This is a genomic window from Viridibacillus soli (genome assembly GCF_016612995.1).
Classification (GTDB): domain Bacteria; phylum Bacillota; class Bacilli; order Bacillales_A; family Planococcaceae; genus Viridibacillus; species Viridibacillus soli.
In genome coordinates this window covers 1-57,671 of sequence record NZ_JAEOAH010000033.1, presented here as the reverse complement: position 1 = coordinate 57,671, position 57,671 = coordinate 1, and the positions used below count along the sequence as shown (strand labels likewise).

The 57,671-nt window shown below is 33.9% G+C and carries 38 protein-coding genes and 2 pseudogenes; 29 read left to right on the top strand and 11 right to left on the bottom strand.

All coding sequences use genetic code 11. The features are described from left to right. Window positions 1-58 precede the first annotated feature (58 nt). On the top strand, window positions 59-538 hold the full coding sequence (locus JFL43_RS17050) for an HXXEE domain-containing protein (RefSeq protein WP_200749989.1): 480 nt from the start codon (window positions 59-61) through the stop codon (window positions 536-538). Between the two features lie 602 nt (window positions 539-1,140). Here JFL43_RS17050 and JFL43_RS17045 read toward each other — a convergent pair. Beyond that, complete coding sequence (locus JFL43_RS17045) at window positions 1,141-2,910, bottom strand: methyl-accepting chemotaxis protein (RefSeq protein WP_200749988.1); 1,770 nt, start codon at window positions 2,908-2,910, stop codon at window positions 1,141-1,143. Between the two features lie 393 nt (window positions 2,911-3,303). Here JFL43_RS17045 and JFL43_RS22755 point away from each other — a divergent pair. The 3 genes and pseudogenes from JFL43_RS22755 to JFL43_RS17035 form a co-directional block, all read left to right on the top strand. Next, window positions 3,304-3,516 (top strand): annotated as a pseudogene (locus tag JFL43_RS22755) (hypothetical protein); the annotation flags it as partial. 489 nt (window positions 3,517-4,005) lie between these two features. Further along, window positions 4,006-5,037: an ATP-binding cassette domain-containing protein gene (locus JFL43_RS17040; RefSeq protein ID WP_407701994.1), complete on the top strand. Its 1,032-nt coding sequence runs from the start codon at window positions 4,006-4,008 to the stop codon at window positions 5,035-5,037. Next, window positions 5,034-5,849 carry an ABC transporter permease gene (locus JFL43_RS17035; RefSeq protein WP_200749987.1) on the top strand — a complete coding sequence of 272 codons (816 nt, stop codon included), beginning with the start codon at window positions 5,034-5,036 and terminating at the stop codon, window positions 5,847-5,849. Before JFL43_RS17040 ends, JFL43_RS17035 begins: the two co-directional genes overlap by 4 nt. A gap of 127 nt (window positions 5,850-5,976) precedes the next feature. On the opposite strand, the gene JFL43_RS17030 is transcribed toward JFL43_RS17035, so the two are convergent. Both JFL43_RS17030 and JFL43_RS17025 read right to left on the bottom strand, forming a co-directional pair. After that, window positions 5,977-6,360 (bottom strand): hypothetical protein, encoded by a 384-nt coding sequence (locus JFL43_RS17030; protein WP_200749986.1) that lies wholly within the window; start codon window positions 6,358-6,360, stop codon window positions 5,977-5,979. Window positions 6,361-6,415: 55 nt separating this feature from the next. After that, window positions 6,416-7,288, bottom strand: coding sequence for a LysR family transcriptional regulator (locus JFL43_RS17025; protein WP_200749985.1), 873 nt, complete (start codon window positions 7,286-7,288; stop codon window positions 6,416-6,418). Window positions 7,289-7,436: 148 nt separating this feature from the next. On the opposite strand from JFL43_RS17025, the gene JFL43_RS17020 reads away from it, so the two are divergent. From JFL43_RS17020 to JFL43_RS17010, 3 genes are all read left to right on the top strand, one after another. Further along, a complete protein-coding gene (locus tag JFL43_RS17020) occupies window positions 7,437-8,624 on the top strand; it encodes an MFS transporter (RefSeq protein WP_200749984.1) in 1,188 nt (395 codons plus the stop codon). 660 nt (window positions 8,625-9,284) lie between these two features. Continuing rightward, complete coding sequence (locus JFL43_RS17015; protein ID WP_200749983.1) at window positions 9,285-10,592, top strand: sensor histidine kinase; 1,308 nt, start codon at window positions 9,285-9,287, stop codon at window positions 10,590-10,592. A 299-nt stretch (window positions 10,593-10,891) separates the two neighbouring features. Continuing rightward, window positions 10,892-11,263, top strand: coding sequence for a hypothetical protein (locus tag JFL43_RS17010; protein WP_200749982.1), 372 nt, complete (start codon window positions 10,892-10,894; stop codon window positions 11,261-11,263). Window positions 11,264-12,170: 907 nt separating this feature from the next. Here JFL43_RS17010 and JFL43_RS17005 read toward each other — a convergent pair. The 3 genes from JFL43_RS17005 to JFL43_RS16995 form a co-directional block, all read right to left on the bottom strand. Further along, window positions 12,171-12,620 carry a GNAT family N-acetyltransferase gene (locus tag JFL43_RS17005; protein ID WP_234447860.1) on the bottom strand — a complete coding sequence of 150 codons (450 nt, stop codon included), beginning with the start codon at window positions 12,618-12,620 and terminating at the stop codon, window positions 12,171-12,173. Window positions 12,621-12,742: 122 nt separating this feature from the next. Then, window positions 12,743-13,600 (bottom strand): DMT family transporter, encoded by an 858-nt coding sequence (locus tag JFL43_RS17000; protein ID WP_200749981.1) that lies wholly within the window; start codon window positions 13,598-13,600, stop codon window positions 12,743-12,745. A 64-nt stretch (window positions 13,601-13,664) separates the two neighbouring features. Further along, window positions 13,665-14,477, bottom strand: coding sequence for a TrmB family transcriptional regulator (locus JFL43_RS16995; RefSeq protein ID WP_200749980.1), 813 nt, complete (start codon window positions 14,475-14,477; stop codon window positions 13,665-13,667). A 249-nt stretch (window positions 14,478-14,726) separates the two neighbouring features. Here JFL43_RS16995 and JFL43_RS16990 point away from each other — a divergent pair, with 249 nt between their 5' ends. From JFL43_RS16990 to JFL43_RS16950, 9 genes are all read left to right on the top strand, one after another. Further along, complete coding sequence (locus JFL43_RS16990; RefSeq protein WP_200749979.1) at window positions 14,727-16,307, top strand: M3 family metallopeptidase; 1,581 nt, start codon at window positions 14,727-14,729, stop codon at window positions 16,305-16,307. A gap of 22 nt (window positions 16,308-16,329) precedes the next feature. After that, window positions 16,330-16,482, top strand: a complete 153-nt coding sequence (locus JFL43_RS16985; protein WP_200749978.1) for a hypothetical protein — start codon at window positions 16,330-16,332, stop codon at window positions 16,480-16,482. Window positions 16,483-16,588: 106 nt separating this feature from the next. Beyond that, window positions 16,589-16,759 carry a hypothetical protein gene (locus JFL43_RS16980; protein WP_200749977.1) on the top strand — a complete coding sequence of 57 codons (171 nt, stop codon included), beginning with the start codon at window positions 16,589-16,591 and terminating at the stop codon, window positions 16,757-16,759. Window positions 16,760-18,045: 1,286 nt separating this feature from the next. Next, entirely contained in the window at window positions 18,046-18,603 is a 558-nt protein-coding gene (locus tag JFL43_RS16975; protein ID WP_200749976.1) for a GNAT family N-acetyltransferase, read from the top strand. Window positions 18,604-18,959: 356 nt separating this feature from the next. After that, window positions 18,960-20,132 carry a PstS family phosphate ABC transporter substrate-binding protein gene (locus JFL43_RS16970; RefSeq protein ID WP_200749975.1) on the top strand — a complete coding sequence of 391 codons (1,173 nt, stop codon included), beginning with the start codon at window positions 18,960-18,962 and terminating at the stop codon, window positions 20,130-20,132. A gap of 449 nt (window positions 20,133-20,581) precedes the next feature. Continuing rightward, window positions 20,582-21,106 (top strand): RNA polymerase sigma factor, encoded by a 525-nt coding sequence (locus JFL43_RS16965; RefSeq protein ID WP_200749974.1) that lies wholly within the window; start codon window positions 20,582-20,584, stop codon window positions 21,104-21,106. Then, window positions 21,103-21,873: a hypothetical protein gene (locus tag JFL43_RS16960; protein WP_200749973.1), complete on the top strand. Its 771-nt coding sequence runs from the start codon at window positions 21,103-21,105 to the stop codon at window positions 21,871-21,873. Before JFL43_RS16965 ends, JFL43_RS16960 begins: the two co-directional genes overlap by 4 nt. Further along, window positions 21,858-22,730, top strand: a complete 873-nt coding sequence (locus JFL43_RS16955; protein ID WP_200749972.1) for an ABC transporter ATP-binding protein — start codon at window positions 21,858-21,860, stop codon at window positions 22,728-22,730. Before JFL43_RS16960 ends, JFL43_RS16955 begins: the two co-directional genes overlap by 16 nt. Beyond that, window positions 22,727-24,019, top strand: a complete 1,293-nt coding sequence (locus JFL43_RS16950) for an ABC transporter permease (protein ID WP_200749971.1) — start codon at window positions 22,727-22,729, stop codon at window positions 24,017-24,019. Before JFL43_RS16955 ends, JFL43_RS16950 begins: the two co-directional genes overlap by 4 nt. Window positions 24,020-24,527: 508 nt before the next feature. Here the strand turns inward: JFL43_RS16950 and JFL43_RS16945 are convergent. The 3 genes from JFL43_RS16945 to JFL43_RS16935 form a co-directional block, all read right to left on the bottom strand. Next, the gene (locus JFL43_RS16945; protein ID WP_200749970.1) at window positions 24,528-25,115 is read right to left on the bottom strand and encodes a GNAT family N-acetyltransferase; all 588 of its coding nucleotides are present in this window, start codon (window positions 25,113-25,115) and stop codon (window positions 24,528-24,530) included. A gap of 515 nt (window positions 25,116-25,630) precedes the next feature. Further along, window positions 25,631-26,029 (bottom strand): hypothetical protein, encoded by a 399-nt coding sequence (locus JFL43_RS16940; protein WP_200749969.1) that lies wholly within the window; start codon window positions 26,027-26,029, stop codon window positions 25,631-25,633. Then, a complete protein-coding gene (locus JFL43_RS16935; protein WP_200749968.1) occupies window positions 26,022-26,828 on the bottom strand; it encodes a hypothetical protein in 807 nt (268 codons plus the stop codon). Before JFL43_RS16935 ends, JFL43_RS16940 begins: the two co-directional genes overlap by 8 nt. Before the next feature lie 200 nt (window positions 26,829-27,028). Here JFL43_RS16935 and JFL43_RS22750 point away from each other — a divergent pair, with 200 nt between their 5' ends. The 8 genes and pseudogenes from JFL43_RS22750 to JFL43_RS16895 all read left to right on the top strand — a co-directional run bounded on the left by JFL43_RS22750 (window position 27,029) and on the right by JFL43_RS16895 (window position 38,421). Next, entirely contained in the window at window positions 27,029-27,238 is a 210-nt protein-coding gene (locus JFL43_RS22750) for a hypothetical protein (protein WP_234447858.1), read from the top strand. Between the two features lie 853 nt (window positions 27,239-28,091). Next, complete coding sequence (locus JFL43_RS16925; protein WP_200750006.1) at window positions 28,092-29,258, top strand: hypothetical protein; 1,167 nt, start codon at window positions 28,092-28,094, stop codon at window positions 29,256-29,258. 271 nt (window positions 29,259-29,529) lie between these two features. Beyond that, window positions 29,530-29,706 (top strand): hypothetical protein, encoded by a 177-nt coding sequence (locus JFL43_RS16920; protein ID WP_200749967.1) that lies wholly within the window; start codon window positions 29,530-29,532, stop codon window positions 29,704-29,706. 20 nt (window positions 29,707-29,726) lie between these two features. Further along, a complete protein-coding gene (locus JFL43_RS16915) occupies window positions 29,727-30,419 on the top strand; it encodes an ABC transporter ATP-binding protein (protein ID WP_200749966.1) in 693 nt (230 codons plus the stop codon). After that, window positions 30,419-31,174, top strand: a complete 756-nt coding sequence (locus JFL43_RS16910; protein WP_200749965.1) for an ABC transporter permease — start codon at window positions 30,419-30,421, stop codon at window positions 31,172-31,174. Before JFL43_RS16915 ends, JFL43_RS16910 begins: the two co-directional genes overlap by 1 nt. A gap of 1,151 nt (window positions 31,175-32,325) precedes the next feature. Then, window positions 32,326-34,932, top strand: coding sequence for a cation-translocating P-type ATPase (locus JFL43_RS16905; protein WP_200749964.1), 2,607 nt, complete (start codon window positions 32,326-32,328; stop codon window positions 34,930-34,932). 186 nt (window positions 34,933-35,118) lie between these two features. Continuing rightward, complete coding sequence (locus JFL43_RS16900) at window positions 35,119-37,248, top strand: type IA DNA topoisomerase (protein WP_200749963.1); 2,130 nt, start codon at window positions 35,119-35,121, stop codon at window positions 37,246-37,248. A gap of 352 nt (window positions 37,249-37,600) precedes the next feature. Continuing rightward, window positions 37,601-38,421: pseudogene (locus JFL43_RS16895) on the top strand (IS3 family transposase). A 261-nt stretch (window positions 38,422-38,682) separates the two neighbouring features. Here the strand turns inward: JFL43_RS16895 and JFL43_RS16890 are convergent. Together JFL43_RS16890 and JFL43_RS16885 are read right to left on the bottom strand one after the other, a co-directional pair. Then, entirely contained in the window at window positions 38,683-39,879 is a 1,197-nt protein-coding gene (locus JFL43_RS16890; RefSeq protein WP_234447857.1) for an MFS transporter, read from the bottom strand. Window positions 39,880-39,902: 23 nt separating this feature from the next. Then, window positions 39,903-40,427, bottom strand: coding sequence for a PadR family transcriptional regulator (locus tag JFL43_RS16885; protein WP_200750004.1), 525 nt, complete (start codon window positions 40,425-40,427; stop codon window positions 39,903-39,905). Between the two features lie 443 nt (window positions 40,428-40,870). Here JFL43_RS16885 and epsC point away from each other — a divergent pair, with 443 nt between their 5' ends. The 5 genes from epsC to JFL43_RS16860 all read left to right on the top strand — a co-directional run. Beyond that, window positions 40,871-41,431 carry a serine O-acetyltransferase EpsC gene (epsC, locus tag JFL43_RS16880; protein WP_200749962.1) on the top strand — a complete coding sequence of 187 codons (561 nt, stop codon included), beginning with the start codon at window positions 40,871-40,873 and terminating at the stop codon, window positions 41,429-41,431. Between the two features lie 32 nt (window positions 41,432-41,463). Then, window positions 41,464-42,480 (top strand): SagB/ThcOx family dehydrogenase, encoded by a 1,017-nt coding sequence (locus JFL43_RS16875; RefSeq protein ID WP_200749961.1) that lies wholly within the window; start codon window positions 41,464-41,466, stop codon window positions 42,478-42,480. A 28-nt stretch (window positions 42,481-42,508) separates the two neighbouring features. Further along, on the top strand, window positions 42,509-45,754 hold the full coding sequence (locus JFL43_RS16870; protein ID WP_200749960.1) for a non-ribosomal peptide synthetase: 3,246 nt from the start codon (window positions 42,509-42,511) through the stop codon (window positions 45,752-45,754). Window positions 45,755-45,782: 28 nt separating this feature from the next. Further along, window positions 45,783-50,369 (top strand): non-ribosomal peptide synthetase, encoded by a 4,587-nt coding sequence (locus tag JFL43_RS16865; protein ID WP_200749959.1) that lies wholly within the window; start codon window positions 45,783-45,785, stop codon window positions 50,367-50,369. A gap of 17 nt (window positions 50,370-50,386) precedes the next feature. Then, window positions 50,387-57,671: non-ribosomal peptide synthetase (locus JFL43_RS16860; protein WP_200749958.1), on the top strand; the 7,285-nt coding region annotated here is incomplete at its 3' end.

The following is a 57,671-nucleotide window of genomic DNA, read 5'->3' as shown; positions in this document are numbered from 1 at the left end:
AGAATATTTATTTTTAACTAAAGGATATTAGAAATTCATATAGGAAAGAAGGTAGCTTATGGATTCGTTCATATTATTATTTTGCTTTGCGATTACTTTGCATAATATAGAAGAGGCTATTTGGTTGCCTAAGTGGTCACAACAGCCTTCAAAGTTTCAAAAATCAGTTACTGCTAGTGAATTTCATTTTGCTGTGATTGTCATTACTGCACTTGCATACTTATCAGCTTTCTATTATCTATATGTACCCGAGTCAAACTTAGCGAAATGGATTTTCACTGGCTTTTTAGGTTCAATGATTCTCAATGCTATTTTCCCTCATGTCATTGCAACAATAGCATTAAAAAAATATGCACCAGGTCTTGTTACAGGAATTATGCTGAATATTCCGATTAACTCCCTCATTATTCTCCGTTTATTCGAGAACCATCAGTTAGCTTGGAGAGAGTTAATATTTTCAACAATGGCGGTGGGTATTACTTTACTAGCACTTATTCCACTTTTATTTAAGGTTGGGAGAAAAGCTATAACTTTTTAGAAAAGCTAAAGAATAATCGAAGTTGAATCGATTTATGAGGAACTGAATTCACTCTCTTTATGTAGGGGAATAAGATGATCAAAGATATGCAATTTGAAGAGCCAGGATTACTGCATTTCAAATTTAGTAACTTGTCTATTTTAAACAGCAGCTAATTTTACTTCAATTCAGGTGTGTTGATCCACCAATTTTAACCATTACCATTAAAGTGGTAGGTTGATTTCCGCTACGGGATGCTCGCTTTCCGCGGGCAAGCACCCTCCGCTACAATCAACTAAAAACGTAGTAACATACGTAAGTATTGAACATAAAATAACTATTTTAATGGTAAATAACAACCTAATATTCCCCTAATTAACACACCTGCTATCAATTAAAATACATTTCAAAATAGTAGCTTCCAGGACGTCACCCTAGAAAAAAGAATCAAGCGCATATTATCATTTTGATTTTCTCACTCTTTAATTTCTTTGAAATAGAGATTAATTATCAAGAAAAAAATAGACAAAGTCCAATTTCAACTTTGTCTACAGTCGGAAAGCTGCTAGTATATTGCAGCTATATATATCCTTATAGCAACATCAAATTGTGATGGAGCCTTATTATAAGCGGTATTTCCTAATAGTTTCATTTACTTTTTCACTTAAATCGGTTAACCCTTGTGCAAGAGTAGTAACACTGTGTATGGCTTTTATTTGTTCATCAACTGATGCGGTTATCTCTTCAGAAGAAGCTGCTGTTTGTTCGGAAATAGCAGATATATTTTGAATCGAATCAATGATGACTGTACTTTGTTCTGTAACTTGTTGTATTTCCACACTTAAATGTTGTATTTCACTTATGATTTTCTGGACAGTGTTTGCAATTCTATTAAATTCAACTTCTGTATCATTGACCGAACTATTTAATTGGTTGGAAATGGTATGCGTTGTTGCCATGGCTGTAACGGTATTTTCAACTTCTTTTTCAATGCCCATAATCATTTGCTGAATTTGTTGAGTAGATACCCTAGATTCTTCCGCTAACTTACGTACTTCCTCTGCTACAACGGCAAAGCCTTTACCATGCTCCCCAGCACGTGCAGCTTCAATGCTTGCGTTTAATGCCAATAGATTTGTCTGCTGTGAAACGTTGTTAATTGCATCAGTTATTGATGAAATATCTTTTAGTTTTGTATAAAGATTTGTAATGCCAATACTAATTTGTTCAGATGCTTGTGTAGATTCATCATTTGATTTTTTTAGAACGGAGACGATCTCTTGTCCTTTACTAGTTGCCTCTTCAGAGATTGCGGTAATTTCTGTAATATGTTGATTTTGCGCGTTCATCTTTTCAATAGAGTTAGTTAATAAGCCAAGACTTCTGTTTGTTTCCTCTAAATTAGTAGCCTGTCCAATCGCACCTGCTGTAATTTCTGTCATAGCATTTCCGATTTCATCACTGCTTGCAGATGTTTCTTCCGATACGGCGGATAACTCATTTGCAGAAGTAACTAGCAAATTACTTGTTTTTTGTACATCTAATAGTAAAGTACGTAGATTAGTTGTCATTTGATTAAAGGATGTACCAAGTTGGCCAATTTCATCATTTGAATTTGGTAGTTTTTTACCTGTTAAATCACCATCTGCAATCTGCAGTGATGATTTTGAGACCTCACTTAATAAAATGAATTTTTTCTTTGTCGTAAAGTAAAAAGTCGCTAACCCCACTACAACTGCAAGCGATGTTAATAGGATAGTAATCCATTTTAACTTCGCCAGTGAGGCATAAAATTCATCTGTGTATGCGCCAATTCCAATATGCCAATCCCACGGTTCGAAGTAGGTTATATAGGAAATTTTCTCGCGTTCTTTTTCACCTTCTTTATTGATCCAGCTATATGTATAAAAATGATCCTCGTAGTTAGATGATTGAGAAATGCTGACTAAATCTTTCACTACATTTTGCCCACTATTATTTTGGAAATCTGTCCGATCTTCATTTAATGGAATTACTGGGTGCAGTGTCACGTGGTGATCTGAATCATATGCAAATAGATAACCATTATCCTTATAAACAAACGTTGATTTACTATAGTCATACAGTAAATTACCATCAGATTCAGCAGGTCCTATTAATATCTTACGTGCTTTTTCTTGCGCTTTTTCTCTTGTAATCGTTCCTTGTTCAACTTGTGTATTTAACTCTTTTAGTACCTCGGTTGCTGCCTCTGTTAAATGAGCCAAATCCAACTTGCCACTTGCAATCAATTCTTGTTTTGCAAAGTAATAGCTTGTAATACCAATAATCGAGCTAATACAAGTGATTAAAATAAAAATCAAAACTAATAATCTAAACGAAATTTTACTTGTAAAACTTTGTTTTTTCTCCATATAGTTGCCCTTTCTCACGTACGGTTTGTTCATTAGCATGGTGTATGATCTAAGTTCAGTAGTCTGATTGATAGGAAAATAACCTCTACGGTCAGTTAAGTAACTTACATGCTTATATTGATATGTATATTAAGATAAGAACTAAGAACAAGTTGAGATCATCAATGCTGTATACTATGAATTCAAACCGAACGATTAGCTTATTTTATTGTATTTCCATAATTCAATTAAATCTACCATGGGACTAATTAAATGTAAAGGTGAATAGTTAAAATGTACGTATTTTGTCATTTTTTTAAAGGACTTTAGACCTTTCGTTTGTATATAGTGATAAAAATAAAACTGAAGGACCAATTTAACACATTTTTTTGATAGAAAACAGGAAACAGAAAAACAAACGATTATTCACATAGTGATTAAGAAGAAATAATCGCTGTCTTTATGAAGGGGGAGGACTATATACAGTTGGAGTGTGAGGAATATGACTTGGAAGAAGGTGGTGTAGTTCGAATTCCGCCGAATGTAAGTCACCGTTATTTGTGTTGTTACTATGGATTTTCGCTCTCAAAATGGAACCTGTTAGATTTACTTTACCGTTGTTTTTGAAGTCTAATTTAACTTTCGCTGTTGGATCAAAAATAAAGCTAAACCAATTTAGATAACTACAATGCCAATACCTTGCTGTACTAAACCAACTTCAAGTTTTTGTTTCATTTTTAGTTATATGATGGTGAATCGTATCATAAGTAAATGAGTGTATTTTTTAATAATATTCATACACGATTGACGATGGATAAACTGGCTTACAATAAAATTTCACACTTTTACTTCCTCTGACAAACCCCTAGTATTCGAATGAACGCATACATCCAAACACAGTAATATTTATTATTTAAATTCAGTTCATATTCAGTTCATAAAATTGATGTATCATCCGTTTATGAACAGTTAGAGTAAAGTACTTGAAGGAGAACATTTAGGTGTAGGAAGGAATGGCATGTAATTTCTCCCCTTAGAAAGAAGGGATTCTCCAACGTGAGTTCATTGAAACAAGGTAATTACAAATTATGGTGAAGTAAAGAGGGAGGAATACCAATGGATATGATAAATAGAAAGGAAACAGAGGCGGCCAATGGTGAATGGGCTATTGAAGCGCGAGGACTCGTTAAAAATTTTGGAGACAATCGTGCAGTTGATGGTGTAGATCTGAACGTACGTGCTGGTACTATCTATGGTGTGCTTGGACCAAATGGGGCAGGTAAGACCACCACAATCAGAATGCTGGCGACTCTTCTGAAAGCTGACGAAGGTTCTACACGCATCTTCGGGTACGATGTAGTAAAGGATCCACATATCGTACGTCAATTGATAGGTGTAACCGGTCAGTATGCTTCAGTCGACGAGTCACTAAGCGCTACGGAGAATCTGGTCATCTTTTCTCGACTACTAGGGCTAGGGCGAGCAGAAGCGCGGAGTAAGGCAGCGGAATTGTTGGAGGAATTTGGTTTAACGGAAGCCGCGAAGCGTCCGTTGAAAAATTTCTCTGGTGGCATGCGTCGTAGATTAGATCTTGCGGCAAGTCTCATTGCACAACCACCGCTGATTTTTTTGGATGAACCGACTACCGGATTAGATCCGCGAACACGTAATCAAATGTGGGATACTATTCGCCGATTGGTAAAAACAGGTTCAACGGTACTTTTAACAACACAGTACCTTCAAGAGGCAGATGAACTGGCAGACCGCATTGCTGTTATCGACCATGGCCGAGTTGTCGCGGAGGGTACCGTCAATGAACTAAAAGCTTCAGTTGGTACGTCATCATTACATTTGAGTATTCAAAATCCACGGGACATCCAGGATGCTCGTCAGACAGTGGAACAGGTACTCAAAGTTCAGTCATCCATTTCGTCGGAAGCCGGGAAGATAACTGCCCCGATGGCGGATGCAGACCGGGTCACGGATCTACTTATCGCTCTTCGTCAAAAGGGCATCCAATTAGACGAGTTGAGTGTACAGAAACCAACGCTTGACGAGGTCTTTCTAACAATCACAGGGCAAGGTATTAAGAAAGTAGATGCTACTTTATCAGATGAATCCGATAAAGTAGAGGAGGGAAGAGTATGAGTAGTACTTCTTTTAAACAGGTTGCTGGGCGTCAATTACGTAAAAAAACAAGTTTTAAACAATCAGTAAACAATTCCTTAACGATGGCATATCGAGGCGTGCTGAAGATTCGTCGAACACCGGAGCAATTATTTGACGTAACGCTCCAACCAATTATTTTTACTCTAATGTTCACCTACATTTTTGGAGGGGCCATTTCGGGAAACGTACAAAACTACTTGCCCGTTATCATTCCAGGTATCCTCGTGCAGACCGTAATCACGACCTCAATCGTCACTGGTGTCCAATTACGTGAGGATATGGATAAGGGCGTGTTTGATCGATTTAAGTCACTGCCAATCGCACGTATTGCTCCGTTGGCGGGAGCACTGTTGGCAGACACCATCAGGTATACAATTGCGACCGTGCTCACTTTTGCCATGGGATATATCATGGGTTATCGACCAGAAGGGGGACTGGGTCACGTTGTCCTCGCAGCACTTCTAGTAATTGTATGTGCCTGGGCTATTAGCTGGATATTTGCCTTCTTCGGTGTAATTGCACGTACTGCTTCAAGCGTACAAGGAATCTCGATGATTGTGTTGTTTCCGCTCACATTTCTCTCCAACGCTTTTGTGCCAGCAGAAACTTTGCCTAACTGGCTACAGTGGTTTGTGAAAATCAATCCAATCTCACATCTCGTTACTGCCGTTCGAGATCTTGCTAACTCTGGTACAGTAGGATGGGATTTAACTGCTTCCCTCATTGGAGCGGCTGTAATTGTAGCAATTTTTGCACCAATTACGGTACGCGCATATATGCGTCGGACATAAGTGGAGAGACGATTTTAATTGTTGGATAATCGTTCTGTTTATCTACCGCAAACTTCAATTTTGAATATATTAAAAGTGTGTTTTGAGTAATCTTTTCTCAAAACACACTTTTTTATTTGTTCTTTTATTAGCCTTCTGATCCCACTAAATAACGCTTAACTTCGGTCTCAGATTTTACAATTAATATATCATTGTGATCTTTTACTGAATAGATTTCAGCGCCAATTGGTAATTTATTTGCAGCACCATTCTTGAATTCTTCCGGGTTTGAGGCTTCAAACTCAATCTTCCCAACTTGCTCTTTTTCTACTAATTCCAGTTCATCTACCCAATCAATCTCTGTTTTATAGATTGAGTCTTCCCATTGAAAAATATCAGCATTTGAATCTAACTCTAATATTTCTGCTGCATCAGGTTTTTCGGTTGTATGAACCGTTACATCTTTGTCCGAACAACTAACTAACCATAAAATTGACATAGCAATTAATAATAAAACTCGACTAAATTTCAAAGCATTCGCCCCTTTGTGAAAGAATCTCTTGCAACTAATTAGACGGAATAAACGATTATAAAGCTTTTTCAACAGGTTCAAGAATAGATTCAATGACATTTTTTAATTGTAGAATACTGTTTTGCGTACTTTCGTTCTTCTTATAAATAAAAACGGTGTTAATCACATTGTTTAGCTGTAAATTGTAACGATGAATATTTGTATAGTTATATAAGTCGATTAGCTTCGTATTTAATACTGCAACTGAATTATTAATTTGAAGGAAATCGTGAATACTGCTAACGGATTTTATTTCTTTTAAGTTATATGGAATTTGATTGTTCGTTAGCCATTCCACCACAGCTCGTGTATACATACAAGCCTTACTTAATACGAGTAGTGTAAGGGGTTTACGTTCATCAAAATTAATAATATGCATGTCGTTTGAAATCACCTCGAATGTTTCAGTAGCAATGGTGTCATAGGCTAAATCGGGATAATTTTTAATCGGTTTACTAGTGAGTGCACAGTCCATCTCGGAATTGTGTATTTTTTCATTTAAGGAATTACTAGATTCTACTGTGAAATCTACATCCAAAGGAATGTTATTCGTATTTAAGGCATTGACGATAGAGGCACCGTAAATTTTGATTGTCGTATGTGATGCGCCAAAATTCACTTTAGCTTTAACTTGATCTGCACCAACGGATTGTAAAAATTCTTCGTATTCTTGCGTAATAAGCTGGAGGTAGTTTTTATACTGGATACCTACGTTGGTGATTTTTAATCCTTGGGGTGTACGTTTGAAAATAGATTGGCCGATTTCTGACTCCATTTTTTTTACTTTAGATGTCAGAGCAGATTGCGTGTAGTTAGTGATTTCGGCGGATTTACTTAAATTTTGGCGATTTAATATTTCAATTTTTAATGCAATGTCATCGAGGTTCATATTGTTTGTCACACACCCTATTAAAATTTTTGATAGCGCCTATCATTTTCCTCCATTTTACGCGTCGTAGCATACAGCGTAAACTCTAGTTAATTCATTATACCGAACAAATACATAGGTGTAATAAAAAGATTTTGGAGGTACCTTGATGAAAACATATACTAAATGGTTAATCGTACTCGTTGCGACAGTATCACAAACGGCAGCAACTTTTGTGACGTATGGTATGGGACCAATCGCAACATTTTATCAAATTGAATGGAACTTATCAGCGCTGCAAACAGGCTTTATCGTTTCAGCTGTCAATATTGGACCGATGTTTTCGATGATTGTGTTTGGTTATATGATGGATAAGAAAGGGGAAAAACAAATCATTGGATGGGGGTCCATATTATTAGGACTCTCAGCATTAACGCTAGTTTTTGTTAACAATTATATCATTTTATTGCTTTTATTACTATTGGTCGGGATTTGGTACGGAAGTGCTCAAACTGGTGGGAGTACTGCAATCGTAAAATGGTTCCCTGATAAACATAGGGGACTAGCGCTAGGGATTAGACAGACGGGCATACCGATAGGGGGAGCTTTAGCATCTGTCCTACTTACTTATACTTATTATCATTATGAATTGTCGGCAGTACATATTGTACAAGGGGTTATTGCAATTGCTGGAGGCTTACTTTTCCTATTAGCGTATCATGAGCCAAAAGAAAGTAAGGCTACAGAATCTAAATCGGTGTCGTTTAAAGAAAAAATGAATGCAATCAAAAATAACAAAGCACTGTACCCAATCTATATTGTAGGGATTGTGATGATGTCATTACAGATGGTCATCATCGCCCATTTCATGAGTTATTTGCATAAAGAAGGTAACTATTCTCTTACTGAAGCAGGGGAATATTTGAGTCTAATTTTAATTGGGGGAATGATTGGTCGAGTTGCCATTGCGTGGGTGAGTGATCAATTCTATGAACAAAATAGAGAAAAATTATTATTTATTGTAATGGCTATTACAGTAATTTTTACAGTGATGTTGCCATTAATCATGCATGCAGAATTAGTGATGCTACTATTCTGTTTTCTGCTAGGGTTTGTAGCAATTGGCTGGTATTCATTATTCATCGCTTGTGTCACTGAGCACTCAGATCCGCGTTATATAGGCTTAACAGTGAGTTCAGCTTTGACATTAAATCAATTATTTATCGTTATCGCGCCTTCTCTATTCGGTTTAATTGTAAATTTATTGAATAGCTATCAATTAGCGTTATACATTGTAGGAATTATCGTCGCGTTAGGGGCGATTAATTTATATACAACAAAGGTGAGAGTAGCTTAGTTTGATAATGAGACATGCTCTATGCAAGTTCTAACGATGCGAAGTTATCAAAAACAGTTAGCCCAGTGATTAAAAGTTAGGCATATATTTAAGATCATTAGTGAGTATAATACAAACCGCTTAAGGTATTGTTTTAAAATCTTTAAAATGGAATCAAGATAAAAGTCATTTAATTAGGATTTACTAGATTACTTTTCGCGAGAAGGTATATAAAGGAAGAAACTATAAATTGTAGGGATAATGGCTGAACCGTATCATAAATAAAGGCGAAAAATAAAATTAGCTTAATTAAGAAGGAGAATGGCATGACGATTATTAATGCCATTCTCCTTTTTGTATCTATAGGTCATCTTCTCCCTAAGGATTGCAATGATTATGCAGCATAATAGCGGAATTTTGATTGTTTTTTATAAATTATCGTAGTCTGTATAATAAAAAATTGATTTTGTGACTTTATTACAGTAGGATATACAAGCAATGTCTTCAAGAAAGTACGATATAACAATAGTAATTTTTGATATTTAGTATAGTATAATGCTATTGTAAGAAAGATAGTTCTTGATTTCAGTTCATAAGCAAATAAATATTTTATATGAGATTCGGATAATCTATGTGATTATCTATCTTTTCAATAAAAAAGATGAGGAAGTACAAGTTTGTATGAAAAATCGTAAAATAAAGCTAATTATCGTATTATCTACTATTTTAATACTATTGTTTACAAGTTTAAATGTCTTTACCTCTTATGTGAAGATGAAAAGGGCGGTTGAAGAGTCAATTGCAAACCAAAGTCTTGAATCAGCAAAGTCCATTGCATTAGAGTTAGATATAGAAACATATCAGCAATTTTTGAATGACCCTGTGAGAAATGAATACTATTGGGAATTAAGAAGCTATTTAAATGATGCAAGAGAAAAACTCGGCGCTTTAAATGTGTATACATTGGAAGTTGATAATCCTAAGGTATCGAAATCAATGATAGCCGGATTACCCCTGGAACTAAAAGAGGGCTTTATAATTGGAGCGGCTTGCACAGTACCCGAAGAGCAGGTCAAAAGAGCTTATGAGGGAAATACATATGCAACAGGTGTAATTGAGGACACCGATTTTGGCTCGTACCTTTCTGTTGGAGTACCGATAAAGGATGAAGCAGGAAAGGTGATAGGATACCTAGGTGTCGATATTAGTGCCGAAAAACTCAATAATATTAAAGGGAAAGTACTAGAAAATAATATCCTTCTCTTCGTCTTTAATGGTGTATTTATTTTGATCGTAATAGGATCCTTTTTATTTTTGCAAAGATGGTATCAAAAAGAAGTGACGAAGGAGGTAGGGTATACAGAAGATACGTACCAAGCAGAAATTAAAACATTAATCACCTCTGTATCCTCTTTAAGACATGATTTCACCAATCATATTCAAGTTTTACACGGACTTCTTCAATTAGGGGAATCTGCTCAGGCACAACAATACGTATCATCTCTGTCTAAAGAAGTTCAGGCGATTGAATCTCTAAAATTAAATATAGATCATCCTGGTCTTTCTATTTTGTTGCAAACAAAGAAACTTACTGCACAAAATTACCATATTGATATGGATTTTACGATTTCTCATGATGAATTCAATCAAATAAAAACAACAGATTTAATCAAAATGTTATCTAATTTAATTGATAATGCCATTGATGCAGCAATAGAATTACCTGAAGGTGAACGTAAAATAACAATTTGTTGTAAAGCAGATGATACGCATTATGTATTTAAAATTACGAATACAGGACCCAAGATTATCGAGAATGAACATATTTTTAACCAAGGGTATTCAACAAAAAAAGCAGAACAAGGTAAAATAAGAGGTCAAGGTTTATTTATTGTGAAGGAAGTAGTGAATAAATATAATGGAGAAATTTCACTGGATTCAACAAATAAATTAGAGACTACAGCCATTGTGGAAATCCCACTAAAGTAAATTTGAACAGCTTGTAGAAATATATAACAAGGTGAAAAAATTTTAGAAACTAATGGAGCAGCGATATTATGTCGCTGCTTTTTTATACTCCTTAGCCTTTATTAATACCGACTACATGCATTTCAACTCCTTGGTGTTCGATTATAGCGCTTAATCGAGATGTTTTACAAATGAGATCATCAGTTGAAGCATATTCTAATGTATGTAACTATCATTACTTCGAATATCTTTTTCAAATATATCATGGCACGATTGTATTTCTTCTGTGTTAAATAATACGCAAGAAAAGGGGAGTTCAATTGAAGCAGAGGATGGTTAATATCATGGCTTTTACCTGCTTATCGATTCTGTTATTCGGATGTGAAGATGAAGAAAAGCGTATAGATGTAACATTTGAATTATCAAATGACATTACAGAAAAAGTAGTTCAAGTAGCAAAAGATTATGTTATCAAAAATAATTGTGGAACAATAGAAACTGTTCAAGTTGGTTCAGCTAATATAACTGACCATTTAGTTGATGCATCGGATGAAATTTCAAATCAAAAAGATATTGGTCAAATAGTATATAGAGTAACTTTTAAGGATAACCCCAATGTCGTTACAGGTTTACCAGAAGTTTTAATCAACAAAGATAACAATCGCGTAGTTGGGTTTATAGCAGGAGAATGAGCAATGAAAGAAAATTAAGTTTTAAAAAAACAGTTTGCAATTTGTTAGATGCAAGCTGTTTTTTTGTTTTCCAATGAGAGAATTGAGGAGAGGGCGTTACAATCGCAAACAATTACATAGGGGTATCAACTGATTAAAATAAGCCAGATGGAGTAGAAAGAGTATGTAGAACAACAGCCAGAACTAATTATTTGTATCCGGAATATGGGCTTAGATCTAAGTATTTAGTATATCTTTATCTTTTTTTACTCTTAAAATAACTGAATAATTTGTATGGAGAATATTTTTGGAATTGTCACTTTTATTTGCACTGAAGAGCTGTTATAGTGAGAAATGAGTTGTTATTTGGAATATAATTAATAATCCATATTTTGATTGTAGTATAAAATATAATGGTTTAAGAGAATCCAAAAATACATTCAAAGTTCAAAGTGCGCCAAAACTATTATTTCAATTAATGGCACTGGTTAATCCTTATATGCGAGAAATGAAAGAAGTATATTATGTGTATAACAATCCATATATTGTGGACCATAGTAAGTATGAGAAAACCTTTGGCATAGAGGTTACACCTCATGCCAAAGCAATTAAAGAAACATTAGATTGGTATCGAAAAATTGGAATGATAAATTAATAGGGAAGTTTATTAACTTATTTTTCCCACAAGGAAGCGTCTGGGTTATTTATCCTTTACTAGAATGGAAATTAGTGTTGTGGCACCTAGATATTCAGTCTTCAGAAGCGGCAAATCGACATCTCGCTTTGTATTTCTATGCTCGAATATCAGAGTACTATGCTCATTAAATTATTCGACTCTATAAATAGGTTTAACACCGCCCGCAATGGACGGTGTTAAAATAGAGTGGTTTAATTTTATTTAGTAATTTTTCAAGTTTATTTGCACTCATTATTTCGTGAGTAATGAATTCCCGATTACCTCTTTACGAAATGAGTAACAAAACTTATCGAAATTAATTTTATCTTCATAGAATCTATGAGCATCGAGCCTTTGTAAACCGGATTCTAACGCTATATACTGACAATTATTTTTTGTAGCATATTCTTGTAAAAATAGCATAATGTCTTTTCCGTATCCAGAGGATCTAGCCTTTGAAGTTGTTACTAAATCATAGATATATAAGTGCTTTTTATTATAAAAATTTGTTTTTATTGTAATACCAGCAAGTGCTTGAATTGTATCTTCGTCATAAAGTGCATACAGTTCATAGCCTTCTTGTTCCATAACATCAAATAGACATAAGAATGAATCTAGCGTTAAGTCTGTCCTTAACTCCTTCATTATTTCAAAGGATTTAATTAGTTCACTTTTTTCATTGATTTTATTGATTTTCCTCATAATAGCCTCCTGTTATAACCTTTATATAACCGATATTACCATAATACGGAAATGGTCAATCAGAAAATTCTGGCTGAACTTAAAATTTGTACATGTGTTTTTATAAATGAGACTATCTCTTTTTACTTTTTAAAAGCATAGCCCATTCCTAGAAACGTTAATACTATTCCAAGTATTTGATATGAATCTGGATGATACCCTGTTAATAGCACATCTAGTATAATCGCTATGGCTGGATCGAGAAAAACCAGAATAGCAATGGTTTGTGCTTTTAGGCTTCTTAAGCTACTAAAAAACAAATAGAAAACAAATCCTGTGTGCACAAATCCCGTTAATAAAATATATGCCCAATTTTCAGCGCTTAATTGGCTGAATTTTGTCCATTCAATTAGTGGTAATAACAATAAAACACCAAGACTTGTCTGAATGACTGTAAGTAAAATGGGATCGAGCGTACGGATGGCTTTTCCTGTTAAGGTTGTTAGCGCATAGAATAATGCTGCTCCAAACGCCCATAGAACACCTGTTGATAAGAAATCATCGAATGAAGAGTGTTGTTGAATTCCTCCGACGAGTAACGTCCCTATAAAGCAAATAACAATCGCAATGCCTGCAGGGAGAGTAATTTTTTCTTTAAATAGTAGAGAACCAAGTAAAAGTACAAGAACAGGTGCTAAATGATAAATAGAGACTGCTACTGTGATCGGCATTAATTCAAAAGACCGAAAGAAAAAGACCCAATTCACAATAAGAAAAAAACCACACAACAAGGCAAATAAATATTCTTTTCTGGGAGCAGGCTCTTGATTTTTCGCCAACCTTTTTCGACGTCCAAGCAACCATACAAGCCCTAATAACAGACTTGCACAAAGACAGCGAATAAATACTAATTCAATAGACGGCAGATTTGTCTTTACAGAAAAAAAGCCGATTGATCCGAATATAACCATTGATGCAGCGAATTTTAAATGCGCATTCATAATAAAACTCCTTTTGTTAGTAGTTATTATAATAACTACTAAGTTTTTTGTAAAAAAAACGGCCTTACTCAGGGCGTTTTTTACCTGTCATAACATGGATCAGATCTTCTCTAGATTTCCAAAGTTTCTCCAGCTTTTCTGGTCCATAGGCATTTATGACTTCTTCTACCATGATATCATGTCGAATGTATTCCGTTGCCACTAATACGAGCGCAGGATCTTGTGATTTAATTGCCCATTCTGATCCACGGTCACTAAATTTTGCAATCAAGGCCTCTTCGTTGTCTCGAATAAGTATCGTTAAATAACCACCCATTCTTTCACTGACAATCTCTGGAGGCATGTAGTTATGATGATATGTATGACCGAAAGAAACGTCTTCCGCACCAAATAGGACTGCAAAGATAGGAATATCCTTTTCCTTTTCTCGAATGGGAACTTCAATCGTTGCCACGATGTGTGACCAAGCTGATAACCATATTTCCTTTTTTGCATCGCGAATCATAGAAATCATTTCCTGTACGATGTGATCATATTGGAAAATTCTACTGATCACATCGATTTTTTGATCGCTCTCTAGTGCATTAAGTGATTCTTCTAACGATTCAAACGACGTGTTCAATTCTTCTCTTAGCCTAGTGAGAAGTTGTTTGGGATTAACTGGTACATAAACAATGGGGTCTGATGGAACTGTTTGAATAGCGCCTTTATCAAGCAGTTTCCCTAGTACTTCATAAATCATGGATCTTGGCACGCCTGATTGCTTACTAAGCTCATAACCTGTAATAGATGGGCTCTTTAACAAGCCTATGTATGCCTTACATTCATACTTAGAAAAACCAAGTTTTTGCAATTCATTTATAGATTTCTCTTCCACTAACTTCCCCTCCTTTTAAAGTCGTTATATTACTAACTACTATAAAATAACTGGGTTAATTTGTCTAGTTATATTAACATGAAAGATTGTTAGGTATTTTGAATAAAGTTTGATTAAAAATTCTGTTTTAATAATGCAGTTATTTTCTTGTTAAGCTAATTAGATAGATTAGTTGAATAAAATAAAATCCAAATATGGTATAATCTTAATGTTTAGAATTTTAACTATATTAAGGAGGTTACAAACCCAATGTCATCCGAAGAAATAAACGATTTTTTAATCGAACAAAATAAAAGTATGGAGTCACTCTATAAACCAGTTCTAATTAATCATTGGATGTCTGCAACAACAGGCAAAAAAGAGTGGAGTGAAAAATACGAAAGAGCCCTAAGCGATTACTTTGCTAATTTTTCTGAGCAAGAAACATTTAGAAAGATATCATCTTTTAAAGAAGATAAAAATCTTACGCCCATTCAAGTACGCCAATTAGACGACTTATTTAATAAAGTAATTAAAAATCAACTTGATAAAAGTGTAGTGGCTAAAACCTTAGAACTTGAAAAAGATATTTCACATATATTTAACACGTATAGACCTACGTTGGAAGGGAAAGAAGTAACAAACAATGAGTTACTAGATATTCTTAAAAGCAGTACTCAGGATGAAGAAAGAAAAGGAGCTTGGCTTGCAAGTAAACAAGTGGGGAAAAAAATTGAAAATAATCTCTTGAAATTAGTACATAAAAGGAATAAAGATGCACAAGCATTGGGATTTGATAATTTTTATCAAATGAGTTTAACAACCCAAGAATTGGATATAGATACGGTATTTAATACCTTTAATCAATTAAAAAATCTATCAGATGAACCGTTTCGTAAAATTAAGGGTGAAATAGACGAAGAACGGGCAGAACAAATGGATATTCAAATAGAAGAACTACGCCCTTGGCATTATGTAGACCCATTTTTTCAAGAAGCTCCTCCCGTTAACGGAGTAAATTTAGATAAATTTTATGAGGGTAAAGATTTAGAAATGGTTGTTACTAATACATTTAAAGCTATGGGATTAGATATTGAAGACATTCTTCAAAGAAGTGATTTGTACCCACGTGAGAATAAAAACCCATTTGGATTTTGTACAAATCTTGACCGTAAAGGGGATATAAGAGTTTTAGTAAATATGGATGAAAGTGTATTTTGGGCAACTGCACTACTACACGAGTTTGGTCATGCTGCTTATTTTAAATATATTGATCATAATTTACCTTTTATTTTACGTTTTCATTCACACTCATTAACTACTGAAGCCATTGCATTGTTTTTCGGACGGATGAATAAAACTTTGGGATGGCAAATGCGTTTTCTGGATTTAACAGAAGAGCATTTAAGAGATGAAATTCCTGCTATTGAAAAAATGCTTCAACGTCAAATGTTAGTCTCTGCAAGATGGATCATCACTTTTGTCTTTTTCGAAAGAGAACTATACGAAAATCCGGAACAGGACTTAAATAAATTATGGTGGGAGATTGTAAAGGAAATCCAGTTTGTTAATCCTCCTGAAGACACAAGTTATCCCGATTGGGCATCAAAAATGCACTTTTCATTAGCACCAGTCTCTTATCAAGACTATCTATTAGGTGAATTAACAGCATCACAACTTCAATATTATATAGAAAATAATATTTCTTCTGACCTATTCAAACCAGAAGTAGGTAATTATTTAAAAGAAAATTTCTTTAAATACGGAGCTTCTTTACATTGGAATGAAAAGATAAAAAAAGCTACGGGAGAATATTTAAATCCAGTTCACTTTATAACACAATTTTTTTAATCCAGTTTGGGGAGATCATGCAATGACGAGTGTAGGATATGAGGGATTTTATGATACAAGTTCTTCAAGTTGGAATAGACAACTAATTCTACATGATACTTGGTCTTATCCGAAAGATTATTGGGTTAAATGGTCTTCTTATTTTGACTGGATAATCCAAGTACGTCCATCCTAAATTAAGGAGAACCAAAATGAAGAATTTTATTATGCTATCGATATCTATAGTTTTACTATTAATTAGTGGATGCTCTCAAACAAGTTAAAAAGGAAGTAAAGATTTTATGGAGATCATTGGTGATATATCGGTATCTAAAATTGAAGTTGTTGATGGGAGAACTGGGAAAAGACATAGTATTACTGAAAAAGAAAAAATAAAACAATTTAATCAGCTTTTAAATGCACGGGAATATAGTGAATTTGAAGAGCATGAAAAAATAAAGGGATATATATAGTGCTACTCTTTATAGTGACAACAAAGAAGTTAATACAACATTTCTAGGTGATGAAATAGAAATTGAAGCTACTTATTATTCACTGAATAAGCCGATATTAGAAAAAGATATATCCAATCTATTAAAGTAAAAGAAAGACAGTTTAAAAGAGGATTGATTGCTATCCGTCAATCCTCTTCATTAATAGAATAAAACATGGGAAATCAATAAAACGAAATTTTATAAACAATTAGAATACTAAGGGGAAAGTATTTAATTGTGATGGCTTCTCCTTTATTCCACCAACCTATGCTCTCATTTACAAAAGTTATTATTGAAATTTCTGGCCACTCTGATTATAAATTTCCAACAGTCAGGTGCCACATACCAGGAACACATTCAGATTCAACATCTTTTTTAGATAATGGCTCTAAGTATATGGTGTGAATGTATTTCATATACCTTTACAGAGTGAATACCGACACGTTCAAGGGTATTTATTGCGGAAGTACCTAATATTTATGAACTTCAAAATCATAGTAAATATCAGTATGAACTTCTAACTCATATCCACTAAATAATTGTGCTAAAGAAACAAATTAAAACAAAATAGAATAAGGTATTTTATCAATACGAAACGAAGTGTTATCGTCATTAGACGGCAGTACTTCGTTTTTCCTTTTTTATTTGCTTTCATTGTTGGCACAAGAAGATTTTTTCTGCTCATTATATGATTTCTGTAAAAGCTTTAACCAACTCTGGTGCAATTTGAGTGGGAGCAGGGGCTGAAAAATATGCTGTTACATTCAAATTACGTTTATGTAATAATTTGGATACAATATTATCGGCATTTTTTGACGTTGTACGGCTTCGGTAGAGAACACATGGCGGAGAAGATGCGTTTTAATTGATACAGTTTTTTCATTTTGAGATTCAAAATATAAACCATGTAAGAGAAAACTTATAGAAGCATGCTCTCTAATGTGCTACCTTCGTATTGAAAGAATTATGGCTTTAGTTGTGTAAATATAAATGCTATTTGCAAGTCCTGTCTAAAAGCACTTTGAACATCGTTTCGGCCACGGCATTGTTATAAAGGTAACGCCACTTGCTTAAGAATAAGAAATGCCCTTAAATCCGAACTTTAAGGCAAATAAAAAGAATTCGTATTTAATATTGATGAAATTTCCAAAAAATCTTATAATTAAATTAATTGGAAATTTAAGGGGATGAGGTATTGCGTACGGTTAATGGTGTATTAGACAGCAGTGAGGTGTATAAAACGAACTAATGCGAAGGAGATTCACATGACAACTATCAATTCAAATCTTTTTTACGGGGATCAGGTAAAACTAACAGTAGCTAGAGAAGAAGACATTAATATTATGGTGAGATGGGAAGAAGATGCTGAATATCTACGTAATGTAGATACAGAAATAGCTCTACCGAAAACTAAGGAGAAATTGGCATCTGAAGGGAAATCGGATTCGAATGAAGCGTATTTCCGACTGAGAACAATTGCTGATGATCATTTAATCGGATTTGTGACAATTCATAGTATTGAATGGAACAATCGTGCTGGACTTATGGCAATTGGCATAGGAGACTCTTCAAATCGCAATAAAGGTTATGGATCGGATGCGTTGAAGCTGATACTTCGTTATGCTTTTCATGAATTAAATTTGGACCGGGTCGGGTTGGAAGTTATTGAATACAACAAAGGTGGAATAAGAGCGTACGAAAAAGTTGGTTTTCAACAGGAAGGTAGAAAAAGATCGGTAGTTTATCGCGACGGAAAAAGATACGACAGTATAGTTATGGGCGTTTTAAGGCATGAATGGGAAGCCATTTATAAAGAAAACTGAATTTAAAATAGGATAGAACCATAAGCATAACTCGTAATGGGAACGCGTCAGGAAAATATGATTTACAAATACTAAAAGACCAATTTCTTAGTGTACTGACTGAGAAATTGGTCTGTCTTTGTTTCTATAGTATTGAAAGAGACAACGGTTGTTACTTAAGGAGCGATTAATTTGTACAGGGCAAAGGTAAGAGGAGGTTAGTTTAGGATTTGCATAAGCCCTATACCAGATGTGAAAGTAAGTTCATTTTAGATGGACTATTTTATAAACACAAAGGCATTCATACATAGCACATATCAGCTTCTCGTGAAAGGATTTCCCCCGACAGTGGCGAACTATTAAATAGAAGGAGGGGAATGAAGTTGAAAAAAAAAATAAATGTCTTATCAATTTTTGCAGCCATTTTTACATTACTGGGTATAGCTTTCTGCACTTTTATCATTTCAATCCTAGCTGTACTTAGTGGAAAGATTTACTATGTGGATTTTATCATTACAGTGGCTGTAGTTCTATATGTATATTTTCTGATGCTTCTTTTCCATTTTTTTAAAACGAAAAAGAGAAAAAGGGTTTTTGCTAGTATAGCGGGAATAGCGATATTGGTTACTTTGGTATCTCCGATTTATCATATGTATATTGATCGGATTCCAACGGTTGCTGCAGAAGTAGATGTGTATAAATATCAGCCGTTCTCGGAGTATAAAAACATCCCCATTTTAGATGAGCCAGCGACATTGCAACTAACAGGCAATTTACCAAGAATGGACGGGGCTACGGCTCTTTATCCCTTATATGCCGCATTTGTGCAGGCAACATATCCAGAGAAAGACTATTCACCGAATGAGAGTGAAGTGATGGTCAATACGACGCCAGATGCTTATAGTAATTTATTTAGCGGCGATGTAGACATGATTTTCGTGGCTGCGCCTTCTGAATCACAAAAGAAAACGGCTAAACAACAAGGCTTAGATTTGAAGATGACACCAATTGGACGCGAAGCCTTTGTATTTTTTGTAAATCAAAAAAATAACATTGCTGGTCTAACACTAGAGCAAATAAAAGCGATTTATTCTGGTGAAGTAAGGAACTGGAAAGAGTTAGGTGGAGTGGATAATCCGATTCGTGCATTTCAGCGTCCAGAAGATAGTGGTTCTCAATCAGCGCTTCAAAAACTCATGGGAGACACGCCAATTATGCAAGCACCGAGTGAAGATATCGCTTCTGGTATGGGCGGTATTATTAATGAAGTTGCCCAGTACAAAAACTACAAAAATGCGATTGGCTATACATTCCGATATTATTCTACTGAAATGGTGAAAAACGATCAAATTAAACTATTAGAAATAGAAGGCATTGCGCCGACAAAAGAAATGATTCGCTCTAAAAAATACCCGATCACATCAGAGTTTTACATAGTGACAGCTGGAACGGACAATCCAAATGTGGAAAAATTGATTGAATGGATTTTATCGAAGCAGGGACAAGCATTAGTTGAAGATGTTGGGTATGTGCCTGTTGGTAAGTATTGAAAAAAAGAGCTTCTAACTTGGAGTTAGGAGCCTGAATTGTGTGCAGAGGGATTGAGAAAAGCTTCATGTTTAATTGCAGTAAGAGTATAAATAGATAATTTTTCTAATATTTTGGTAGGGTCAGTCATCATCCTCGTTATCATAGGTGGCATGATGCTGTCAGCTTTCGTATCACGATGATTGAGCTATGCTATATGATCTAGACAGGGCTATCCCATAAGTCGACAATTTTTGACTTATGGAATAGCCCTGTTTTTTTACTTTTTCATAGTCATCTTCCGCAAAATGGCATACGAATTGTCTTACATATTTAATTAATTGATTCCTTCTCTAAGTCCTCTGAAAAAATAAATAATGCTTTCTTAAATCCTTTTTACCTATTAGAACGTTAATCTATTTGTACTACTTAATAAAAATGAGGGGGGTTTTCTGAATGGAGGTGGCAATGATTGGGTGATAAAAAACTCATTAAACAGATACAACAGGGAAACAGCGATTTACTCGACGTATTAATTCGAAAATATTACAAGGATATTTATAGCTTTTGCTTTAGAAAAACTGTGAATTCCAATATTGCCGCTGACCTTACGCAAGAAGTGTTTTTAAAGCTTGTCCATTACATTCATAGCTATGTCCATGATGGAAAATTTAAAAATTATCTTTTTACGATAGCAAGAAATGTTTGCATTGATTACTACAGAAAAAACGGGGATGTCATCCAATTTAGCGAGGGTTTAGATGCACCAGCAAACGATGAAAATTTAACTAAAGTGGAACAATCAGAAATTGTCATGCAAGCTTTAAATGATTTGCCAGATATACAAAAAGATGTAGTTTTACTGCGGTTTTATCATGATATGAAGGTAAGAGATATTGCCGAAATTACACAAACAAGTCTCTCTACGACGAAATCAAGATTAAAACAAGGATTGGATAAGCTCAAAAAAATTATAAGTGAGGAGGATGTATTTTGAAGGATAAAAAAGTAAAAAACACTTTGGAAAAGTACCGTGTTCCACAAATACCGAATTCATTGATTGATAATACAGTTGGTCTTGCTAAAAGAGCGTTTGAAAGAACGGGTATCAAGTACGAAATGTCGTTTAGAGAGATTCTTGTAGGACAGATTAAATATATTTCTCCTTCTTTATGGGTTATCCAAGCTGCACTACTTTTTATCATTTTAGTTTTTTTGCTAGTTTCTAACAGTACTCATAATGCATATCAATCAGTAATTACCACAATTTCCGTGGCATCTCCAATTATAGCTCTTGTGGTGATCCCTGAACTCGCCAAAAGTTTTAATCATCACGTGTGGGAGATGGAATCGACCTGCAAGTTTGATCTCCAAAAATTGCTTGCCATTCGTCTTATTATCATTGGTGCTCTGGATATGTTTGTCATCACCATAATGGTGGTCATTACAAGTACTTTTTATGAATTGAGCTTTATCAATATTAGCTTATATATACTCGTTCCGTTTAATATGGCTAGCAGTATTTATTTATATATATTAAGGAGAATTCGAGGGAAAGCGGCGACAATTATTTGTTTAACAGTAGGAATATTTATGGCTTTAGGAGTTGGCTTGCTTGCAGTATACAGTGAGCTATATACATTAATATCTACTTTTATTTGGATGACAATGTTTATATTTTCAACCGTTGTTTTAGTTTATGAACTTATTCATATGTTGAAGTCATTACAAGAAGGAGAGAAATTAGAATGGAACTTACCATAGACAAACTTTCAAAGCATTATGGCGATTCTATTGCTGTAGATACGTTTTCAATTGTTTTACAACCAGGTATTTATGGCTTGCTTGGTGCAAATGGATCAGGGAAAACAACCTTGATGAGGATGATTTGTGACATCTTAAAATCGACATCGGGTGAAGTGAAGTATAACAATACAAATATTAAAAAGCTTGGTGAAGATTATCGAGACATATTAGGATATCTACCTCAACATTTTGGATACTATCCTGATTTTAAAGCATATGATTTCCTGATGTATTTTGCTTCGTTAAAGGGATTACCCCATTTCAAAGCAAAAGAAAAAAGTCTGGAACTGCTGGAAATCGTTAATCTTACGGAAGTAAAAAATAAAAAAATAAAAAGCTTTTCTGGCGGGATGAAGCAACGATTGGGAATTGCTCAAGCGATGCTTAATGACCCGAAAATCTTAATCTTAGATGAACCAACCGCTGGGCTCGATCCAAAGGAAAGAGTTCGATTCAGAAATCTTATTAGTACGTTTGGAAAAGATAGAATTATCATCTTATCTACTCATATCGTTTCGGATGTCGAATATATTGCCGATGAAATAATTGTGATGAAAAGTGGCCAATTATTAAACAAAGGCAATGTGACTCAAATTACAAAGAGTATTGAAGGTTTTGTTTGGGAATGCACCGTACCTAGCAAGGAAGTAAAGTATTTGAATGAAACATACACAGTTAGCAATTTGAAAAATGTTGGCGATCAGGTTAGCTTACGGATTATCGCCGATAAAAAGCCTTGCGAAGGTGCCGTAAATACACCTCCAAACCTTGAGGATCTATATTTGTATTATTTCGAGGAGGGTCCAGCACTATGAAAAGCTTAATCTTTTTTGAACTGAAGAAAATAATAGGTAGACGTATGACGATTCTTGCTATATTAGGAGCAATCCTCATGAGTATATTATTTTTTATTTTTGATGTAGCCGATGAAAGGCACTTCAATTCCGATATTCAAACACTTCACGGACTCGAGGCAATCCTCTTTGATCAAGAAGTAATGAGAGAGCTAAAAGGACATTTGACTGATGCGTATATTAACAAACGTGAAGCAGAACGAGCAGCCATTGAAAATAATCCTAATAATTTGGAGAAAATACCTGATAAGGAATTAGTAGAAAAAAAGAAGGAAATGAGAGAAGTGGGATTTTCCGAAACTGAGATTGCTAACGTACCTACGATGAAATTGAAAGATGATGTGTACATACGTGAACTCGACAAATATGACTTCCTTGGCAGTCATGTTGGTTTAAGCGTTATAATCCCTAAGATTATATCTGAGCTTGAAAATGACGAAATGAATAAAATCTACGATAGAAGATCCGGCCGGTTTTCCAACGCAAAAAGGCCATCATTGGCAGATAAAGAAACAAGTAAATTGCTCAGCATGTATAAGCAAGTTGACAAGCACTATTATTATGATTATTACTTCGGGTGGGATCGTCTGAGTGCTAGTTTTTCAGGATTTGTTGCCATCGTATTAAGTGCAGTAATTGTCATCTGTCTGTCGCCAGTCTTTTCTCAGGAATACAGTAATCATACAGATGCCATTATGTTACCAACAAAATATGGGAAAAATAAAGTGATTGTAGCTAAACTCGTCAGTTCATTAATTTTCACAACAGCTGCTTATCTATTATTTGCGGCGATTAATCTGGGTTTATACGCTGCTGTTTATGGGTTAACTGGATACAATAGCAATATTCAGCTTGACTTCTTTTATTACCAATCACCTTACAATCTCACCTTTTTAGGTTTGAATTTAGCTGTCTTAGGTTTAAGTTATATTGGTTTGACTTTTATGGCTGCAATTACGCTATTTATATCGTCCAAAGGAAAAAATCCGTTTATCTGCGTTATCCTTTCAGCATTGGTACTTTATATTCCAATGATCGACTTGTCAGGAATATCCCACATTGCTGATAAAATCATTGCATTGTTCCCTGTTAATATCATGAAGGCAATCGAAATTTTTGAGTTAGGCAAGTTTTATAATTTGTTCGGGACACTCTTGTTGCAACCTACTATGATGATAGTAACCGCTATTTTGATTTCCGCTATACTTGTAAGAAGCACGTACAAGTCATTTGAAAATCATCAGGTGTAGAAGTGTTTAATAAATGTGAAATTTAGATTTGCTGGAACTTTTACGAACGTTTATACTAATTGACTAAATAAAATTTGACGATCAATTTCAAAAGTGTACAAATATTTAATTCTATAATTGTTACGTTTTGATGCTGCAATTATTTGGATCTAAAAGAGAAGTTCTCAAAGAACCGTAACGTTTCAAAAGTCATACCACTTTTGAAACGTTTTTTCTAGTTCTCCAATAGCCATTCGAACAAATTTTCGGTAGGATACGAGTAAGAATATAAATAGAGGTGTTAGTATGGGAGTTACAGTGATTTTATTATGTGGATAATAAGGGGCAAGCAATATTAAAGTTTAATAAAAGTTGTTGAACCTCTTGTTATGCAAGATAAATAGACCATATACGTGTTCGACTTTTTAAATTAAATAGTCGAACATAAAAAGTGCGCTCTGATGAAAAACGCAAGTTGGAAAAAGACCCTTCGACGCCTATTAAACATAAAAGATATTAATTTTTTTAGTTATAAAAACTCACCAACCGGAAAATTGAGATTAATAGTAGTATTACGTAACATTGATGAATTAAGTTTAGAACTTTCTGAAAATAGATGCATTAAAACAACAACTCCTAAGGATTCACTAGATAAAGCACCTTCATCTTCGCTACCGATGAGTACTACATCTGAAACTATAGGCCATGCACCAGCACGATTATAAAAATAAGCTAAGGATGGTTTACATGTAAAAATACCGAAATCTATATTATTTTGTTTTTCAATCCACTTGGTAGCTTCAGCAACTGTTTGTAAGCCTAATCCTTGACCATGATGATTTGGATCAGTTGCTACACAACTCAGTCCAGCTATATTAAATGTTTGTCCTTTATGATTAATAGTTCTACGCACCACACCTACATAACTAACTAACTTTCCATCCATATAAGAATAAAATGAGCGTACATTAAATTCTTTATCATGAACTTCTGGAATTGTTTCCCCTGACAACGAAAAGAATTCCGGCCAAACTCGATGTAGCATTTCAGCAATGTCACGTCGTAATGCATTAGGTACTTGATTATATTCAATTGATTGTACGATACTAGTTGTCATAAGTTCCTTCTCTCACTTTCTGTTATATTTAGTTAAATATTCTATATAATTGTTGTAAATAACGCCAACGAACTATTAAGAAGTAAACAATTTGCACAAAGCAAAGACATCCAAGTTTTATGATTGAACCCATTATAATTGAATAATTTAAAAGCTGTCTCATCGAGTTGGTGCTACCCCCTATATACTCATCCCTAAAAAATATAAAAACAGAAAAGGTCATAGAATGGAATTTAACTCCATTTAATAACCCGTTTTTACATGTATCTCGGCTGAACCCCTAATTATCCAATACAGTATGCATTCCAACTGTAATCATTGGTACTTCTAAGGCACAGCTTATTTTTAGAGAACTAATGTATGTAAAAAGAGCTTCCGAAAATGGAATTCAAAAGAAAAATAACTGAGACAATTTAATTAGGCGCTCAGTAAAAGCATATTGAATAAATTCATTGTACTTAACCAACTGTTTCCTACAACGTAGTATTTTCCTGTTATAGCTGTTTCTTATCTATTTATAGGCTTATTGAAGTTGGTTCCTCAGGATAGTATAGATCTTTACGTAGGCAGACATCCCGATGTGTGAGTGTTACACCTTTAAAGCGAATCCAAATTTCATCATCTGCCATGACACCATGCGTTTTACGCACAATGCCCCAGCGATTATAGGCTTGCATATCTAGTGAAGCCAGTAATTCTTTTGCGTTGACCCGAGTAGAAGGGAAGGTTCGCCATTTTAGCCAACGTTCTAGTTCATCTAAACTAATATGCCCCTCCATAATCGGTGAAAATTGTTTGTTAAAATCATCAATATAGTTAATTACATATGGTGTGCCACCATTAGCTGGTTTTAAGTCAACATGAGCAATAATGTCATCCATCCACATTACGTCAAAAGTCATGTAATCAATCAATGGATTCACTTCCTTCAATGAATAAATGTTTCCATGCTGGATCACGCAACTGTGAAAGTAATACGTCCTTAGCACGTCCAAAATCGTACGGAGACTGTTCAATTGCAGCTACTAATTTCTCTTTATCAATGAATGGTGGCCCTTCGTAAAGGGAAAGTTGTTTTGTAAAAGATGAATTCAGTGGTTTTGCCTTCACTCTTCGCTTTAAGATAGTTAATGGTTTTCCAGTTGCATAGTCTTTTTCATCAGATAGTAGGCTAAGCCCATTATCGAAAATCGGTGCCAGCTCCCATGTTTTTTCTTTTGGATCATATAGGAATAAAATGTTATTCGTATGCCGATCTTCATTTAGAATAAGTGCATCGAAAGCGAATAGCTGTGCAATCTGATGAGTTACAACGAGTCCTGTATACTGCTCGACCTGCGTCATCAATTGCTCGAATTTTTCTTTAGTAGAAAGTGTTTTGTTACTTGTAATAGAATCAGTAGAGCTGAAATTTGCTTCAAATAAGCGCTCAAGTGTCACTTCCTGTTTTGTACCACGAAAATCGAGTGAATAGCAGCCGTCAAATTGTTCACCGTCAGCTAATTGAATGATACATGGCTGATAGACGACATATTTAGAGCGGTCAAGAGTTGAGCATTTAAGTACGAGTGAAGCCAATACTTCTGCTTGGCCCTCATAACCTCGCGCATTTTGTTTGACCCACTTGTTGCCGATACGCCATTTCGATTGATCGCCTTTACTAGAAGTACTAATAATATGTTCAGCGTCGATAGGAATATGAATTGTTTCCATTTCATCACATCCAATTTATTATGAGTTTCTTTTATTATATAGTGCTTCATCGTTTACCGCACGAAAAGTTGTCCATCGAGTATTGTTTGTCGCTTCTATCTTTTATGGAAGTGAAAAATCTTAGAAGCTGCTAACTAAATATGTTTAAATTTCTTGGGTCAGATCAATATATATAAAAGCAGATATTAGAGCCAATCGGTATGAAAGACTCATTTGTTGGGCTAAATCAAGTTCAGTCCACTGAGGTGGCTTCCGGTTATAAAAGAGGATTTATGAAAGAGCATGCATACACTCCACCAATTTATAGGAGGAATGTACCAGCTGGAAATGTTGTAAGCAACACGAATGATATAGAGAAATGGGTGCAACTACAGCTAGGAAACGATTCGAGCCATGCGATTGACAAATAGATCATTCAAGAATCGCACATCCCTGACCAGTCCGTAGAGCCTTTTGATAAGAACACCTATTATGCCGGCGGGTGGGGAGTTATGAAAAAAAAACGAAAAAAAATATATATTACATGCTGGAGAGAATCCATCATTTACCTCGTATTTCATCATGCAGCCTGATGAAAAATTAGGGTTAACCATTCTGTCTAATATGAATAGGAATTTTACTAAAGCAATAGGTCAAGGCGTGGTGGATTTGTGGGAGGGGAAAACCGTTACCACTAATCATTCCGACAGCTATCACAACAGAACTAACAGAACTATCTTTAACAGTAATATTTTAGTAATGCTTGTTTCAACCTTAAGTGTAGAAAAACCAGAAGTAGGAACATCTGATCTACTAACTTCGTGTCAAAATCCCTCTTAATATTTCTTTATATTTTGATGGCTCAACCCATCCAGTTTCTTCGGGTTAAATCCAGTTCTTCCGCAGAAGCTGTTAAACTGAATACACCAATCAAACTAAATAAAGCAAAAGCGAAAACCAAACTAAAAATACGTTTCATACTAAATATACCTACTTATGCAATAAACGTAATACCAGCATAGCTTTTATTAAATATAAAATTTTGTGATATTTATAATTAAAATGGTAGTTTAGACTTCGTTTCTCCCTATCATCGAATATTAATTGTTAACTATAATCAACATTTTTGATAAGATGGAACAACCATCAAAATCATATCTTGTATACATTGTATTTTTTATAATTATTATATAAAATTGGGTCTGCACCAAAAGAGTATTAATAAACAAAAAATTTGTAAACCTTACTCTCATAAGGATTATCGTTTTATAAAAGGAGTGTATGATGAAAAAGTTATTAAGAGTAATTCTAATCGTATTGGTGATATTTATAGGAATTATGTTTGGCAGCATAATTTTAAATAAAACATATCATACAGAGTTTAAGTCTTTAAATGAAACTGATCAAAACATGTTAAAAGAATTATCTACTATCTATAAGAGCTTCGAAGAATCGAGTGATAAACTTTGGAATGAAGATTATCATTTCGAAAAAAAGCCATTAGTTCTGATACGTAGTAATAAAGGTGGAGGATTCTTTAGACAAGAAGCTTATGCAGTTAATGTAAAGGGATTAGAAAATAGTATTTTTGCAAAAGAAATAAAAGTCCCAAATTCTTTGCATTTACCTAAGGTCTATCGCTTAACTCGTTTTGATTTTAGAACTATTTCTACCTGGATGCCTTGGAACTTTGGGGAAATAAATATTAACGATATGGATGTATTTTATTTAAAATATTATCCTAAAATGTTTAGAAATCCAGATTTATATTTTGATTTTTCGTCTTTCTTATTACATGAGGCTTTTCATGCTTATAAACAAAAAGATTGGACATATGATGCAAATGCTGGAGAGTTTATTCACGAATATCCGATAAATAAAGAAAATTACGCGTTAATGGGATTAGAATTTAATCTATTAGATAAAGCAATGATTGATACGAACCCAGAAAGTATCAAACAGGCATTATATGATTGGACAATTGTACGTAATTATCGCTATAAAAAATGGCCTCAATTAATTGGAGAAACAAAAACTGAAGCAATAGAAGGTTCAGCACGATACTTAGAGTATCGTTATAGTAATTTAACTGGTGGAAATCTTATGGTACTTGCAAAGAAACAGAAGCCATATCATGTTACTTTTATGGAGGCGTTCAACTTCATTGCTAATGGACAGGCAGAATCTCCAAGGTTTTTAGAGCGGAATATGAGATATGAGACTGGTTCAGCTCTTGAATTAAGCATGGATAAAGCAAATATTCCATGGAAAGAAGCTATTGAAGATAGTGCAACTAAACAAGGAAAGACACCATATGAAGTATTAAATACGTACTTTAATAAAAATGATACGCCCACAATTGAAAATAAAATAAAAGAAATTAAAGAGAACAATGACTATGAAACACTTTTAGAACAAGGAGAAAAACTGGTGAAATTAAGTAACGAGTAAAGAAAATATAATTTGAAAAAGAATCTCCTTTAAAGATCTTATTGAAGGGGATTCTTTTTTCATTTTATAGGTTATATACACTACCAAAAAACTTGGTTTTGATAATTAATTTTGAACCGCCGTATACGGAACCGTACGTACGGTGGTGTGAAAGTTCGGAGGCTAGTCGCCTCCTCCTACTCGATTAATCCTTAAACTTTCCTTAGACTTTACCTAAAAAGTTCATAATCTTTTTAGGTACGATAAAAGCAACAAGAAAGGAGATAAGAATATGTTGAGTGAAATTTGTTTGGTGATTGCCATGTTAGCGTTAGGTTCTATGCTACTGGCTGCTGTTAGCGGTCTATTAAAAGACGGGTTAAAAGGACTAAAAAGAAATGGGAAATGGGCAGGTATTTCATTAGTGATTTACGTTATCGCTTTTGCCGTTTTTCTGATTACACAATGAGAGAAAAGAGGTGTAGTTTCATGCTGAATATTGAAAATGTTAGCCTGACCATAGGGGCATATACATTGTTGGACAACATCAGTTTACAATTGAATGAGGGGAAAATATATGGACTACTTGGCCCGAATGGTGCAGGGAAAACAACCTTATTCAAGTCTATGCTTGGTCTAACTGCCTATTCTGGGAAAATTACTTCGGATAATCAACTATTATCAAGCCGTGATTTTGGCAGCCTGATTGAATATCCTGCTTTTTACAACAATCTGACAGTCGTGGAGAACTTACAGCTTCATTCACAATATCTGGAAATTCAACAACCAGACATTCAAAGTTCCTTGGAACAAGTAGATTTATGGGGAGCGAGAAAAAAGAAATTTTCCCAGCTCTCACTTGGTATGAAGCAGCGTTTAGGAATTGCCCGCGCTTTTCTGGGCACGCCTAAATATCTGCTTCTTGACGAGCCAACCAATGGGCTTGATCCGATGGGGATTAAAGAAATTCGCATTTTGCTTAAAGATAAGCTGAAATCCCCTCAACATTGTATTTTGGTATCAAGTCACAATCTTACTGAAATAGCAGCGATTGCAGATGAATTGATTTTTATTCATGGCGGGCAAATTATCAAAACCATGCAGAACACTTTTGAAAATGAACAGGATTTAGAAAAGCTATATGAGGATATTATGATCTCCTGCCAAAAGGAGGGCGCATAATGAAAACCTTAATCATAAATGAATTTCGAAAACTCAAAAGAGAATGGTTTTTGCTTATGTTGCTTCTGCTTACGCTTATTCCAGTACTGACTGGCAGCTTGGGGTTATTCCTAAATGAAGGTCAAAAGCCTCTTGGTGATCTGTTTTTTTTCATCAATAATCAATTTTCACTGTTCTTTCCTATGGTGGTATTTATTTTGATTGGCTCTTTGTTCTATCAGGAGTATAAGAACAAAACCTACATCAATTGGATTACTTATGGCTATTCAAAAACAAAGCTGTTTTTTTCAAAAACTATCGTTGGGATTATCATTGCTTTTGTACTTGCCGGGCTTATGTACCTGTTTCTTGTAGCTTTCTTTCCCATTATCATGAGCATGGGGAAAATTACAATCGGCTCTACAAGTTTTATTGATATTACAAAAGGATTTTTTCTTGAAGTTTTGCTGTTAGTGCCAATTACCATTGGAGCCGGAGCAATCGTTATCAACTTGTCAAGAAATATTGTTGTAACCAGCGTACTTGGTGTGATTTATGGCTTTGTATCTGTTTTCTTTATTGGAGCATCGCAAGGCTACTTTATTCCCGCTGCCTTTGCATATCGTTTATGTATGTATTTTGTGGATCAAACTTCATACTATGATAACCCTACAATGGCTACATTAACTGGTTTAACAAGCTACCTTATCATATTTACAATTTTGTTTTTGATAGGTTTACTACTTTTTACACGCAAACGAAAAATAGAAAACTGATATGCTTTTCAAGTCCACTGCCTGATAAAGGAAAATTCAAAATAAATATTTAAAATAAATTCCTAATATTAGAATGCAATTTTCAGCACATATGAATCCACAAACAAACTATTCTCCCTGTATACTTATATATATTAAAATATGGAATCAAAGGAGATGTACATATGGTCTTAAAAAACACTTTTAAAAATTATTAGAGGTTTAGAAGAGATACCTACTCCTATTTTTAATTTCGACAGTATTATTATTGACAATAAATATTACGAGAAGAAAGATTTGATTTTGTTATTACATAGTTTAATGTAAGCAGAAGTGAAGCTGAGATTCGTTTGATTTAAAACATTGCTACGGAAGTATTTGGTGCGCATGGGGAATAAAAGTCAAGTCAACGGATTTTACCTTGCGACTAATTAGAAAACTAATAGGATTCTTAGAAACATCTCATTTTTACAGTGTATAGGAAAAACAGTTTGTAGATTGAAATCAAATCACAAGCTGTTTTTATTTGTCTTAAATTTGAAGTGGTAAGGGCAATGACATCAGGGTAGGTTCATTTACTTTTTGTTGAATAGCACGAGAAAATTACTTGTGTACAAAAACGATAAAATTAACACAAGTGTAATAGTGAATTTATTTTATACTTTAACAGATATAACAAATATTTTAATTTCTATATCGAATATTATCATAATGGAATTGATCAAAGAATAGTATTTTTATAGTAAAAGTATTATGGAGGTGGAGTAGATAGAGAACAACATTGAAATGCGTATTATCGAATGCTATTTTTCGGAAATATATTCAAGTGAATTCACTACCTGCATAAGAAAGGACGATACAAAAGGGGTCTACTAGCTGGGTATCTAGATTAAAGATTATTAAATAGAGGTATTCTTTCTACTTGAGTATAGTCAGGTCGTCTACGGCAATAAGAAACTATATCATTCAAATTGTACTTGCAGGTAATAGGTCCTTGAGCTAAGGGTACATGGTTGCTCTGTTTTTTAACTAACTTTCTTCCATTCTGATTGACAATACCAATTGATTTATTCGAGTTTTGCAAGAATCTCTAGCAAGTGGGATATCTAGTGAGAGTTTCTTTAATAAGCATATATAGTCTAGTAATTTCACACTGGAAGGGGAAAAATCGAATGGCAGAATTTCATCAACAATCAACAGATGAAGTAATGGAGCTGTTGGACGTAACAAATCAAGGATTGAGTGATTATGACGTCCAAAAGAGACAAAAAGAATATGGTTATAATGAATTGCTTGAAGGAAAAAGGACAAGTACATTCGCCGTTTTCTTTGGACAGTTTAAAGATTTATTAGTCATTATTTTAATGATTGCCGCTTTCATTTCATTACTATTAGGTGAAGTAGAAAGTACTATTGTGATTATGATTGTCGTTATTTTAAACGCAATCTTGGGCACTGTACAGCATGTGAAGGCAGAACAGTCTTTGGATAATCTAAAAGCTTTGACATCTCCTGTTGCAAAAGTGATGCGAAATAACCAGCTAGAAGAGATTTCTTCTGAAGATATAGTGGTTGGAGATCTTCTCTATTTGGAGGCTGGTGATTATATAAGTGCTGATGGAAGATTATTAGAAAGCCATAATCTGCATATAAATGAAAGTTCGCTGACAGGTGAATCATTGGCTGTAGCGAAAAGTACAGCGCCCATCAAAGAAGATCATGTAACCATTGCTGATAAGAAAAATATGGTCTTCACTGGAAGCTTTGTCACCAATGGACGTGGTACTGTAATTGTTACAGCTATTGGAATGCAAACAGAAATCGGAAAAATCGCAAATTTACTGGATACTGCGAAAGAGAAGAAAACTCCTCTACAAGTAAGTCTAGATCAGTTTGGGGAAAAATTAGCTTTAGGTATTACGATGATCTGTTTAGCCATTTTCACTATTGATCTTTTTCGAGGACGCGAGTTAGGAGAATCGTTTATGTTTGCTGTTTCGCTTGCAGTTGCAGCAATTCCAGAAGCATTAAGTTCGATTGTTACCATTGTGCTGGCTTTTGGAACACAAAAAATGGCGAAGGAAAATGCCATTATTAGAAAGCTCTATGCTGCCGAAAGTCTGGGAAGTGTATCTGTTATTTGTTCAGATAAAACGGGAACATTAACCGAAAATAAAATGATTGTTCAACAAGTATATGTTGATCAAAAAGCCATTCCACATGATCAACTACATACAGAAAATGCAATTGAGAAAAATCTTATCTTAAAGGCACTTTTATGTAATGACGCCTTGGTAAGAGATCATCAAGAAATCGGTGACCCTACTGAAATTGCACTCGTAAAATTAGGGAAGCAGTATGATTTTGACGAAGTAATCCTAAGAACCCACTATCCAAGAGTGGGGGAAATTCCTTTTGATTCAGACAGAAAGCTAATGAGTACAGTGAATCATATCAATCAGCAACATATCATCATTACAAAGGGAGCATTAGATGTTCTACTATCTAAAATTGTGAAAATCGAAACTTCTAAAGGTATTCTTAATATTACGGAAGAACATCGTAAAAAAATCGAAGAAGTGAATCGGGATTTTTCCATGAATGGATTAAGAGTACTAGCAATTGCTTACAAAGAGATAAGGGGAAATCAAAAAGTCGATTCAGGATTCGAAAATGATTTAATCTTTGTCGGATTAATCGCAATGATGGATCCTCCGAGAAACGAATCAAAAGCAGCGGTTGAAAGCTGTATAAAAGCTGGTATTAAACCAGTTATGATTACAGGTGACCATAAAATAACAGCCACTGCTATTGCCAAACAAATTGGTATTTTAAAAGATCCATCCGAAGCAATCGAAGGATATGAAATTGAAGGATTAACTGATCAACAACTACAAGAAATGGTGCAAGATTTCTCTGTCTACGCCCGAGTAACACCAGAACATAAAATTCGTATCGTGAAAGCTTGGCAGGAAAAAGGTAATGTCGTTGCAATGACGGGAGATGGTGTCAATGATGGCCCTGCCTTAAAACAAGCCGATATCGGTGTTGCGATGGGGATAACCGGTACCGAGGTAGCAAAAGATGCATCCGCTATGATCTTAACGGATGATAATTTTTCAACGATTGTCAAAGCTATTTCGAATGGAAGAAGCATCTACACGAATATTAAAAACGCCATTCTATTCTTATTATCAGGGAATGCAGGTGCTATTTTTGTTGTTTTATATGCAACAGTATTAGGGTTGCCAGTTCCCTTTGCACCTGTGCATCTATTATTTATTAACTTAATTACCGATAGTTTGCCAGCAATTGCAATAGGTTTAGAGCCTCATAATAAAAAAACAATGAAGGACAAGCCTAGAAATATTCACACCCCATTATTAAATAAAAAATTTACTACTCAAGTAATGCTCGAAGGTTTATTAATTGCTATCTCTACGATCATTGCTTTTCGAATGGGAATGTCAATGGGAGATACTCTAACAGCAACCACAATGGCATTTTCAACATTATGTTTGTCAAGATTAGTACATGGCTTCAACTCCAGATCAAAAGAATCGATTTTCAAAATTGGCGTATTTTCGAATAAATATACTTGGCTAGCGTTTTTAATAGGTTTTTTATGTTTACATTTAGTATTATTTGTTCCATCGCTTACGGGTGTGTTTGAAGTCGCAACATTAAATGGAGTACAATTAGGTTTAATTTATAGCTTGTCCTGTATGCCGTTTCTAGTTAATCAATGGTATAAACTGTTGTTCGTAAGAAGTAGATAATGCCATTACAAATAATGATTACAAAGCGATTTGCCTAAATTTATATTCTTAAAAGTGAGAGTAATAGTGAACGATCAAAACGTTTCAAAAGTAATAACGCTTTTGAAACGTTTTTCTCGTTCATCAATAGCCAACCGAACAAATTTTCGGTATGATACGAGTAAGGATATAAATTGAGGTGTTAGTATGGGAAGTACAGTGATATTAGCTGAAAAGCCATCGCAGGCGAAAGCCTATGCGGATGCTTTTCAAGTAACAAAGAAAACAAAACATTACATAGAACTTGCGCCAAATCAGACGTTTCCGGATGGGGCGACGATTACTTGGGGAATTGGTCATTTAGTTGAGTTGAAGCAGCCTGCAGATTATAAACCGGAGTGGAAGCGCTGGTCACTGGCGCAATTGCCGATGATTCCGGAGAAATATGAATTTCGTGTGGCAAAGGGTAAGTGGGATCAGTTTCAAGAGGTGAAGCGGCTGTTCAAAGAGGCGTATGTGCTTATTAATGCCTGTGATGTCGACAGAGAAGGGTCTAATATTTTTTATTCTATTTATCGTCAGACGGGGGTGCGGCAGAAGCCGGTGAAGCGTCTTTGGATTAATTCGTTAGAGGTAGATGAGATTCGTAAAGGATTTGCGAACTTGCGTGATAATGAGAAGGATTTACTGCTATATCATGAGGCGCAGGCGCGACAAATCAGTGATTGGCTTGTTGGGATGAATGCGAGTCGGTTGTATACGATGCTACTAAAAGCGAAGGGTTTGAATGAGACGATGTCGATTGGCCGTGTCCAGTCGCCGACGGTTTATATGATTTATCAAAAACAAGAGGAGATTGAACATTTTAAACCGACAAACTTTTATGAGTTAATAGCTGGATTTTTGGCTGAAAACGGGCCATTTAAAGGAAAGGCCACTATTAAGAAGGACAAGCGTGAGGAAGTTGAGCAGCTACTGCAAAAGGCTGGTATCACTGAAGGTGAGGTTCTTCCAGGCATTATTAAAGATGTCAAAAAAGTGCGTAAATCTGTGAACCCGCCTAAATTACATGCTCTTTCCACATTGCAGGCGAAAGCCAATAAAATATGGAAATATAGCCCGGCAAAAGTATTAGATGTTGTGCAAGGATTGTATGAGAAAAAACTGGTATCTTATCCACGTTCAGATTGCCAGTTTATAACCGAGGCTGAATTTAGTTATCTGGCTGATCGAGTGTCAGATTACCAGAAAATCGTTGACAAGCCGTTTGAACTTGCAAATGCTCGTCCGCAAAAGCGTTATGTAGACAATGCACAAGTAGAGGAGCACTATGCGATCATTCCAACGAAAACAATTCCAACAGCGGCAAAAGTGCAAGGCTTATCTCCAATGGAGCGAAATATTTACTTTGAAATCGTGAAAAGTGCTCTGGTGATGTTCCATAGAGATTATGTGTATGAAGAGACGACGATTTCGACGAATGTGAAGGAAATTGACTTCAAAACTGTTGGGAAAGTGGAGCTGGATCCCGGATTTAAAACACTTTGGAGTGGAGCGGAACAGACTAAGAAAAAGGATGAGGAACCGTTATTACCTCAAGTTAATACGGGCGAGGTAGTGGAGTCAAAAGTAGCTATTCATGAGGGAACAACTCAGCCACCGAAGCCTTATTCAGAAGGCCAGCTTGTTCAAATGATGAAAACGTGCGGCAAGCTTGTGGAGGATGAGGGCGCTAGCGATATTTTGAAAGAAGTAGAAGGGCTAGGTACTGAAGCAACACGCTCAGGTATTATTGAGACTATCAAACGCCATGGTTATATTGATGTAACAAAAAATATAGTTTCGATAACAGATAAAGGGCGCGTGTTATGCCAGACGATAGAAGGCTCGTTACTATCAAGCCCTGCAATGACGGCAAAATGGGAGACATATTTGCGGAAAATCGGTAATGGTACTGGTTCAAAAGAAGCTTTCATCCAAAATGTCTGCAAGTTTTTGAATCATTTAATAGAAGTAACTCCGCAAATGGTGGAGAAAACAGACATTCAAGCCGCCGCTGAGAATAGTGCTTCAAATGAGCCACTTGGACTTTGCCCTATTTGTAAAAAGGGACAGATGTTATCACGGAAAAGTTTTTATGGCTGCTCAAATTATAAAGCGGGCTGTAAATTTACTATATCCAAAACAGTTGCCGGTAAAAAACTTTCACCAAAGCAAGTGTCAGATCTTTGTCAATTCGGTGTGACAAAGGAAATGAAAGGTTTTAAATCGAAGAAGGGTTCAATGTTTAGTGCGAAATTGAAGCTAGTAGAATGTAAGATTGTGTTTGATTTTTAGTATATAAGTGTTTAAAGCGATTAGCCTACCCGCATCCGACATTCGGATTAATAAGTCTAGAACAATGGGTTCCGTTTATCGGATATCACGAAAAAAGGCATATTGAACAGATTGAAGAATTAAAAGAAAAACTATAAATCAATTGTTTTTCAATATGAGAAACACCAAAAGGAAAATTATCCGATTAAGGAAGCAGGATCTCTAAAGGGAATAAATTAATTAACAATAAAAAAACAGACATTTTAATATACTGAAATAGTGCACTGACCTAAAAATATGAGACAAATAAAAACACCTTTCGTTGAAAAAATGGGTATCCTACTTTTAAAATCAACGTGGAGGTGTTTTTTCTATGGGAACAAGAGTCAGTTATCCAGTAGAAATTAAAATGAAGGAAATTGAGATGAGATTAGCTAGGATTCCTGTAAAGCAAGTATTAGAAGAGTTGAATATTCGTAATCACAGTCAATTAAAAACATGGTTGAAATGGTATCGAAAAGGCGAATTACATCGGCTTGAACAGCCAGTGGGTAAACAATATACCTTTGGTAAAGGACCTGAGTATGAAAGTGAAACCGCTAAGTTACAAGTTGAAAATCGTTATCTAAAGCAACAGATTGAAGTATTAAAAAAGTACGCAGAGTTGGAGAGGAAGTGGTCCCAAGAGTCGTAGTTCAATTAGTGGATGGGTTAAAAGGAAGCATGTCAATTGGTGAAATCTGTCTTCATTTAGGAGTCGCCCGTTCGTCTTACTATCGTTGGAAAGCAAAAGTTCATACGCAAATACCAAAGGAGCTTCGAGACCAACAAATTGGTAACTTGTGCAAGCTACACAAATTTAGATACGGTTATCGAAAAATCACAAAATCATTAACAGGTATTAGTGATCAAGGATCTGTCTATACATCTTATGTACATCAAAAAACAATCAAAGAAAAGGGAATTACTATGAGCATGTCTTGTAAAGGCACTCCCGTTGATAATTCCCCAATCGAAACGTTTCACTCTTCGCTAAAGTCTGAAACGTTCTATCTCGACGAAATTTATCGCACGACAAATGCGTGTGTTATAAATATTGTCGAAGAATACATTTATTATTATAACAATATCCGGATTAAAACGAAATTAAACAGCCAGTCGCCGGTACAATACCGTCAACTGGCTGCAAAATAAGGTGTTTTCTTATTGTCTCAAAAACGACACTCAGTGCCTTTTTGTTAAATAAGATTATATTGTTTCATTAATAAAAATTTATCTATGTATACCCCTAGGTATACATAGATAAATTTGAAATTAGAATATTAGTTGTATATTTATTTAGTCTCATAAATTATACTTATCCAAAACTTTTTTGGAGTATTGCTGTTTAGTATATGCAAGCCTAATAGATTAGGCTAAATTTTTTATTAGCTAGAGAACTCATATACAATCATATCAAGATTGAGATCGTGAAGTTATAGTTAAAAAAATCATGTATAGTAGAACAATAGCGGCTATTGTCATGTAGGATATTGTTAATCCAAATGCATCTGCTATAGTACTACTAGCTATTGGCCCAATCATCATACCGATTGAATAAGCTGTATTATAAAGGGCGAAGGTAATTCCATATGAATTAATACCACTTTTTTGAGATATATCTGCGAGTTGTGGAAGGCATGGTGCAAGAACCATTCCCATACTGATTCCCAAAAAGGCTAGAGCGCATACTTGAAGCCAAAGCATATCTGGAAGAGCAACCAAAGGTAGTGCTATAGCTACCATAATTAGGCCTATAATAATTGCTTTAATGTACCCAATACGAGTAGACATTGTACCAATAATTGGAGTTGCTAAGCCATATGCTAGAGTTGGAACAGCAAATAGCAGGCCTATAACACCAGGTGTTGCACTTAAAACTTTTTGTAAATGTAGTGGAAGTGTTGGTTCTAATACACTTGGAACAGATGCGCCAATTATAATAACACCGGTAATAATTAATAGTTGACGATTACGTAATACTTTAAATGGAGATGGTGAATCTTCAGATTTAGGATGGGGAACGTCTTTAAGTAGAAAGAGACGTAATAATCCATCAATAAACGCTAAACCTGCGGCAACTAAGAATGGGAGTCGATAATCTCCTAGTTGATAAAGCCATCCACCAATTGTTGGTCCTAAAAGTGTACCAGCAGCTTGACCTGATAATGCAATGCCCATTATTTTCCCTCGTTCATCTGAAGGATATAGGTCTGCAAGGAGTGCTAGACCTGCTGTCCAAGTCGCTGCAGCTGCAAGACCTTGAAGGGAGCGTGCAACAACAAGGAGCCAAAAGCTGTCGGCAAAAGCAAATAAGATTGTTGCAGTTCCTAAGCCTAATAATCCCCATAGCATAGGTCCTTTTCTACCAATTTTATCTGATAATGCTCCAAAAATAGGAGTTGCGATAAATAGCGTTATGGCATAGCTACTGAACAGGAATCCGATAGCTGTTTGAGAAGCTCCTAGTGATGTCGCATATTTTGGCAAGATTGGCACAACTAATCCATAGATAAGCATATCAGTGAATACTGCTAAAGCAACTACCAATAGGGCTGCCTTTTTAGTTTTCTCTGAAACAAGCGTACTATTTATTTTAGGCATATTCTCCATTCTAGAATCCTCCCTTGTTCCGTTTAAATATTTAATTTTAATTCTTTTTTCATATCTGCAATAAACTTCAATTGCATCTCACACTGAGCATAAATATTATTAAAAATCATCATAACATTTTGAGGAATTTCCATAATTTGAGATTTTTCTTCTTGCCCAATCTTCATGTCTTCACAAATTTTTTCAATTATTTGTTTCTGGGTATCTAAGGCTTTCAAAATTTCTTTGGTATTAGCATTTTCCATGAAAGTTAAAGCTGTATATAAAGCAGTAGGGAAAATAACCGATGATTTTTCAAATGATTTAATTAATAATCGTTCAAATTCCATTTTCCCTTTTTCAGTAATGGAGTAAATAGCTTTTGAACGATTACCAGTCTGTTCTAATGTGTCTAAAATTACAAATTGTTCTTTATCCAATTTTTTCAAAGCATGGTAGATGGATGCGGGTTGTACATATGCCCATTTATCAGTTTGAGCGGATTGCATCTTCTGTTGAATTTCGTAACCTGACATTGGACCATACTGTGATAGTAATCCAAGTACCATAACACGTGTCACTATATCACCTCATATTTTATGTTTACTAAATTATTAATACTAAACGTTTAGTGTTGTCGACCACCAAATAATAACATTTTATTAGAGGCATGTAAAGGGATGTTTATTAATTCTTATAAAAATCAGCTGTTTTATAGGTATTTATATAATTATATAGTATAAAAAATAAACATAAAAATTTCCAAGTTAAATATTTACATGTTAAAGATTAGGTGATAGAATACTATTTAACTTGAATACTAAATGTTTATTATTATTTATATATTACTAAACATTTAATTATAAATGTTTAGTAATATGGATATTAATTTTATATTACTAATGTATGAAATTGTGTTTCAGAATGGAGGGGAAACTTTAATTTTGATTTGCTTATGTAATTGGTATTCATATTGATGTGAAAAAAAGTTCCAAAGGGGAGTGATCACTTTATGTTTCAGAAATTAAATAAAGATATTAAATTTATACAAAAAAATGATCCATCAGCTAAAAATACGCTTGAAGTAATTTTCTGTTATCCCGGACTTCATGCTGTATTTATGCATAGGATTGCTCATGGCTTATATTGTAGGGAATTTTTTTTTATTGCACGGCTTATTTCTGTTGTGAATCGTTTTTTTACTGGAATAGAAATTCATCCGGGAGCTAAAGTTGGAGAGGCATTGTTTATAGATCATGGTATGGGAGTAGTTATTGGTGAGACAACTGAGATAGGAAATAACGTGATTATTTATCAAAATGTGACATTAGGAGGAACAGGAAAAGAGGTAAATAAACGACATCCTACTATAGGTGATAATGTCATCATTTGCTCTGGGGCAAAAGTATTAGGATCTATAAAAATCGGGGATAATTCAAAAATTGGTGCCGGAGCAGTTTTATTAAAAGATGTCCCATCAAACTGTACTGTGGTGGGAGTTCCAGGAGAAGTGGTAAGGTGGCATGAAGATTCAATTCAAGGAGAGAAAGTTGAAGTGCAAAATGTTTTGTAATATGAAAATCTTAATTAAAGGAGAAAAATTATATGCAACAAATGTTAAAGAAATCAATTGAAAAAAAATTTGGGGATGATGTGTATTTTTGGTCATCATCTGTTAGATGGGAAAAAAAAGATAGTGAGGTTCAAATTGAGATGTTCTCATATGTGGACATAGCATTAGAGATATTTCCTAAGTTTTATTATATAACGCAAAAAGGAATACGTATAGAAAATTTAATGAATGAGTTTTCTGATGTTAATCCAGATAAACTATTAGGTTTTATCAAAGATCTTGTTGCGAATAAAATTTTAGTTAATACATTACTAACACCTCAAGAATTATATTTTTCACAGTCAAATCTTTTTTCTAACCCTTATAGTCAGGACACATTTATTGATCCGGAGAAATATCAAGAGTTTAAAGATGAACAATTATCACGTAGTTTTCAAAATGTAACAAATGTATCAATAAAATTAGTAGATGCTGAATTTCCAGAAGTTATTACAAAGCGTAAAACATATCGATCTTTTGATATGAAAAATAAAGTACCATTTGAAACAATTTCAAAATTGATATCGGTATTTAAACAGTATCAAACAGAAGGAAAGGTACGATATAATTATGCAACTGCTGGAGGCTTATATCCAATTGATTTGTTTATATATATAAAAGACCATCGAGTAGAGAATATCAAAGCAGGACTATATTGCTATAATCCTATTGAAAATTCCTTACAATTAGTAAGTAATACGTGTGTAATTACTGATGAAACACATTATTTTGTTAATAAAGAAATTTATAACTCTTCAGCTTTTTCGATCTTTTTAGTGTACAACGGAAATGTTACACTTCCTAAATATGGAGGAATGGGATATTTCTATGCTGCTATAGATAGTGGTATCATGGTGCAGTTATTAACTCAGGTTGCAGAAATGAATAATATCGGATTATGTTCGGTGGGAGATATTAATTTTAGAAAAATAAAAAAATATTTCAAGTTATCCTCTAATCATGTATTAATACATTCAATTGAAGTTGGCTTAAAGCCCGAACAGTTATAGGTTTTAGAAATTGACTAGGAGGATAAGCATGAATGAGAATGGAAAAAGCACAAAATTTCAACAGGAATTCACAAATTATGTAGAAGGCCATTTAGTTAATAAAAGCATCTATGGTTTATTTGAGGAACAAGTGGAAAAATGTCCAGATAAAATCGCCGTTGTTTTTAAGGATAGACGACTAACATATCGTCAGCTAAATGAAAAGGCAAATCAATTAGCTCGTATACTTGTAAAAAATAATGTTTCTAAAGATGTAGTTGTACCAGTAGTAATGGAACGGTCATTAAATATGATTGTTGGGCTTTTGGCTATATTAAAGTCAGGTGGAGTGTATCTTCCTATTGATATTGAGTATCCTGTGGAACGAATTCAATATATGTTATCAGATAGTCAAGCAAACATTTTACTCACACAAAGTCATCTTGTAGAAGAGATTTCCTTTGAAGGAAACAAGGTAGTACTTGAGGATATAAATGTTTCAGAGCAACCCAATGAGAACTTAAATTTAGCTAGTAAACTAACTGATTTGGCTTATGTCATTTATACATCAGGTACTACTGGATTACCTAAAGGTACAATGTTAGAACATAAAGGAATTGTTAACCTTGAATTACTTTGGAAAAATAATTTTGGTATATCAAGTCAAGATAATATAGGGCAGTTTGCAAGTATGTCATTTGATGCTTCTATATGGGAAATTTTTATGACTCTATTAAATGGGGCAACTTTATACATTATCACTAAAGATATTATTAATAATTTTGTTGATTTTCAAAAGTATATTCAACAAAGCAATATAACAGTAATGACTTTACCACCTACATATGCATTATATTTAGAGCCAGAAACTATGCCTTCTCTAAGATTACTTATAACAGCAGGGTCGGCATCTTCAGAAAATCTTGTTAATAGGTGGAAACAATCAGTTATTTATGTTAATGCATATGGCCCGACTGAGGCAAGTATTTGTAGTACTGTATGGATAGCGCCATCAAAGGACTTTACATCTCAGTTAATTCCAATTGGGGTTCCAATTCAGAATACGAACATCTATATATTAAATGAAAAAAAACAATTAGTTAAAACAGGAGAATTGGGAGAACTCTATATAGGAGGTGTTGGATTAGCAAGAGGTTATTTAAATCGTTCTAAATTGACTGAAGAAAAATTTGTGGATAGCCCCTTTGTACAAGGAGAAAAGATATACCGCACTGGAGATATTGCAAGTTTGTTGCCTGATGGAAATGTAGAGTTCCATGGCAGAATGGACCACCAAGTTAAGATACGTGGTCATCGTATTGAATTAGGAGAAATCGAATCATTATTATTGAAACATGATCAAGTTAAGGAAGTCGTAGTTATTGTTCGAAATGATTGTAATAATGACTGTTATCTCTGTGCCTATTATGTGATTGAAAACGAGATGAATTGTATTAATATGAGAGAGTATTTAAAACAATTTCTTCCAGATTATATGATTCCATCTTACTTTATACTCTTAGAGAAAATACCGTTAACCATGAATGGAAAGATCGATAGAAAATCTTTACCCGAGCCACAGGATGTTTATAACAACAGTAATTATCTATCACCACGAAATGATATTGAATCTATAATGGTGGGAATTTGGAAAGAGGTTTTAGGTACTAATAAGATTGGTATTCATGATAATTTTTATGAGTTGGGTGGAGACTCGATTAAGGCTATACAAGTAGCTGCAAAATTAAATGCTTATCATTTAAAATTAGAGACAAAAAATCTATTTGAGAATCCGACTATTGAAAAGGTAAGTCATTGTATAAAAAGAGTTAAGAGTAAAAGCAATCAGGGACTTGTTGAGGGGGAAGTAAGTCTGACTCCAATTCAGCATTGGTTTTTTGATAAACAATTTACAGATATGGAGCAGTGGAATCAATCAATTATGCTGTATAATCCACATGGATATAACGAAGTAGCTCTTCGTTCTGTGTTTTTAAAAATTTTAGAGCATCATGATGCATTAAGACTGGTTTATAAAATAGAGAATCAAAAAGTGTTGCCAGTAAATCGTGGAATCGAGAATAACTTATTCAAATTTCAAAAATTTAATGTTCCAGTAGAGGTAGATCAGCGTAATTTTATTAATAATGAAATAAATAAAATGCAAAGTAGTATAAATATATTTCGAGGACCATTAGTACAGGTTGGCTTATTTCATACAACAATGGGTGATCACTTGTTCCTTTCTATTCATCATCTAGTTGTTGATGGAATCTCATATCGTATTTTACTTGAAGATATTTCTAGCGCGTATTTACAAGCCATTAATAACAAAAATATTGTACTGCCAGCTAAAACTGATTCATTTTATGAATGGTCTACCGAACTTAATAAATATGCATATAGTCGAGAATTATTAGATGAGATTCCTTATTGGGAAGAGGTAGAAGAAAAGGCTAAAAGTTTTTTCCTACCTGATGAAAGTGTTCCAAAACAAAATATACAAAATAATAAAGCTAGTATATATGTAGAAATCTCACCAGAGCATACGACACATTTACTAAAACATGTTCATCGCGCATATAACACTGAAGTAAATGATATTTTATTAACAGCTTTAGGGTTGGCCATGCGAGAGTGGTTAGGTGAGACTCAAATAGTCTTAAATTTAGAGGCTCATGGACGTGAAGAAATATTATCTCATGTAAACATTTCTCGAACAGTTGGTTGGTTTACATCTCAATGTCCTGTTATTTTGAATTTAAGTAATGCAGATAATTTATCTCAATTAATTAAAGGAATCAAAGAAGACTTAAGGAGAATCCCAAATAAAGGAATCGGTTATGAGGTGTTAAAATACTTAACACCAAAAAATCTTAATGGTACTTTGGACTTTTCCATAGTTCCAGAAATTAATTTTAATTATTTAGGTCAATTTGAAATGGACATGTCATCAAAACTGTTCGCGCCCTCTCTTTTTAGTAACATAAAATCATTGGGACCGGATGGAGAAGGTAATTTAAGTAAGAGAAGTGAACTTTACTTTAAAATTAATATTACTTGTTTTATTGAAGATAGCAAACTTTACTTAACCATTTCTTATAATGAGCAGCGCTATAAATTTGAAACAATGAATCAATTGGCTCAAAATATAAAATTTCATCTTGTTAGCATTATAGAGCATTGTGTTCATAAAGAGGAGGTGGAATATACCCCCAGTGATTTTACTTATAAAGAATTAGATAATGCAGAGGTAGATAATATATTCCTTTTATTATCAGAATCATTAGAATAATAAAAAATAATTCATGTAGGTGAGAATAGTGAGTACCTTTAAAAAGGAACATGTACAGGATATGTATCCTCTTTCTCCAATGCAAGAGGGAATGCTCTTTCATACGCTGACGGATCAAGATTCCAATACTTATTTAGTGCAGATGGTAGTTCCAATGCGTGGGACATTAGATATTGAGTTACTTGTGGAAAGTTTTCGTTTATTAAATGAAAGATGTGATGTATTTAGGACTACTTTTTTATATGAAAAACTCAAGAAGCCTCTTCAAGTTGTATTGAGTGAACGTCCAATTCAGATACATGTGGAGAAATTGCTTCATTATTCTAAAGAAGTGAAAAATCAGTTTGTTCAAGAATACTTAAAAAAGGATAGAAAAAGGGGATTTCATTTAACAAAAGATCCCCTGGTTCGTTTATCTATTTTACAAGCTGAAGAAAACGAATGGAAAATAATATTTAGTTTTCATCATATCATAATGGATGGATGGTGTTCGGATTTAATTTTTAATGAGTTATGTAGTTTGTATGCATCTTTAAAGAATAAAGAGATTCATTCTTTAACTAGCCATAGACCATTTAGTCAATATATTAAATGGCTAGAAAAACAAGATAGAGAGGCTGCGAATGAATATTGGAAGGTAAATTTAGATAAATTTGAAGTGATGACATCCATTCCATATATAACTAAAGAGAACGATAAAGAAGAATATAAGCTACAAGAATATAATTTTAAATTGGATGAAAGTATAACCAATACACTCAAAAAAATTGCTAGATCCCATCAGGTTACATTGAATGTTGTGTTTCAAACTATTTGGGGAATTATATTACAAAAATATAATAACTGTCACGATGTAATATTCGGAACAGTGGTGGCAGGACGCCCAACAGAAATTAGTGATGTTGATAAGATGGTAGGACTTTTTATCAATTCTATTCCTGTACGTGTCTCAAAAGAGAATAATCAATCATTTTATGACTTAATGACCCAACTACAAGAACAGGCATTAGAAACACAAAAATATGATTATTTACCACTTTCTGAAATTCAAAAACATTCAATTGGGAAAAGCTTATTTGATCATATTTTAGTTTTTGATAACAATCCAGTAAACAAAAAGTGGAAAGAAGTAATGGCTCATCAAGGGGTAGAGATTGGTGAAGTAAGAGTAATAGAGCATACCAACTATGATTTAAATTTGACTATTTCTCAAGGTGAGGAGATAAATATTAAATTTATCTACAATGCAAATGCTTTTTCTGAGGAATTGGTTCAGCAAATTGTTGGTCATATTCAAAAAGTAGTTATGGATGTATGTGATAATCCATCTATATCACTACAGGATATTTCGCTAATTACATTAGCAGAAAAGCACCACTTTTTATCTGAGATTAATAATACTAAAACTGAATATCCAGATAATCAAACGATTGCTGATTTATTTGAAAAACAAGTATATGAGAAACCAAATAATACAGCACTTGTATTTAATAAAGAAAAAATTTCTTATAAACAATTAAATGTAAAATCTAACCAATTAGCGAATTTTTTGCAAAAAAAAGGAGTTCAACCAGATGATTTAATAGGATTAATGGTGGATCGTTCTTTCGAAATGATAATAAGTATGTTAGGTATATTAAAATCAAATGCTGCGTATCTTCCAATGGATTCAGAAAACCCCATTGATAGACTTACTATGATACTTGAAGATTCTAGAACATCTGTAATCTTAGTACAACGTTCATATGTAGAGAAATTAAAAGATATTTTAGAGCAAGTGAATGGTAAGGAATTTATTGAATACTTGGTTATTGAGGATTTATTTGAGGAAATGCAAGAAGAGTCAATTGCTAATCCAAATAGAATATGCAATGCAGCAAATTTAGCTTATGTCATGTATACTTCAGGCTCAACTGGAAAACCAAAAGGTATCTTAACACAACATAAAAACGTAACTAGAATTGTAAAGAATACAAATTATATTGATATTACAGAAAAAGATACTTTGTTACAGTTATCTAATTATGCTTTTGATGGTTCTACTTTTGACATTTTTGGTGCTTTATTAAATGGGGCTAGGCTAGTCCTAATTACAAAAGAAGCAATCTTAAATATGAATAATTTATTACAGATTATAGAAGAAGAGATTACAATATTCTTTGTCACAACAGCTTTATTTAATACATTAGTAGATGTTAATATTGAAAGTTTTTCTAATGTTCGTAAGGTTTTATTTGGTGGAGAACGTGCTTCCGTGACTCATGTAAGAAAAGCACTTAAATATATGGGTAAAGAGAAGATTGTCCATGTATATGGACCTACTGAAAGTACAGTTTTTTCTACATACTATAATGTAAATGATGTAAAAGATATTTTAGATACCGTACCAATTGGTGTACCTCTTGCAAATACAGAAATCTATATTCTGAGTAATGAAAATCATATACAACCAGTAGGGGTCATTGGTGAATTATGTATCGCTGGTAACGGTTTAGCAAGAGGGTATTTAAATAATCCAAAGCTAACTGAAGAAAAATTTGTTGAAAATCCTTTTATTTCAAAGGAACGTTTATACAAAACGGGTGATTTAGCAAGATGGTTACCGAATGGATCCATTGAATTTATGGGAAGAATTGATCATCAAGTGAAATTACGAGGGTTTAGAATTGAACTTGGAGAGATTGAATATGAAATTCTACAACACAATTCGATTCAAGAAGCAACCGTTATTACTATTGAAGATTCAAATGGCGTAAAAAAAATCTGTTCCTATTTTGTAGCGGGGAGAGAAGTATTAAGTGATGAACTAAGAGATTATTTATCTAAACGTTTGCCAGATTATATGATTCCATCTTTCTTTGCCCAAATGCAATCTTTACCTCTTAATACCAATGGTAAAGTAGATCGTGGTTTATTACCGATACCGGATTGGGAAAATATAAATCGTCAAAACTATGTGTCTCCTCGTAATGAATTGGAGAGAACATTAGTGGGTATTTGGAAAGAAGTGCTGGGTATTCAAAAAGTTGGTATTTTTGACAATTATTTTCACTTAGGAGGAGATTCTATAAAAGCAATTCAAATCTCTGCTAGACTTCGTGAAAAAGAATTAATTATGAATGTCAAAGATTTATTTAAAAACCCTACAATTGCTGATTTCTCATCTCGTATTACTTCAACAAGCAAAGGTGTAAAGGAAAAGTATATAGGTGGTATTCCTTTAAGCCCTGTTCAAGAAACCTTTTACCAAAATTATTATAAAAAGAAGAGTTCTCTAGGGAAAATGTTTCTGCTGTATAAAGAAAATGGATTTCAAGAAAAAGTTGTACAAGATACATGGGAAGATTTAGTCAATCATCATGAGATGCTACGGGCTTATTTTAAAATTACAGATGGAAAAATAAATCAATTTATCGATGATGTTTATCTTGATTCGTTTGAGTTTAAAGTAACTAAATATAAATCGCAAGGAGATATTTTTGAATTTTTAGAACTGAAAAGTCTTGACATGCAGCAACAAATTAATTTGGTGAGTGGGCCGCTTATAAAATTAGAAATAATACGTACGGTTAATGGAGATTACTTGCTAGGTTGTATTTGTAATTTGCTTATAGATGATGAGTCTATTCAGATTATATGTAAGGATTTTTCAATGATATATAATCAATTGTCGCAAGGTAGGAAAGTAGAATTGCCTCAAAAAACAAGTTCATTCCATATATGGGCAGAAGAACTTAATAATTTAAGTAATGAAAAAGTGCATGATGATGAACTTAATTACTGGAAAAGTATAGTTAGCAAAAAAGAAGCTTTACGAATTGAAAGTCAATTGAATCATAGTTCAATGCTAGGGTATAAATATCTAACGCAAAAGTTATCAAAGCAAAAAACAGCACAATTATTAAAAAAAGCGAATCAATCTTACAATACAAACGTTAACGATCTTCTCCTTGCAGCACTAGGATTAGCAGTAAGTCAATGGAATGGAAATTCTCACTTGATCATTAGTATAGAGAACAGTGAACGTGAGATTTTTCTGGAAAAAATCAACTCATTACAAACGATTGGTAACTATATGGTTAACTATCCAGTGAGATTAAATATTCAGCAGGAATCGGAACTTGGCTCCTATATTAAAAGTGTAAAAGAAGATTTAAAGAGTATTCCGAAACCGATCCTTAGCTATGGAATAAGGAAAGATGTTAGAAAATATACGAATAACATTAATATACCTTATAACTTAAGTATTGATCTCACGTTTAGATACCTAAATGTTAAAAATTTCTTTGCAGATAAATTATGTTCGGAAATCAATGACTTATCGCATCTTCTAAATCTTTGTGTTGAATGTGATATAGCCGATGGGATTCTGTTAAAAGGGATTATAGCTAATGAAGTGCTATATTTGAAATTTATATATAACACTCAACGCTTCTCTCAAGAAACTGTTCAAGCTTTATCTGATTTGTATATACAAAAATTAGAAAAAGTAACTAAGCATTGTATAAATAAGGGTAGCATAGAACTTACACCAACAGATTTAGGGTATTCAGGAATTTCAATCAATGATTTAAAGGAACTAGAAGCAGAAATACAATTTAATATTAATGAATAATAGGAGGAGATTTTTGGATGTCAACCCAACAAGTAATGCAAAAAATTTATCCGTTAACACCTATGCAAGAAGGGATGCTATACCATTCATTGTTAGAAGAAAATAAAAATACGTTCCTTGTACAACTTTCTTTTGGAGTAAAAGGAGATTTACAGTTGAATCTATTAGAAAAAAGCTTTCAATCTTTGATTCAGCGGCATGATGTATTCCGTACAATATTTAACTATGACAAAGCTAAACAACCAATTCAAATTGTGTTAGAGCAAAGAAAAAATGAAGTGAAGTTTAAGGACATCACTGAACTAAAGAAAGATGATAAATTAGAGATTTTAAAGCAATTCAAACAAAAAGATAAGGAAATAGGTTTTGATTTAACTAAAGATTCATTAATTCGTCTTTCAGTGTTTAAAACAGCAGATCAGGATTTTCAATTTGTTTTTAGTTTTCATCATATTATCGTAGATGGTTGGTGTTTAAGCACAATTGTTAAAGAGCTATTTGAAATGTATCATGCTTTTTTTGAGAATCGTAACACACATTTAGAAGAAATAGAACCATATAATAAGTATATACAGTGGTTAAATAATCAAGATAATGAAGAATCCCGTTTGTATTGGAAGAACTACTTAGAAGAATTCACTGAACCAACTCAATTACCATGGCGTAGACAAAATAAAGTAAAAGGATATGCACAGGAAAAGGTTCATTTTACGATTGATAAAAATGAAACAAATAGATTAATGACACTTGCACGTAATAATAATGTGACATTAAGTACATTATTTCAAGCTATTTGGGGTATCGTTTTAAAGCGATACAATAATTCTAATGACATTGTGTTTGGCTCAGTTGTCTCTGGGCGTCACGCGAATATAAATGATATAGAGAAAATGGTTGGTTTGTTTATTAATACGAATCCCGTACGTATTCAATTTGCACCAGAAATACAGTTTAATAAACTGGTAAAGAATTTACAATTTTATATGCTAGATTCAGAAGAACATAGTCATTTTCCCCTTGCAAAAATTCAATCTGATTCAGATGTAAAACAAGGGTTAATCGACCATATTGTAGCATTCGAGAATGTCCCATTGGAAGTTGATTTCTTAGGTGGACATCAATTTGGCGGACTTGAAATTTATGATTTTGATTTATTTGAACAGACAAATTTTGATTTTAATCTTATTGTAATTCCGACTGATGAATTATCTGTGTCTTTAAAGTATAATTCTTTTGCTTATAATCATGAAGATATAGAAAGAATTGCTGGACATATTAAACAAACTGTAAAGCAAGTGCTTGAGAATCCTTCTATTAAAATTAGTGAAATCGACATTATGACTGTAAATGAACGTCATGAAATTATAAATACATTTAATGATACAAAGGTGAATTATAATAAAGAAAAGTTGTTGCATGAATTTTTTGAAGAAAAGGCAGAGGCATCTCCAGAAAAAATAGCCCTTATTTTTGGGGGAAAAGCAATGACTTATCAAGAAGTTAATGAGCGTGCTAATCAGTTAGCAAGAATGTTACGCCAAAGTGGAGTGCAAAGAAATAGTATAGTGGGAATGTTAGTAGACCGTTCTTTTGAAATGATGATTGGTATATTGGCAATTCACAAGGCAGGAGCAGCCTATTTACCGATTGATCCAGCTTTTCCGGAGGAACGAGTACAATTCATTTTAGAAGATAGTCGAACAAATGTAGTATTAACACAATCACATTTTAAAGACCATCTAGATTTAGAACAAGTATTTATTACTATAGATTATGAAATGTGCTACAAAGGGAATAGTTCGAATCTTGAGAAAATTAACTCAGCGGAAGACCTTGCTTATGTAATTTATACTTCAGGCTCAACTGGAAATCCTAAGGGAGTAATGATCAAACATTGTTCGGTAGTGAATAATATGAATTGGATGCAAAGAAAATATCCAATTACTGAAAATGATGTCATTATGCAAAAGACACCATATACTTTTGACGTATCAGTCTTTGAACTGTGTTGGTGGTATTTCCAAGGTGCAACACTTAGTTTCTTACAGCCTGGGGGAGAAAAAGACCCAGAAATAATTATCGATGAGATTGAAAGAAATAATGTAACTATTATTCATTTTGTGCCATCTATGCTGCAAGCATTCTTAGATTATTTGCAGTTTGGGGATAATCATGTAAAACGCTTAAAATCCATTCAAAAAGTATTCTCTAGCGGTGAAGCACTTACAACTCAGCATGTAAATCGTTTTAATAAAATTTGGAGAGGGAATACACAAATTACTTTATCAAATCTTTATGGACCAACTGAAGCAACTATTCATGTTTCTTATTATGATTGTCCTAAAAGTTGTGAAGTTAAATCTATTCCTATTGGAAAACCAGTAGATAATATTCAATTATATATTATTGATCAAGATCAACAACTACAACCTGTCAGTGTACCAGGAGAACTTTGTATTGCTGGGGAAGGACTGGCTAACGGCTACTTAAACCAGTTAGAGTTAACCGAAGAAAAATTTGTTTCAAATCCATTTGATCCAGACAAAAAAATGTATAAGACAGGTGACTTAGCAAGAATTTTACCAGACGGAAAAATAGAATATATGGGTCGTATGGATTATCAATTAAAAATTAAAGGTTATCGTGTAGAGATTGGGGAAATTGAAACCTATTTACATCAATATGAAGGCATTAAACAAGCACTTGTCACAATGAATGAAGATAGCAAAGGGAATAAATATCTATGTGCATATCTGGTTGTGACAGGATATTTAAATGAAAAGGATATAAAAGAATATTTAACGTTGAAATTACCAGAGTATATGGTACCTTCTTACTTTATGACTTTAGATAATTTCCCATTAAATATTAGTGGAAAAGTTGATCGTAAAAGTCTACCTTTACCAGTAATAAAAGAAGAAGTAATAGCCACATACGAGGGACCAAGAAATGAAATAGAAAAGAATTTGGTACAAGTTTGGCAAGATGTACTTGGAATCGAGCAGGTTAGTATTCATGATAATTTTTTTGCTCTTGGTGGTGATTCAATCAAGGCAATTCAAGTGACATCTCGATTACAGAAGTACCACCTTAAGGTAGCAATCAAAGATATTTTTAATTATTCAACAATTGCTCAATTGAGTCAGCAAGCTAAAACATTTCATAAGACATTCGATCAAAGTTTGGTTGAAGGAGAAATAACATTAACACCTATTCAAAAGTGGTTCTTTGAGCAACGTCTAACGAATATGAATCATTGGAACCAAGCATTTATGCTATACAGAAAAGATGGATTTACTATAGAAGCTGTAGAACAAACATTTAAGCAGATTATTACTCATCATGATGCATTAAGAATGGTTTATTCTTTTTCAGATGATTCAATTATTCAAAAAAACTTGGGTGTATCAAATAAATTATTTGATCTCAGTGTCATAGAGTTAAGAAATGAAGTAAACATAGAAGAAAAAATCGAGAAAATTGTAAATGATATCCACGGAAGTGTTAGTTTAACTAATGGGCCATTAGTTAAACTAGGTTTGTTTAAGACATCGGATGGAGATCATTTGCATATTGTTATCCATCACCTGGTTATAGATGGTGTTTCATGGAGGATTTTACTAGAAGATTTTGCAAAGGGATACGAACAAGCAATCTCTAATCAAGACATCCGTTTACAAGAAAAAACGTCTTCTTATAAAGACTGGGCAAGTACATTAATGAAATATGCAAATAGTAAAAGCTTGCTAAAAGAAATATCGTATTGGAATTCAATCGGTAAAATCGAGACTGGTACTCTACCAAAAGATAAAATTATTAGTATAAATAAAATTAAAGATACTAGTAATGTACAACTAACATTATCTTTAACGGAAACAGAAAAGCTACTTCGCAAAACGAACTTAGCTTATAATACTGAAATTAATGATATTTTTATGACAGCTCTTGGAATGACATTAGAAGAATGGACAAGAAAGCAAAAAGTTTTAATTGGTCTTGAAGGTCATGGACGTGAAGAGATTAATTCACATATTGATGTGACACGTACAATAGGTTGGTTCACTTCTATGTTCCCAGTTATTCTAGATATGTCTATGACAAGCACAATCAGCAGCAAAATTAATATGGTGAAAAAGAATTTACAAAACATCCCGAAAAAAGGGATTGGTTATGGTATTTTAAAATATTTAACTGATGAAGAGAATAAACAAAATTTCAAGTGTGAACTACAGCCAAATATCTGTTTTAACTATTTAGGACAGCTTGATCAAGAGAAAGGTATGAATGTATTTTCGATTTCTAAGTTATCAAGTGGACAAGCGCTTAGTCCTAACTCAGAAAGAGCTTATTCGATAGATATAATAGGTGCTGTAATTAAAGGGCAGTTAGTTTTTGATTTCATATATAACAAGTTTGAATATAAAGAAGAGACCATGAACAAATTAGTAGGAAATTTTGAGAAAAACTTATTAGGCATAATTGAGCATTGTATAAATCAAAAGCCAACTCAATTATCAGTGAATAAAGAAATAGATAGTAGTTTTGCATCGATTTATCCAGAAGCAAGTCTTGATTCTGAAAATGTGAATAGTCCATTCCCACTTACAGATATCCAAATGGCGTACTTCTTAGGAAGAAATGAAGAATTTGAAATGGGAGGGGTAGCTACACACGTATATACCGAAGTAGAGACTATATTCGATATGGAGCGCTTTAATAAAAGTTTAAATAAAGTGATTCGTAGACACCCAATGCTACGCGCTATTATTTTACCAAGTGGAGAGCAGTGCATTCTGAGAGATGTACCTGAGTACAAAATAGAAATTGTGGATATACGTTATCTTAATGAAGAAGAGAAACAACAGTGTATTGAACAAGAACGTAATTTAATGTCACACCATGTATTTAAAACGGATCAATGGCCACTATTTAAATTTAAGGCTTATCGAATTTCAGATGATAAACATTTGCTTTGCATGGGTAGAGACTTGCTCATTGCGGATGCAGCTAGTATGGATATCATAGGTAGCGATCTAATGAGTTATTATCATAATTTAGATAGTAATTTGCCGGAGATGGAGTTTACATTCCGTGATTATTTATTGGCTTACAAAAAGCTTAAGAAATCAGATATTTATGAAAATGATAAAAAATATTGGTTACAAAAGCTAGAAGATTTTCCTACAGCTCCCGTATTACCTTTAAAGTGTGATCCAGCAGATATTAAAATACCAAAGTTTAATCGAAAAGAAAGAATTTATAGTAAGGAAGATTGGAATAAACTGAAAAGTATATCTTTACAACACGGTGTAACTCCTTCTGCGTTATTGGCTACGATTTATGCGGAGGTACTTGCTCTTTGGAGTAACCAATCTGATTTAACAATTAATCTAACTGTATTTAATCGATATCCATTCCATAAAGATGTTGATAATATCGTTGGTGATTTTACATCTAGTCTTCTTCTAGGGATTCATTTGGAACCTCAAAGTTCTTTATGGAATAAGGCTAAAAATGTACAAGACATATTAATAGAATCGTTAGAACATAGACATTATGAAGGTGTGGAGTGTATTCGAGATATTATTAAACTCCATAATTTTGAACATGGGAAAGCGGTAATGCCATTTGTATTTACATCTGTTCTAACAGAAGAAAACCAGGCTGCTACACCTGGTTTAGAACAATTAGGTGACTTGAAAACGGGAATCACGCAAACTTCTCAGGTATATATTGATTTCCAAGCGACCCTTTTAGAAAATGAATTCTGGTTATTCTGGGATTATGTAGAAGACTTATTTGAAGTTGAAATGATTGATTCTCTATTTAATCAGTTTGCAGCAGTTATAGATGGACTAATTGAATCAGCTAGTGTAGTAGATATTAAAATAACAGAGAATGATAGAAAGATAATTGAGACATACAATGATACAGATGAAGGTATTCCTTTCACAACATTACATGCACTATTTGAAGAACAAGTAAAGCGTGTGCCAGAGGCAGTTGCGGTGATGTTTAAGGAAGAAAGCATGACGTATCGAGAATTACATGAACGTTCTAATCAAATTGCTTGTTATTTAAACGAACAAGGTATAGGACGAAATGATTTTGTAGGAGTATTAGCTAGCCGACAAATTGAGACTATTGTCAATGTAATGGGTATTTTAAAAGCGGGTGCAGCATATGTACCAGTTGATCCGGAGTATCCAGAAGAAAGAAGAAGTTACATTCTAGAAAATAGTAACTGTAAACTGATCATTGAACCTGATTTGTATGAGCTTCAAGGTATTGAGAATTACCCATCTAATGATTTTGAAAGTCATCATCATCCTAAAGACGTAGCTTATGTCATTTATACATCTGGTAGTACGGGAAGACCGAAAGGTGTTGTAATTACTCATGGTGCGGCAGCGAATACGATACAAGATATTAATCGTAAGTTTGAAGTAAACGAGAGTGATCGAATCATTGGTCTATCTTCTATGTGCTTTGATTTATCTGTATATGACGTCTTTGGATCGCTTGGATCAGGTGCAGCTTTAGTGTTGATCGCAGATCAACGTGACATTGTGGATGTTTGTCAAACAGTTGAAGAAAAAGGCATCACCATTTGGAACTCAGTTCCGGCAATTATGGAAATGATGGTCGATAACGTTGATGATAATTTTATGTACGATGGTATGAAGGTAGCACTTTTAAGTGGTGATTGGATCCCGTTAAATCTAACAGATAAGATTAAGCGTTACTTTACTAATACGCAGGTAATTAGTTTAGGTGGTGCAACGGAAGCATCTATTTGGTCCATTTATCATCCGATTAAGGAAATGAAGCCAGGAGCTACATCCATTCCATATGGTACTCCATTAGCTAATCAAAAGTTCTATGTATTAAATTTTGATTTGAACCATTGTCCAGTAGGGGTACAAGGAGAATTATATATTGGCGGAATTGGACTTGCGGAAGGCTATCTAAACGATGTAGAAAAGACAGAAGCGGCCTTTATTACACATCCGAATCTTGGAAAACTGTATCGTACAGGAGATTATGGGATACTACATCCAGAAGGAGATATTGAATTCTTGGGCCGTAAAGACCATCAGGTGAAGATTCGTGGTTATCGTATTGAACTGGGGGAAATCAGTGGGAGATTACTTGCACATGATTTTGTACAAAACGCAGTAGTAGTTGATTATTCGGATCATCTTGGTAAAAAATATTTGTGTGCCTATTATGTTAGTGATGAAGAACTAACAATGGAAGAACTACGTATATATCTGTTGCGTGAGTTGCCAGAGTATATGA

Excerpts from the sequence above, each read along its gene's own strand:
- JFL43_RS16885 (WP_200750004.1), bottom strand. The coding sequence starts at position 40,427 with ATGGTACTTGGATTACTATCACAGTATGGTCCAATGTCAGGTTACGAA.
- JFL43_RS16905 (WP_200749964.1), top strand. The coding sequence starts at position 32,326 with ATGGCAGAATTTCATCAACAATCAACAGATGAAGTAATGGAGCTGTTG.
- JFL43_RS17025 (WP_200749985.1), bottom strand. The coding sequence starts at position 7,288 with ATGAACCTCGATGACATTGCATTAAAAATTGAAATATTAAATCGCCAA.
- JFL43_RS16890 (WP_234447857.1), bottom strand. The coding sequence starts at position 39,879 with ATGGAGAATATGCCTAAAATAAATAGTACGCTTGTTTCAGAGAAAACT.
- JFL43_RS16910 (WP_200749965.1), top strand. The coding sequence starts at position 30,419 with ATGAAAACCTTAATCATAAATGAATTTCGAAAACTCAAAAGAGAATGG.
- JFL43_RS16900 (WP_200749963.1), top strand. The coding sequence starts at position 35,119 with ATGGGAAGTACAGTGATATTAGCTGAAAAGCCATCGCAGGCGAAAGCC.
- JFL43_RS17045 (WP_200749988.1), bottom strand. The coding sequence starts at position 2,910 with ATGGAGAAAAAACAAAGTTTTACAAGTAAAATTTCGTTTAGATTATTA.
- JFL43_RS16945 (WP_200749970.1), bottom strand. The coding sequence starts at position 25,115 with ATGACAACTAGTATCGTACAATCAATTGAATATAATCAAGTACCTAAT.
- JFL43_RS16870 (WP_200749960.1), top strand. The coding sequence starts at position 42,509 with ATGAATGAGAATGGAAAAAGCACAAAATTTCAACAGGAATTCACAAAT.
- JFL43_RS17015 (WP_200749983.1), top strand. The coding sequence starts at position 9,285 with ATGAAAAATCGTAAAATAAAGCTAATTATCGTATTATCTACTATTTTA.
- JFL43_RS17000 (WP_200749981.1), bottom strand. The coding sequence starts at position 13,600 with ATGAATGCGCATTTAAAATTCGCTGCATCAATGGTTATATTCGGATCA.
- JFL43_RS16990 (WP_200749979.1), top strand. The coding sequence starts at position 14,727 with ATGTCATCCGAAGAAATAAACGATTTTTTAATCGAACAAAATAAAAGT.
- JFL43_RS16975 (WP_200749976.1), top strand. The coding sequence starts at position 18,046 with ATGACAACTATCAATTCAAATCTTTTTTACGGGGATCAGGTAAAACTA.
- epsC (WP_200749962.1), top strand. The coding sequence starts at position 40,871 with ATGTTTCAGAAATTAAATAAAGATATTAAATTTATACAAAAAAATGAT.
- JFL43_RS17035 (WP_200749987.1), top strand. The coding sequence starts at position 5,034 with ATGAGTAGTACTTCTTTTAAACAGGTTGCTGGGCGTCAATTACGTAAA.
- JFL43_RS17040 (WP_407701994.1), top strand. The coding sequence starts at position 4,006 with ATGGATATGATAAATAGAAAGGAAACAGAGGCGGCCAATGGTGAATGG.
- JFL43_RS16980 (WP_200749977.1), top strand. The coding sequence starts at position 16,589 with ATGGAGATCATTGGTGATATATCGGTATCTAAAATTGAAGTTGTTGAT.
- JFL43_RS16985 (WP_200749978.1), top strand. The coding sequence starts at position 16,330 with ATGACGAGTGTAGGATATGAGGGATTTTATGATACAAGTTCTTCAAGT.
- JFL43_RS16925 (WP_200750006.1), top strand. The coding sequence starts at position 28,092 with ATGAAAAAGTTATTAAGAGTAATTCTAATCGTATTGGTGATATTTATA.
- JFL43_RS16875 (WP_200749961.1), top strand. The coding sequence starts at position 41,464 with ATGCAACAAATGTTAAAGAAATCAATTGAAAAAAAATTTGGGGATGAT.
- JFL43_RS22750 (WP_234447858.1), top strand. The coding sequence starts at position 27,029 with ATGAAAGACTCATTTGTTGGGCTAAATCAAGTTCAGTCCACTGAGGTG.
- JFL43_RS16955 (WP_200749972.1), top strand. The coding sequence starts at position 21,858 with ATGGAACTTACCATAGACAAACTTTCAAAGCATTATGGCGATTCTATT.
- JFL43_RS16950 (WP_200749971.1), top strand. The coding sequence starts at position 22,727 with ATGAAAAGCTTAATCTTTTTTGAACTGAAGAAAATAATAGGTAGACGT.
- JFL43_RS17005 (WP_234447860.1), bottom strand. The coding sequence starts at position 12,620 with ATGAGGAAAATCAATAAAATCAATGAAAAAAGTGAACTAATTAAATCC.
- JFL43_RS17050 (WP_200749989.1), top strand. The coding sequence starts at position 59 with ATGGATTCGTTCATATTATTATTTTGCTTTGCGATTACTTTGCATAAT.
- JFL43_RS17020 (WP_200749984.1), top strand. The coding sequence starts at position 7,437 with ATGAAAACATATACTAAATGGTTAATCGTACTCGTTGCGACAGTATCA.
- JFL43_RS16970 (WP_200749975.1), top strand. The coding sequence starts at position 18,960 with ATGAAGTTGAAAAAAAAAATAAATGTCTTATCAATTTTTGCAGCCATT.
- JFL43_RS16935 (WP_200749968.1), bottom strand. The coding sequence starts at position 26,828 with ATGGAAACAATTCATATTCCTATCGACGCTGAACATATTATTAGTACT.
- JFL43_RS16915 (WP_200749966.1), top strand. The coding sequence starts at position 29,727 with ATGCTGAATATTGAAAATGTTAGCCTGACCATAGGGGCATATACATTG.
- JFL43_RS16920 (WP_200749967.1), top strand. The coding sequence starts at position 29,530 with ATGTTGAGTGAAATTTGTTTGGTGATTGCCATGTTAGCGTTAGGTTCT.